The organism is Euzebyella saccharophila (assembly GCF_014855495.1).
Lineage (GTDB): Bacteria > Bacteroidota > Bacteroidia > Flavobacteriales > Flavobacteriaceae > Euzebyella > Euzebyella saccharophila.
In genome coordinates, this window is the sequence record NZ_JACYFJ010000001.1 from 288,358 (window position 1) to 346,028 (window position 57,671).

56 protein-coding genes (2 of these 56 only partly in view) are annotated in these 57,671 nt (G+C 39.1%); 25 read left to right on the top strand and 31 right to left on the bottom strand.

What is annotated here, in order from left to right:
- Nucleotides 1-911: the beginning of a SusC/RagA family TonB-linked outer membrane protein gene (locus tag IL355_RS01110; protein WP_225621079.1), read on the bottom strand. 2,059 nt of this gene lie to the left of the window's left edge; only the first 911 of its 2,970 coding nucleotides appear in the window; it begins with the start codon at nucleotides 909-911; its stop codon lies beyond the left edge, outside the window.
- Nucleotides 912-1,101: 190 nt separating this feature from the next.
- Here IL355_RS01110 and aspS point away from each other — a divergent pair, with 190 nt between their 5' ends.
- From aspS to IL355_RS01130, 4 genes are all read left to right on the top strand, one after another.
- Complete coding sequence (gene aspS / locus IL355_RS01115; protein WP_192460369.1) at nucleotides 1,102-2,850, top strand: aspartate--tRNA ligase; 1,749 nt, start codon at nucleotides 1,102-1,104, stop codon at nucleotides 2,848-2,850.
- Nucleotides 2,851-2,907: 57 nt separating this feature from the next.
- Nucleotides 2,908-4,692 (top strand): chloride channel protein, encoded by a 1,785-nt coding sequence (locus IL355_RS01120; RefSeq protein WP_192460370.1) that lies wholly within the window; start codon nucleotides 2,908-2,910, stop codon nucleotides 4,690-4,692.
- Between the two features lie 16 nt (nucleotides 4,693-4,708).
- The gene (locus tag IL355_RS01125; protein ID WP_192460371.1) at nucleotides 4,709-4,960 is read left to right on the top strand and encodes a hypothetical protein; all 252 of its coding nucleotides are present in this window, start codon (nucleotides 4,709-4,711) and stop codon (nucleotides 4,958-4,960) included.
- A gap of 96 nt (nucleotides 4,961-5,056) precedes the next feature.
- On the top strand, nucleotides 5,057-5,251 hold the full coding sequence (locus IL355_RS01130) for a cold-shock protein (RefSeq protein ID WP_187456306.1): 195 nt from the start codon (nucleotides 5,057-5,059) through the stop codon (nucleotides 5,249-5,251).
- Between the two features lie 61 nt (nucleotides 5,252-5,312).
- On the opposite strand, the gene IL355_RS01135 is transcribed toward IL355_RS01130, so the two are convergent.
- Complete coding sequence (locus tag IL355_RS01135; protein ID WP_192460372.1) at nucleotides 5,313-5,762, bottom strand: nucleoside deaminase; 450 nt, start codon at nucleotides 5,760-5,762, stop codon at nucleotides 5,313-5,315.
- A 73-nt stretch (nucleotides 5,763-5,835) separates the two neighbouring features.
- Here IL355_RS01135 and IL355_RS01140 point away from each other — a divergent pair, with 73 nt between their 5' ends.
- Nucleotides 5,836-7,620 (top strand): 1-deoxy-D-xylulose-5-phosphate synthase, encoded by a 1,785-nt coding sequence (locus IL355_RS01140; RefSeq protein ID WP_192460373.1) that lies wholly within the window; start codon nucleotides 5,836-5,838, stop codon nucleotides 7,618-7,620.
- Nucleotides 7,598-8,776, top strand: coding sequence for a DUF3078 domain-containing protein (locus tag IL355_RS01145; protein ID WP_192460374.1), 1,179 nt, complete (start codon nucleotides 7,598-7,600; stop codon nucleotides 8,774-8,776). Before IL355_RS01140 ends, IL355_RS01145 begins: the two co-directional genes overlap by 23 nt.
- On the opposite strand, the gene dgt is transcribed toward IL355_RS01145, so the two are convergent.
- The gene (dgt, locus tag IL355_RS01150) at nucleotides 8,773-10,116 is read right to left on the bottom strand and encodes a dGTP triphosphohydrolase (RefSeq protein WP_192460375.1); all 1,344 of its coding nucleotides are present in this window, start codon (nucleotides 10,114-10,116) and stop codon (nucleotides 8,773-8,775) included. The two genes, IL355_RS01145 and dgt, sit on opposite strands and share 4 nt — an antisense overlap.
- A gap of 149 nt (nucleotides 10,117-10,265) precedes the next feature.
- Between dgt and IL355_RS01155 the strand changes: the two genes are divergently transcribed.
- Nucleotides 10,266-10,640 carry a carboxypeptidase-like regulatory domain-containing protein gene (locus IL355_RS01155; RefSeq protein WP_192460376.1) on the top strand — a complete coding sequence of 125 codons (375 nt, stop codon included), beginning with the start codon at nucleotides 10,266-10,268 and terminating at the stop codon, nucleotides 10,638-10,640.
- 71 nt (nucleotides 10,641-10,711) lie between these two features.
- On the opposite strand, the gene IL355_RS01160 is transcribed toward IL355_RS01155, so the two are convergent.
- Nucleotides 10,712-11,071 carry a toxin-antitoxin system YwqK family antitoxin gene (locus IL355_RS01160; RefSeq protein WP_192460377.1) on the bottom strand — a complete coding sequence of 120 codons (360 nt, stop codon included), beginning with the start codon at nucleotides 11,069-11,071 and terminating at the stop codon, nucleotides 10,712-10,714.
- Nucleotides 11,072-11,526: 455 nt separating this feature from the next.
- Here IL355_RS01160 and IL355_RS01165 point away from each other — a divergent pair, with 455 nt between their 5' ends.
- Both IL355_RS01165 and IL355_RS01170 read left to right on the top strand, forming a co-directional pair.
- Nucleotides 11,527-13,776: an inorganic phosphate transporter gene (locus tag IL355_RS01165; RefSeq protein WP_192460378.1), complete on the top strand. Its 2,250-nt coding sequence runs from the start codon at nucleotides 11,527-11,529 to the stop codon at nucleotides 13,774-13,776.
- 107 nt (nucleotides 13,777-13,883) lie between these two features.
- Entirely contained in the window at nucleotides 13,884-14,831 is a 948-nt protein-coding gene (locus IL355_RS01170) for a CAP domain-containing protein (RefSeq protein WP_192460379.1), read from the top strand.
- Here IL355_RS01170 and nadD read toward each other — a convergent pair whose 3' ends face one another.
- From nadD to IL355_RS01195, 5 genes are all read right to left on the bottom strand, one after another.
- Nucleotides 14,832-15,416, bottom strand: a complete 585-nt coding sequence (gene nadD / locus IL355_RS01175) for a nicotinate (nicotinamide) nucleotide adenylyltransferase (RefSeq protein WP_192460380.1) — start codon at nucleotides 15,414-15,416, stop codon at nucleotides 14,832-14,834.
- Nucleotides 15,417-15,421: 5 nt separating this feature from the next.
- Nucleotides 15,422-16,009 (bottom strand): guanylate kinase, encoded by a 588-nt coding sequence (gene gmk, locus IL355_RS01180; RefSeq protein ID WP_192460381.1) that lies wholly within the window; start codon nucleotides 16,007-16,009, stop codon nucleotides 15,422-15,424.
- A gap of 25 nt (nucleotides 16,010-16,034) precedes the next feature.
- Complete coding sequence (locus tag IL355_RS01185) at nucleotides 16,035-16,892, bottom strand: YicC/YloC family endoribonuclease (protein WP_192460382.1); 858 nt, start codon at nucleotides 16,890-16,892, stop codon at nucleotides 16,035-16,037.
- A gap of 136 nt (nucleotides 16,893-17,028) precedes the next feature.
- A complete protein-coding gene (locus IL355_RS01190) occupies nucleotides 17,029-17,784 on the bottom strand; it encodes a 3-keto-disaccharide hydrolase (protein WP_192460383.1) in 756 nt (251 codons plus the stop codon).
- A gap of 70 nt (nucleotides 17,785-17,854) precedes the next feature.
- A complete protein-coding gene (locus tag IL355_RS01195; protein ID WP_192460384.1) occupies nucleotides 17,855-18,907 on the bottom strand; it encodes a sugar phosphate isomerase/epimerase family protein in 1,053 nt (350 codons plus the stop codon).
- Between the two features lie 352 nt (nucleotides 18,908-19,259).
- Between IL355_RS01195 and IL355_RS01200 the strand changes: the two genes are divergently transcribed.
- Nucleotides 19,260-19,724: an ASCH domain-containing protein gene (locus IL355_RS01200; RefSeq protein ID WP_192460385.1), complete on the top strand. Its 465-nt coding sequence runs from the start codon at nucleotides 19,260-19,262 to the stop codon at nucleotides 19,722-19,724.
- Nucleotides 19,725-19,783: 59 nt separating this feature from the next.
- Here the strand turns inward: IL355_RS01200 and IL355_RS01205 are convergent, their stop codons facing one another.
- The 4 genes from IL355_RS01205 to IL355_RS01220 form a co-directional block, all read right to left on the bottom strand.
- Nucleotides 19,784-20,923 carry a Gfo/Idh/MocA family protein gene (locus IL355_RS01205; RefSeq protein ID WP_192460386.1) on the bottom strand — a complete coding sequence of 380 codons (1,140 nt, stop codon included), beginning with the start codon at nucleotides 20,921-20,923 and terminating at the stop codon, nucleotides 19,784-19,786.
- Between the two features lie 63 nt (nucleotides 20,924-20,986).
- A complete protein-coding gene (locus tag IL355_RS01210) occupies nucleotides 20,987-22,213 on the bottom strand; it encodes an MFS transporter (RefSeq protein ID WP_192460387.1) in 1,227 nt (408 codons plus the stop codon).
- Nucleotides 22,214-22,216: 3 nt separating this feature from the next.
- The gene (locus tag IL355_RS01215; RefSeq protein WP_192460388.1) at nucleotides 22,217-22,660 is read right to left on the bottom strand and encodes a DinB family protein; all 444 of its coding nucleotides are present in this window, start codon (nucleotides 22,658-22,660) and stop codon (nucleotides 22,217-22,219) included.
- A 35-nt stretch (nucleotides 22,661-22,695) separates the two neighbouring features.
- Nucleotides 22,696-23,691, bottom strand: a complete 996-nt coding sequence (locus tag IL355_RS01220; protein WP_192460389.1) for a sugar phosphate isomerase/epimerase family protein — start codon at nucleotides 23,689-23,691, stop codon at nucleotides 22,696-22,698.
- Nucleotides 23,692-23,831: 140 nt separating this feature from the next.
- Here IL355_RS01220 and IL355_RS01225 point away from each other — a divergent pair, with 140 nt between their 5' ends.
- The 5 genes from IL355_RS01225 (at nucleotide 23,832) to IL355_RS01245 (ending at nucleotide 31,597) form a co-directional block, all read left to right on the top strand.
- Nucleotides 23,832-25,544: a GMC oxidoreductase gene (locus IL355_RS01225; protein WP_192460390.1), complete on the top strand. Its 1,713-nt coding sequence runs from the start codon at nucleotides 23,832-23,834 to the stop codon at nucleotides 25,542-25,544.
- Nucleotides 25,544-26,191 (top strand): gluconate 2-dehydrogenase subunit 3 family protein, encoded by a 648-nt coding sequence (locus IL355_RS01230; protein ID WP_192460391.1) that lies wholly within the window; start codon nucleotides 25,544-25,546, stop codon nucleotides 26,189-26,191. The genes IL355_RS01225 and IL355_RS01230 overlap by 1 nt, the downstream gene beginning before the upstream one ends.
- A 96-nt stretch (nucleotides 26,192-26,287) precedes the next feature.
- Nucleotides 26,288-27,208: a hydroxypyruvate isomerase family protein gene (locus tag IL355_RS01235; RefSeq protein WP_192460392.1), complete on the top strand. Its 921-nt coding sequence runs from the start codon at nucleotides 26,288-26,290 to the stop codon at nucleotides 27,206-27,208.
- Between the two features lie 141 nt (nucleotides 27,209-27,349).
- Nucleotides 27,350-30,334 carry an Eco57I restriction-modification methylase domain-containing protein gene (locus IL355_RS01240; RefSeq protein WP_192460393.1) on the top strand — a complete coding sequence of 995 codons (2,985 nt, stop codon included), beginning with the start codon at nucleotides 27,350-27,352 and terminating at the stop codon, nucleotides 30,332-30,334.
- Nucleotides 30,335-30,493: 159 nt separating this feature from the next.
- Nucleotides 30,494-31,597, top strand: a complete 1,104-nt coding sequence (locus tag IL355_RS01245) for an MBL fold metallo-hydrolase (protein ID WP_192460394.1) — start codon at nucleotides 30,494-30,496, stop codon at nucleotides 31,595-31,597.
- 126 nt (nucleotides 31,598-31,723) lie between these two features.
- Here IL355_RS01245 and IL355_RS01250 read toward each other — a convergent pair whose 3' ends face one another.
- The 7 genes from IL355_RS01250 to IL355_RS01280 form a co-directional block, all read right to left on the bottom strand.
- Nucleotides 31,724-33,091 (bottom strand): TrpB-like pyridoxal phosphate-dependent enzyme, encoded by a 1,368-nt coding sequence (locus IL355_RS01250; RefSeq protein ID WP_192460395.1) that lies wholly within the window; start codon nucleotides 33,089-33,091, stop codon nucleotides 31,724-31,726.
- Between the two features lie 395 nt (nucleotides 33,092-33,486).
- The gene (locus tag IL355_RS01255; protein WP_192460396.1) at nucleotides 33,487-36,117 is read right to left on the bottom strand and encodes a tail fiber domain-containing protein; all 2,631 of its coding nucleotides are present in this window, start codon (nucleotides 36,115-36,117) and stop codon (nucleotides 33,487-33,489) included.
- A 5-nt stretch (nucleotides 36,118-36,122) separates the two neighbouring features.
- A complete protein-coding gene (locus tag IL355_RS01260) occupies nucleotides 36,123-36,605 on the bottom strand; it encodes a T9SS type A sorting domain-containing protein (RefSeq protein ID WP_192460397.1) in 483 nt (160 codons plus the stop codon).
- An 81-nt stretch (nucleotides 36,606-36,686) separates the two neighbouring features.
- On the bottom strand, nucleotides 36,687-36,920 hold the full coding sequence (locus tag IL355_RS01265; protein ID WP_192460398.1) for a hypothetical protein: 234 nt from the start codon (nucleotides 36,918-36,920) through the stop codon (nucleotides 36,687-36,689).
- A gap of 285 nt (nucleotides 36,921-37,205) precedes the next feature.
- A complete protein-coding gene (locus IL355_RS01270; RefSeq protein WP_192460399.1) occupies nucleotides 37,206-37,571 on the bottom strand; it encodes a DUF4870 domain-containing protein in 366 nt (121 codons plus the stop codon).
- A gap of 18 nt (nucleotides 37,572-37,589) precedes the next feature.
- Entirely contained in the window at nucleotides 37,590-38,207 is a 618-nt protein-coding gene (locus tag IL355_RS01275) for a hypothetical protein (RefSeq protein ID WP_192460400.1), read from the bottom strand.
- 10 nt (nucleotides 38,208-38,217) lie between these two features.
- Nucleotides 38,218-38,553 (bottom strand): hypothetical protein, encoded by a 336-nt coding sequence (locus tag IL355_RS01280; RefSeq protein ID WP_192460401.1) that lies wholly within the window; start codon nucleotides 38,551-38,553, stop codon nucleotides 38,218-38,220.
- A 61-nt stretch (nucleotides 38,554-38,614) separates the two neighbouring features.
- On the opposite strand from IL355_RS01280, the gene IL355_RS01285 reads away from it, so the two are divergent.
- Both IL355_RS01285 and IL355_RS01290 read left to right on the top strand, forming a co-directional pair.
- Entirely contained in the window at nucleotides 38,615-39,217 is a 603-nt protein-coding gene (locus IL355_RS01285; RefSeq protein ID WP_192460402.1) for an RNA polymerase sigma factor, read from the top strand.
- Between the two features lies 1 nt (nucleotide 39,218).
- Entirely contained in the window at nucleotides 39,219-39,956 is a 738-nt protein-coding gene (locus IL355_RS01290; protein ID WP_192460403.1) for a tetratricopeptide repeat protein, read from the top strand.
- Between the two features lie 3 nt (nucleotides 39,957-39,959).
- Here IL355_RS01290 and IL355_RS01295 read toward each other — a convergent pair whose 3' ends face one another.
- The 5 genes from IL355_RS01295 to IL355_RS01315 form a co-directional block, all read right to left on the bottom strand.
- Nucleotides 39,960-42,791, bottom strand: a complete 2,832-nt coding sequence (locus IL355_RS01295; protein WP_192460404.1) for a CHAT domain-containing protein — start codon at nucleotides 42,789-42,791, stop codon at nucleotides 39,960-39,962.
- A 58-nt stretch (nucleotides 42,792-42,849) separates the two neighbouring features.
- Nucleotides 42,850-43,491, bottom strand: coding sequence for a hypothetical protein (locus tag IL355_RS01300; protein ID WP_192460405.1), 642 nt, complete (start codon nucleotides 43,489-43,491; stop codon nucleotides 42,850-42,852).
- Between the two features lie 256 nt (nucleotides 43,492-43,747).
- Entirely contained in the window at nucleotides 43,748-43,924 is a 177-nt protein-coding gene (locus IL355_RS01305) for a hypothetical protein (protein ID WP_192460406.1), read from the bottom strand.
- An 804-nt stretch (nucleotides 43,925-44,728) separates the two neighbouring features.
- Nucleotides 44,729-45,280 carry a hypothetical protein gene (locus tag IL355_RS01310; RefSeq protein WP_192460407.1) on the bottom strand — a complete coding sequence of 184 codons (552 nt, stop codon included), beginning with the start codon at nucleotides 45,278-45,280 and terminating at the stop codon, nucleotides 44,729-44,731.
- 23 nt (nucleotides 45,281-45,303) lie between these two features.
- Entirely contained in the window at nucleotides 45,304-45,480 is a 177-nt protein-coding gene (locus tag IL355_RS01315; protein ID WP_192460408.1) for a hypothetical protein, read from the bottom strand.
- 356 nt (nucleotides 45,481-45,836) lie between these two features.
- Here IL355_RS01315 and IL355_RS01320 point away from each other — a divergent pair, with 356 nt between their 5' ends.
- Together IL355_RS01320 and IL355_RS01325 are read left to right on the top strand one after the other, a co-directional pair.
- Nucleotides 45,837-46,571, top strand: a complete 735-nt coding sequence (locus IL355_RS01320; protein ID WP_192460409.1) for a LytR/AlgR family response regulator transcription factor — start codon at nucleotides 45,837-45,839, stop codon at nucleotides 46,569-46,571.
- Between the two features lie 7 nt (nucleotides 46,572-46,578).
- Nucleotides 46,579-48,525, top strand: a complete 1,947-nt coding sequence (locus IL355_RS01325; protein ID WP_192460410.1) for a tetratricopeptide repeat protein — start codon at nucleotides 46,579-46,581, stop codon at nucleotides 48,523-48,525.
- Here IL355_RS01325 and IL355_RS01330 read toward each other — a convergent pair.
- Nucleotides 48,505-49,086 carry a DUF3109 family protein gene (locus tag IL355_RS01330; RefSeq protein ID WP_192460411.1) on the bottom strand — a complete coding sequence of 194 codons (582 nt, stop codon included), beginning with the start codon at nucleotides 49,084-49,086 and terminating at the stop codon, nucleotides 48,505-48,507. The genes IL355_RS01325 and IL355_RS01330 overlap by 21 nt on opposite strands.
- A 116-nt stretch (nucleotides 49,087-49,202) precedes the next feature.
- Between IL355_RS01330 and IL355_RS01335 the strand changes: the two genes are divergently transcribed.
- Both IL355_RS01335 and IL355_RS01340 read left to right on the top strand, forming a co-directional pair.
- Complete coding sequence (locus tag IL355_RS01335) at nucleotides 49,203-49,781, top strand: MarC family protein (protein WP_187456346.1); 579 nt, start codon at nucleotides 49,203-49,205, stop codon at nucleotides 49,779-49,781.
- A 13-nt stretch (nucleotides 49,782-49,794) separates the two neighbouring features.
- Nucleotides 49,795-49,998, top strand: coding sequence for a hypothetical protein (locus IL355_RS01340; RefSeq protein WP_192460412.1), 204 nt, complete (start codon nucleotides 49,795-49,797; stop codon nucleotides 49,996-49,998).
- Here IL355_RS01340 and IL355_RS01345 read toward each other — a convergent pair.
- From IL355_RS01345 to IL355_RS01365, 5 genes are all read right to left on the bottom strand, one after another.
- Nucleotides 49,995-51,620 carry a S41 family peptidase gene (locus IL355_RS01345; protein WP_192460413.1) on the bottom strand — a complete coding sequence of 542 codons (1,626 nt, stop codon included), beginning with the start codon at nucleotides 51,618-51,620 and terminating at the stop codon, nucleotides 49,995-49,997. The genes IL355_RS01340 and IL355_RS01345 overlap by 4 nt on opposite strands.
- An 18-nt stretch (nucleotides 51,621-51,638) precedes the next feature.
- Nucleotides 51,639-52,076, bottom strand: coding sequence for a deoxycytidylate deaminase (locus IL355_RS01350; RefSeq protein WP_192460414.1), 438 nt, complete (start codon nucleotides 52,074-52,076; stop codon nucleotides 51,639-51,641).
- A gap of 83 nt (nucleotides 52,077-52,159) precedes the next feature.
- A complete protein-coding gene (locus IL355_RS01355) occupies nucleotides 52,160-52,744 on the bottom strand; it encodes a HupE/UreJ family protein (protein ID WP_192460415.1) in 585 nt (194 codons plus the stop codon).
- A 55-nt stretch (nucleotides 52,745-52,799) separates the two neighbouring features.
- Nucleotides 52,800-53,537 (bottom strand): TerB family tellurite resistance protein, encoded by a 738-nt coding sequence (locus IL355_RS01360; RefSeq protein ID WP_192460416.1) that lies wholly within the window; start codon nucleotides 53,535-53,537, stop codon nucleotides 52,800-52,802.
- 81 nt (nucleotides 53,538-53,618) lie between these two features.
- The gene (locus tag IL355_RS01365) at nucleotides 53,619-54,275 is read right to left on the bottom strand and encodes a helix-turn-helix domain-containing protein (RefSeq protein ID WP_192460417.1); all 657 of its coding nucleotides are present in this window, start codon (nucleotides 54,273-54,275) and stop codon (nucleotides 53,619-53,621) included.
- Between the two features lie 97 nt (nucleotides 54,276-54,372).
- On the opposite strand from IL355_RS01365, the gene IL355_RS01370 reads away from it, so the two are divergent.
- The 4 genes from IL355_RS01370 to IL355_RS01385 all read left to right on the top strand — a co-directional run.
- Complete coding sequence (locus IL355_RS01370; protein WP_187456353.1) at nucleotides 54,373-54,783, top strand: BrxA/BrxB family bacilliredoxin; 411 nt, start codon at nucleotides 54,373-54,375, stop codon at nucleotides 54,781-54,783.
- A gap of 100 nt (nucleotides 54,784-54,883) precedes the next feature.
- Nucleotides 54,884-55,627 carry a lysophospholipid acyltransferase family protein gene (locus tag IL355_RS01375; protein ID WP_192460418.1) on the top strand — a complete coding sequence of 248 codons (744 nt, stop codon included), beginning with the start codon at nucleotides 54,884-54,886 and terminating at the stop codon, nucleotides 55,625-55,627.
- Complete coding sequence (locus IL355_RS01380) at nucleotides 55,627-56,316, top strand: HD domain-containing protein (RefSeq protein WP_192460419.1); 690 nt, start codon at nucleotides 55,627-55,629, stop codon at nucleotides 56,314-56,316. The genes IL355_RS01375 and IL355_RS01380 overlap by 1 nt, the downstream gene beginning before the upstream one ends.
- A 63-nt stretch (nucleotides 56,317-56,379) precedes the next feature.
- A protein-coding gene (locus IL355_RS01385) for a Gfo/Idh/MocA family protein (RefSeq protein ID WP_192460420.1) crosses the window boundary here: on the top strand, nucleotides 56,380-57,671 show its 5' portion. Its footprint extends 133 nt past the window's final position; only the first 1,292 of its 1,425 coding nucleotides appear in the window; its start codon is at nucleotides 56,380-56,382; its stop codon lies beyond the right edge, outside the window.

Here is a 57,671-nt window from a genome sequence, read left to right on the forward strand (position 1 = left end):
GCATATAATGCCCCTTCACCAAATTCACTTTCCGCCAAAGATTCAGACCAATTTCGTTGTCCTTGCAACCTAATTACCTGATTGAAACCAAAACCTTGTGTTAAATTTACTTTGGTTTTACCGGCCTGTCCCTTCTTAGTAGTGATGATAACAACTCCTGCCGCACCACGCGAACCATATATTGCGGCGGCCGAAGCTCCTTTTAGTATTTCAATATTGGCGATGTCATCCGGGTTAATATCCGCAATACGGTTAGTAGCATTATCTTGAGAGGATGGATTCCCCCCTCCTGAGGCTTGCGAAACTGCATTCAAACCTCCTGATGAAATACTACTGTTATCCACATACACCCCATCTACAATGTAAAGAGGCTGTGAGTTTCCATTAATGGAGGTGACCCCTCTAAATTTTATGGACATACCGCCACCGGGCGCGCCCGAATTGGCATTAACCACAGCTCCAGTAAATTTCCCTGCCAGGGCACCATCCAAAGTCTTTGGAGGAGTCACCCCTGCAAGTTCAGCAGCAGACACAGTGGCAACCGCATTGGCCAAGTTTCTCCTTTTAACGGAAGAGGCAAGACCAGAGACCACCACTTCGTCCAAGCCCATAACTGACTCTTCCAAAATTACGTCTAAGGTGGAAGCATTACTTACTTGTACTTCCTTGGTGGAATAACCTAAAGAAGAAAATACCAAGGTGCACGGAAAATCGTCAATGGAAATCTCATAAATTCCATCAAAATCCGATGTAGTACCATTCGTAGTCCCTTTAACCACAATATTGGCCCCTGGAACGGGAAGACCATTATTGTCCGTTATGGTACCCTGTACCATTCCTTGCGAAATGGCCACAACCGGAATTAAGAAAAACACCAAAATTAGTGCTCCTCTGAAGATTGTTCTTTTCATTTTCATAAGATGTTGAATTAGCTATTTGTAAGACAAGTTACACAAGAATTGACGCAAAATTGAAATTTTTGTTAAATAATAATTGTTTTTACAGCAAATAATTAGATAAACTGATAATTATGAATGAATTTAAATAGTTAGATGAAACCATCATATCTTCTTACATTTGTTCTTTTAACTTATAGACCTAATGTACAGAAGCCATACCTGCGGAGAACTTCGCGAATCGCATATTAATTCAAAAGTTACCCTTTCTGGATGGGTACAAAAAACTCGTGACAAAGGATTTGTAGTCTGGGTAGATTTGAGAGACCGTTATGGTATTACCCAGTTGGTTTTTGACGAGGACCGTACCGCTTCCCATTTATTGGAAAAGGCCAGACACTTAGGTCGTGAATTTGTAGTTCAGGTTCAAGGGGAAGTGATTGAACGCGCTTCAAAAAATCCTAATATCCCAACGGGAAACATTGAAGTTTTGGTGGAGGAACTTACTGTACTCAACACTTCTAAAACCCCTCCATTTACTATTGAAAATGAAACTGACGGCGGTGAAGATCTACGCATGAAATATCGCTACTTGGATATTAGACGCAATCCCGTTAAAAACAATCTTATTTTCCGTAGTCAAGTGACTATGGAGGTCCGCAAATATCTAGCGGAAAAGGGTTTTATAGAAGTTGAAACCCCTTACCTTATAAAATCTACCCCGGAAGGCGCAAGAGACTTTGTGGTTCCTAGCCGCATGAACGAAGGTCAGTTCTACGCACTCCCGCAATCGCCGCAAACCTTTAAACAATTATTAATGGTGGCGGGCATGGACAAGTATTTTCAAATCGTAAAATGCTTTAGAGATGAAGATTTAAGGGCAGACAGGCAACCTGAATTTACTCAAATCGATTGTGAAATGGCCTTTGTAGAACAGGAAGACATTCTTAATGCATTTGAAGGTCTTACAAGGCACCTATTAAAAGAAATCAATGGGGTTGAAATCTCCGCATTTCCAAGGATTACCTATGACGATGCCATGCGGATTTATGGTAATGACAAACCGGACATTCGTTTTGGGATGGAATTTGCAGAACTCAATGAAATAGCCCAACACAAGGATTTTGGAGTTTTTAATTCATCGGAACTGGTTGTAGGGATTGCCGTTCCCGGAGCCGCAAGTTATACAAGAAAAGAATTGGACGCCTTGGTCAATTGGGTAAAAAGACCGCAAGTGGGTGCCAAAGGAATGGTATATGTTAAGTGTAATGAAGATGGAAGTTACAAATCTACTGTAGATAAATTTTACGACCAGGAGGACCTTAAAAAGTGGGCCGAAGCAACGGAAGCACAACCCGGTGACCTCATTTGCGTGCTATCTGGCGATAAAAATAAGACCCGTACCCAATTAAGCGCCCTTAGAATGGAAATGGCAGAGCGGTTAGGGTTAAGAAAGCCAGATGAATTTGCACCTCTTTGGGTAGTAGACTTTCCTCTTTTGGAATTGGATGAGGAAACAGGAAACTATCACGCCATGCACCACCCTTTTACTTCTCCGAAACCTGGTCAATTAGAAATGCTTGACACAAACCCGGGAGCCGTAAAAGCGAATGCTTATGACCTTGTCTTAAACGGAAATGAAATTGGTGGAGGGTCGATTCGTATACATGACAAGAACGTTCAAGAAACCATGTTCAAGCATTTAGGGTTTACCCCGGAGGAAGCGAAAGCCCAGTTTGGCTTTCTAATGGATGCTTTCCAATATGGTGCCCCACCACATGGAGGAATCGCATTTGGTCTGGACAGATTGGTTTCTATTTTAGGAGGGCAAGAGACAATAAGGGATTTTATTGCATTCCCAAAGAATAACAGTGGTCGTGATGTGATGATAGATGCTCCCGCACCTATTGACCAAGAACAGTTGAACGAGCTTCATTTAAAACTTAATGTTTAGGTAAAAAGATTCTCAGCAGGGAATTTTCATACCTTTAATTAAGGTAAGAATTATGGAATGCCCAGCCGAATAAAACAATTAGCTTCCAAGTTTCTTAAATGGAGATATAAACATATCTCCAATAAGACATTTACGCACATCATGAGTGTGCTGGTAGGTCTTTTGGCCGGCCTGGCTTCCGTTACCCTAAAGAACATTGTATATTTTATTGAAGCTTCCTTGGAAAAGGGGGTTCTTATTTCCAACAATGGAATTTACTTCATATTACCAATCATTGGTTTAACCTTGGTCTTTCTATATGTGAAATTTATCCATAAAGAAAAGCTGGGGCATGCCGTTAGCTCTATCCTTTTTTCCCTTTCCAAAAAAAAGGGGGTAATTGAACCTAAACACATATATACTCAATTAATCGCCGCACCACTAACCATTGGATTTGGAGGTTCTACCGGTCTGTTGGGGCCTGCGGTTGCATCTGGGGCAGCTATTAGCTCCAATTTGGGAAAGTTCTTCCATATTAATTCAAAGACTAGATCACTTTTGATTGCTTGTGCATCTGCGGGGGCCATCGCTTCTATTTTTCAATCCCCCATTGCAGCAATTGTTTTTGCCATTGAAGTCTTTAGCTTGGATTTTACCATGCTCTCGGCATTACCGCTACTTTTGGCTTCTATTTCAGGAGTTCTTACCTCGTACTTCTTTTTAGGCAATGAGGTGCTTTTCAAATTTACCATTACACAAAATTTTGAAGTAAAGGATACACTCTTTTATATCATTTTAGGTGTGGGCACAGCTTTCGCATCCATTTATTTCACCCGAATGTATTTTGGTATTTTAAAACTTTTTGAGCCCCTAAAAAGTCCAAAATACAAACTATTGGTGGGCGGACTTGCCATTGGAATTATGTTGTATTTTATCCCCCCTTTGTACGGAGAAGGATTTGGTTTTATAAATAACCTTTTGGACGGGAATCACACCGAGGCCCTAGGTAAAACCCCTTTTGACTCGTATATTTCCAATATTTGGGTAGTGATAGCACTATTGTTTGGCATTACCATTTTTAAGGCTGTTGCCATGACCACCACCTTGGCCGCCGGTGGTGCCGGAGGAATTTTTATCCCCACCATGGTAATGGGAAGTGCACTGGGTAACGTAATGGCCAAAGTCATAAATAATAGCGGATTGGGATTTGCGGTATCGGAAAGTAATTTTACGTTAATTGGCATGGCAGGTTTAATAGCAGGTGTTTTACATGCCCCTTTGACCGCTATTTTTCTCATTGCCGAAATTACCGGTGGCTATGAACTATTTGTTCCGCTCATGATAACTGCATCCATTTCATATCTCATTACAAGAAATGCTATTGATTACACCATTTACACTAGGGAACTTGCAAAAAGCGGAGCCCTTCTAACACATAATAAGGATCAGTCCGTATTGACCTTAATGCAATTGGAAGACGTATTGGAAACAAACTTTAAAATTGTATATCCTGAAATGACTTTGGGAGAAATGCTTCATGAATCGGTAGCAAAATCAGCCAGAAACATTTTTCCTGTCGTCAACAAAGATCACGCCCTTGTGGGCATTGTTCTGTTGGACGATATACGCGAATTCATGTTTGACACGGGGCTTTACAACAGTACCAAAGTTGAAACCTTTATGCATAATGCTCCAGAACATATTTTTTACGAAAAAGATAGCATGAAGAATGTAATGCAAAAATTCCAAAATAGCGGCGCATGGAATTTACCGGTCATCAAAAATGGCAAATACGCAGGTTTTGTATCCAAATCAAAGCTTTTGACCGCCTATAGAAGAGAGCTGATCAATTTTACACGATAATACGCAATAAACTTTTATGAAATACCTCATCCTTTTTGTACTCTTTGCCTCTTTTTCATCTATTCTTTATGGGTTTTATATCCAAGAAGAGGAAGTTCTTTTAGGCAGTAAATGTATTGGATTTGGAACCGTAGGTATTTTTCTAGTAGCAATGCCACTCTTTTTAATCAAATACAGTAGAGGCAAAAAAATGAAGGATTATATGTTATCCGAAGAAAATATTAGAAAAATGCGAGAAGAAAGAAGTGAAAACCCTGAAAATCAATAAAATTCATTCATATTTCTCTTTGAAATTAAATACAGTCTGTCCAAAAAATTCATACTTTTAGACTAACAAACAATTTATCAACTAATTATTATTGGCATGACTGGTACAGTAAAATTTTTTAATGAATCCAAAGGATACGGCTTCATTACCAACGATGACACGGGCAAAGACATTTTTGTACACGCTACAGCTTTAAAAGGTACAGCGCTTAACGAAGGGGACAAAGTAGAATATGTTGAAGAAGAAGGCAGAAAGGGAATGGTAGCCGCTCAAATACAGGTGGTAGGATAATCATCAACTTAACGTGCTTACAAAATGACCCCTTGCAAAATGCAGGGGTTTTTTATTTCGATTAATTAAAGTTGCGCTTAGCGATAAAAAATCTTTTAATGATTTCGCTACAATCATCTTTTAAAACACCATTAACAATCTTTGTTTTTGGGTGTAAACGGGTTCCCATGGCCTTAAATCCCCTTTGCGGGTCTGAAGCTCCATATACCACCTTACTGATTTGACTCCAAAATAGTGCCCCTCCACACATTTGGCATGGTTCCAGAGTAACATACAACGTACAATCATGTAAATACTTACCGTCTAAAAAATTGGCTGCCGCTGTTATGGCCTGCATTTCTGCATGCGCAGTTACGTCATGTAATTTTTCCGTAAGATTATGCGCTCTGGCGATAATCCTATTTTGCACCACAATTACAGCCCCTACAGGTACCTCGCCCATATCGTAGGCAATTTCGGCCTCTTGAAGGGCCTTTTTCATAAAATAAGTATCATCAAAAGGTTGAAGCATGGTCTAAATGTACAATTTTTGACATTTGTTTAAGGAAACCGAAAACTGTTTTAATGTACATTTACGCCCGTAAATGGGCCAATTAAGTAAAATTCTATACCCTAAAGACCTTCGCGAACTTTCAATAGGAGATTTGCCTCCTCTTGCAAAAGAGCTTCGTGAGTTTATAATTGATATAGTTTCTACAAAAGAGGGTCATTTAGGCGCCAGCCTAGGTGTGGTAGAATTGACCATAGCCCTACACTATGTTTTTAATACGCCTAATGATAAAATTATTTGGGACGTTGGGCACCAAGCCTACGGACATAAAATACTGACCGGTAGAAAAGATAGGTTTTACACCAATAGACAATTAGGGGGAATAAGTGGCTTTCCTAAAATAGAAGAGAGTGAATATGATGTATTTGGTACGGGGCACAGCTCAACATCTATTTCAGCAATTTTAGGAATGGCTTTGGCCTCGAGCCTTAAGGGTGAAATGAACCAACACCATATTGCAGTTATTGGTGATGCATCCATTGCCAGTGGAATGGCATTTGAAGGGTTAAACCACGCCGGTGTAACCAACGCCAATGTGCTGATTATCTTGAACGACAATGCTATTGGTATAGATCCTAGCGTTGGGGCTCTCAAAAAATACCTAACCAATGTAAAAAAGGGAACGGCCAAAGAAGAAAACATTTTTGAATGTCTAAATTTTGATTACTCCGGTCCCATAGACGGTCACAATTTAAAAGCGCTTGTTGAAGAATTGCAGCGTCTTAAAGATATTAAAGGGCCAAAATTACTCCATGTTATTACCACTAAGGGAAAGGGGTTACAAAAAGCGGAAGAAGACCAAGTAACTTATCATGCCCCTGGAAAATTCGATAAAATAACAGGGGAACGTCAAAAAGGAAAGAACACCAATATTCCTCCAAAATACCAGGATGTTTTTGGTCATTCCATTGTTGAATTGGCCCAAACCAACGAGAATATTATTGGCATAACCCCTGCAATGCCTACAGGAAGCTCCCTTAAAATAATGATGGAGCAAATTCCTGAAAGGGCCATAGACGTAGGCATTGCAGAACAGCATGCGGTTACTTTGGCCGCAGGTATGGCTGCGGAAGGTCTACAAGTTTTTTGTAACGTATATTCCACTTTTTTACAACGCGCCTATGATCAGATAATCCATGACGTAGCAATTCAAAAACTACCGGTTATTTTTTGTTTGGATAGGGCCGGATTGGTTGGGGAAGACGGACCAACGCATCATGGACTTTTTGATATTGCCTATTTGCGCTGTGTGCCCAACCTTATTATTTTTGCGCCCATGAACGAGATGGAGCTGCGAAACATCATGTATACTGCGCAATTAGGTCTTGACCGCCCTATTGCCATACGCTATCCCAGAGGAAGAGGTGTTACCGTAAACTGGAAAACCCCGTTCCAAAAAATAACAATCGGTGCAGCCAACAGAATAAAAAAAGGTACGAAACTTGCTGTCCTTTCCATAGGTCATATAGGAAATGCAGCTGTCGATGCTATAGAACAGTGTACAGATCCTAAAAAGGTATCCCATTATAACATGCGTTTTGTAAAACCTTTGGACATAAAAACGCTCGATTACATATTTTCCTCCTTTGAGACCATTATTACCATTGAGGACGGTTGCAAACTTGGAGGTTTTGGATCAGCAATATTGGAGTATGCCAATGAAGTAGGTTTTTCAAACAAAATACACATTATGGGAGTTGAGGATGAGTTTATGGGCCACGGCACCATTGAAGAACTCCATCAACTTTCAAAGATTGACACCAACACTATAACAATCCAACTAAATAATCTCCTCCATGCGCCACAACCACCATCTTAGTTATTTATTTAGCATTTTTCTTTTTTGTCTGGGAATCTTTCATCTTTCAGCACAGGAAAACGATTCCATCCCCAACAACCAACATTCTCAAAAGACGGATTCCATTGCTATTTTAATCCCAGAGATAGCACTGGACAGTATTGTTATTGATACCACCATTGTAGATACCGTTGTAATCAGGAAAACGCAAGAAAAAATCAAAAATATACCAAGGAGTGTCGATTTAATGAATCCCGTTATTTCCTTTAAACGCACAAAGGCATTGGGAGATAAACCCAACAACTTTAAGGTTCCCTCCTTTTGGACCAATGTGAACCAACTTGGCATTAATTTTAGCGAGGTGGCCTTTGTAAACTGGAATGCCGGTGGTAACAACTCCATTTCGGCCTTGGGAAAAGCCAAGTTTGAGAGAAATTATAAGTTTCGGTATATTCAATGGGACAACTATATGGAAATGAGTTATGGACTCAATATTCAGGAGAACCAAAAAATAAGAAAGACCGATGATTCCTTTAGGGTAAGTTCCACTTTTGGTTTTCAAAGAGATACCATCAGCAACTGGTATTACTCCGTAAAGGCCAATTTTAACACCCAGTTCTCCAACGGTTATAAATACCCTAACAGAGACAATCCCATCTCACGATTTATGGCTCCGGGTTATTCATTTCTTGGTGCAGGTACTTCCTACATCACCAAAGACCAACGATTCAACCTCTACATTTCGCCATTTACACAAAAAGTTACGTTTGTGTTGGATGAGGAATTGGCCAATAAGGGAGCGTTTGGGGTACAAAAAGCGGTTACGGATGCCGAAGGGAATATTATAGAAGAGGGCAAAAGGACCCAAATAGAATTCGGTTTTTTAGTCACCAATCAATGGCAGACCGTTCTCATGAAAAACACCAATCTCAAAAACCGATTGTCCTTATACACAGACTATCTCCGGAATTTTGGAAATATTGATGTAGACTGGGAAATGACCATAGATTTAAGGGTGAATAAGTATATTTTGACCTCTATCGGAACACATATCATTTATGACGACGACATTCTTTTTGATGAACAAACCAATGACGAGGGTATAGTTACCAATCCCGGAAGGCCAAAAATTCAGTTTAAACAACTGCTAGGCGTTGGGGTAAGTTATGCCTTTTAGAGCTGCTTACCCATAATTTTATTGTGAATGTGAACAGCAGACCGATCAGATAAACTTGCCACGTAGCAGCAAGTATTTAACAATATTTCATAGACGGAGGTTACTCTATTTTGATAGCATTCCGGAAGCGTGGTAATCAGGAGTTCATCATAATTTCCGGCTTTCCCCTCCCTTTGTCGTAGTAACGCCTGGGTATAAACCTCAAGAATATCCGAAATAATTTTATAACCGGCTATTTCCTTTTCAATGACTTCTTGGGAACGATAAATTTTTTCAACGCTTAGGGAAATAATATCCGATACTTGAGCTTCATACTTACTTTTGTCCAAGAGCGAGACCGAAAATTCACCATTCAAGATAGCTTCCTCATTATCTATAAAAACATCTACCGCATCGGAAATTAAGGTACTGATGGCAAGTGCCCGTAAATAGCTTAATCTATCTTCCTTGAAGGCCAAAGAATTATACTTTTTGGTATTAATATTATCCTTAACCAATTTTATTAGGTATTCCAGAGCGTAGTCCTCTGAAATCAATCCCAAATTAATACCATCCTCAAAGTCGATAATAGTATAGCAAATGTCATCTGCCGCTTCAACCAAATACGTGAGTGGATGGCGAGAATAGGAGACGGATTCCCCTTTTCTCGTTTGCAACAAACCCAACTCCTCCGCTACTTGACAAAAGGTGTCCTTATCGGATTGAAAAAAACCAAACTTCTTATCGGAAATATGTTGGCTTGGCCTCTTGGGCAAGGACTCCTTGGGATACTTCATAAACGCCCCCAATGTGCTATAACTAAGCCTTAAACCACCTTCAACTCCTTTTTTGGATTGGGTAAGAAGCCTAAATCCATTCGCATTGCCTTCAAAATCAATTAAATCCTGATACTCTTTTTTAGATAATAACGATTGATATTTTACTCCCTTTCCAGTCTTAAAAAATTCACCAATGGCCTTCTCCCCACTATGCCCAAAAGGAGGGTTTCCAATATCATGTGAAAGAGCTGCAGCGGCAACAATGGCACCAAAATCATTAAATCGGTAACCATGCACTTGGGCCAAGTGGGGATGCTTTTTCAAAATTTTCTTTCCGGCGATTCTTCCTAAACTACGCCCTACCACAGAAACCTCCAAGCTATGCGTAAGCCGTGTATGTACAAAATCTGTATTGGAAAGAGGGATGACCTGTGTTTTATCCTGTAGACTTCTGAAGGCACTGGAAAATATAATTCGGTCATAATCCACCTCGAAACCTAACCGCGTATCGTCTTGTTCCTTTCGCAACCTTTTCAAGGTATCGCCCTGTCTTTTTAAAGACAAAAGTTTTTCCCATTCCATATCTGCTAATTATGCTTGCAAGATACATCATTTGATGTGTACCAATTGCAGCCTCTAGAACTGTAAAATTTAACGTTAATTCTACTTTGTTTTAAAATACTGGTAACCTAAACTTTACATTGTATTTTTTTCTTTGCCAAAAGAAAAAAATGAAAAAATTACTTCTTCTTTTTTGTCTCCTTATAGGCACAGGTGTCTACGCACAATCCGAAGGGATAATCAAAGGAAATATCACGGATATGGAAATGGGCGGCGAACCTCTAATGTTTGCCTTGGTTGAAATTGACGGAACCAATTGGTCCACGGAGACCAATTTCAACGGAAACTTTGAATTGGAGCATATAACCCCGGGCAACTATACCTTAGAAATAAGCTCCTTGGGTTATTCAACCATATCCTTACCTATTGAAGTGGTTGATAGTGAAACTATTTATATTCAAGAAGGTCTGCATGCTAAACAAATAAGTTTAGAAGATGTGCAAACACTTACGAGTACCAAGAAAACTGCCTTTGCAGGCAAATAATTAAAATGGCAAGCATAAAAAAAGCAACGCTTTTGCGTTGCTTTTTTTATATGCTATCAACTAGTAGCCAACTAATCTTTGGACACCAATGAAGATTTGTTTCCCTTATCCGTAACACTGGCTATTGCATTGTTATCAAACTGCACCTCCTTTACAACACCGTTACTGATGAACCTCCATTTTCCAGTTCTAATTCCACGGTTATATCTTCCCTCTGAAATTAAATCCCCTTCTTCATTGTACTTTAACCAATCTCCATGCAACTTTCCATCTAAATCAAAAGTTCCCTGTTGACTTATTTCTCCGTTATCATGAAAATAAGTAGCTTCTATAAGATTAGTTTCCGTATTTAATTTTACCTCTTTCTCTTTTTGTGCATAGCCAACACTTAACGTTAAGGCCATTGCGATTAAAACGATTGTATTCTTCATATCTCTTTATTTTTTTTATTACTAAAATTTGGATGTCTTACCCTACAACTTTCAATGTAAATAGTATTTAAACCTGAAAGCATTCACGTTCTAAGCAGAACATAAATCAAAGTTACGATAATTTTACATTAAAAACACTATTGCTTAACATTAAATTTACATTGAAAACGCAAACAATATTCTTTTATTGCCACCCTATTACAAAAAGTTCCTCTAATATGACCTTAAAATAAATTGAAATGCGCTTGCAAAGGCTTTATTTACAGCACAAATAAAAAATGTAGTCTAATTCGAAATTATTTTTAAAGCAAATTTTCATTTATCCTTCTACCTAGCATGAGTTAATTTCTGTTTATCCAATGATTTCTAATTTGGGTAGCATATAAACACTTCATAACTTTATATTAACCTAATTACTAAATTATAATGGCATTTTTGTGCTTATTTTAAAATTAATGGGCGAAAGTTTATATCTATTTATGATTGTGGCACTAGCAGTGCTTGCCATAACAGATTTGGTAGTTGGAGTTAGTAATGACGCGGTTAATTTTCTTAATTCTGCCATTGGCTCAAAAGCCATATCCTTTAGAACTATAATGATTGTTGCCAGTGTAGGTATTGCTTTTGGAGCAATGTCCTCAAGTGGTATGATGGAGGTGGCCCGAAAAGGCATTTTCAATCCAGAACAATTTGTATTTTCTGAAATCATGATTGTCTTTATGGCCGTTATGATTACGGACATTTTACTACTGGATTTTTTCAATACCCTGGGAATGCCTACCTCAACAACGGTTTCCATTGTATTTGAACTTTTAGGGGCGGCTGTGGCCATTTCAATCGTAAAAATTTTCAGTAATGATGATTCCCTTGGAGATCTAGGATCGTATATCAATACCGATAAGGCAACGGAAATCATCCTGGGCATTCTTCTTTCAGTGGTTATAGCCTTTACTATTGGAGCATTGGTCCAATTTGTTTCCCGACTTCTCATCTCATTTAAGTTTGATCAAAAACCCAAGTGGGTAAGTGCTATTTTTGGCGGATTTGCCGTCACCTCCATTATCTATTTTATCATAGTTAAGGGACTTAAAAGTGCAGCTATATTTGGTCCGGAAACCTTGGCTTTCATAGGAGAAAACCCAGAGATATTTCTTCTGATGAACTTTGTCTTTTGGACCCTCTTCTCCCTTTTGGTTACCACCATTTTTAAATGGAATGTTTATGTAGTGGTCATCGTACTGGGAACATTTGCGCTTGCCATGGCTTTTGCAGGTAACGACTTGGTGAATTTTATAGGAGTTCCTTTAGCGGCCCTTGCTTCTTATACTGCATGGAGCGAATCTGGGATTCCTGCTACGGAATTTACTATGGAAGGTTTGGCTTCTGCCGTGCAGACCCCTACATATTTACTGCTGTTTTCCGGGGTAATCATGGTTATAACCCTTTGGTTTTCTTCCAAAGCAAGAAATGTGGTCAAGACCAGTGTAGACCTTTCAAGACAGGACGAAGGTGATGAACGCTTTCAGCCTAATTTCCTATCGAGACAAATCGTAAAATATACCATCAAGGCATCGGAAAATGTTATGGGCGTTATTCCTGATGGGTGGGTAAAACAAATGGACAAGCAGTTTGAAAAACCGTATGTCTATATTCCAAAAAGTAGGATTCAAGACCTTCCCGCATTTGATTATGTAAGAGCCGCCGTTAATCTTATGGTGGCCAGTGTTCTGATTTCATTGGCAACTTCCATGAAATTACCACTATCCACTACCTATGTGACCTTTATGGTAGCCATGGGTTCTTCATTGGCAGACCGGGCGTGGGGTCCTGAAAGTGCTGTTTATCGTGTTGCAGGGGTACTTAATGTTATTGGGGGTTGGTTCTTTACTGCCATTAGCGCGTTTACGGCTGCGGCCATTATAGCGTATGTTATTCATTTAGGTGGTATTTGGGCTATTGGCATTTTGCTCATTTTAGCATTCTTGCTAATTGGCAAAAACTACCTCACCCACTCTAAAAAAATGAAAGAGACCAAACTCGAGGAAAAATTGGAAAAAGCAGAGAGCAACTCAATTATTGGGGTTATTGAAGAAAGCTCAGCCAACATAGCATTGGCAATTAATAGAGCGAATAAAATATATACCCAGAGTATTGACGGTTTGGCCAAGCATGATATTGATACCTTAAAAAAGAGTAAAAAAGGAATTGCCAAGCTGGACAAGGAAGTTGAGGGCCTAAGGGACAATATTTTCTATTTTATCAAAAATCTTGACGAATCCAGTGTAGGTACCAGTAATTTTTATATTACAATCCTAAGTTACCTACAGGACATGACCCAGTCTTTGGAGTACATCGCCAAAGCAGGATATAAACACGTCCACAATAATCATAAAAAGCTACGTTTTAATCAAATAAAGGACCTAAAAGAAACCGATGGGTATATTGAAGATCTTTTTGGTGAAATAATAACTATTTTTGAGAATAAGGACTTCTTAAAACTTACAGAACTCATTGTAAATAAACAGGAGCTTTTCCAAAAATTGGACCTGAAAATCCAAAAGCAGGTGGAACGCACCAGAGCAGATGAATCAAGCCCCAAAAACACTGCACTTTATTTTAGTCTCTTGCTTGAAACAAAAGATTTATTAGTAGCTACCATGAACCTGTTGGAGACTTATGATGCACACGCCAACGTAAAAGTCTAGTTGTATTGGTATAATCTTCAGAAAGTAAATAGACAGCTCACTTCATCGAAAAAATATCAGTAAAAGCTAAAAGTAACGTTAGGTAGTAAGACCCAAATCTTTACTACATGCGTTTCTCCAGTTATTTAACCATAATTTTTGGTGGTTTTCTATTGGTATCAAGTTGTGAAAAAAACGATACTTCCATTGAGAATGAAGAGCAGCTTTCCATTAATATTGAAGAAAGTGCCCGTAATTCTGCCCTTCAACTTTACCAAGACTATTATTTAGCCTCTGCCAATAGTTCTTCGGACATTTCTTGGACGGGCAATGAACCCTCGTGTACACCTGGTTCGGTTCCACAAGATACAAAGGACAAAATATTACTGAGGTTGGATTATTATAGAAAAGCCGCTGGATTGAATAATGTTATTCAAGAAAACACAAATAAGTCCCAAAAAGCCCAGGAAGCGGCGCTTATGATGCATGCGAACGGTGCTTTGGAACATTTTCCACCTAACTCTTGGAAATGTTATACGGAGGATGGCAGCGATGCAGCCGCCAATTCCCTATTAACTTCTATAGATGGAGCTTCGGCCATTGATTCCTATATTAGGGACCATGGCGCCAGTAATGGACCTGTAGGGCATAGAAGGTGGCTTCTTTGGCCTAGACTACAAGAAATGGGTATTGGCAACACCAACCGCTACAATGCACTATGGGTGATAGGAAATGCAGGACCAAGACCACAAGACGCACCGGAATTTGTTGCTTGGCCTCCTCAAGGTTACATTCCTAAACAAGTAACCTTCCCTAGATGGTCATTCTCTATCCATAACGCAGATTTTACCCAAACAAACGTAAAAATGAAATACAAAAATGGTAGTACCATTTCTCTGGAAACTGAGGAACTATCCAACTCATTTGGAGATAGAACTATCGTTTGGGCACCAAATATCAATACATCTACCATTGATTCCGATACCATTGTGGAAGTTACGCTTGAGAACGTGGTGGTTAATGAAATAAGTAATGATTACACCTATGAAGTAATCATCTTTGATGCAAGAAACTAATTACCGGTAAAAGTTCATTTCATCCATATATGACCAAACCTCCTGAGGCAGTAAAGGTCTAATATTTTTACCTTCCTTATGTGCATTTCTAATAAATGTGGATGAAATTTCCATAATCGGCGCATTTACCCTATGCACTTTAGGATGGTCTTTAAATTGATGCTCTACCTTTCCTTCAGATATTCTGGGGTAGACAAACAAATCATAATTTTCTAGAATAACCTCGTAGTTTTTCCATTTATGAAACCCTTTTAGGTTATCCTCGCCCATAATTAAACAGAAGGAATATTGGTCAGCATACTTTTCATCTAGATGAGCCAAGGTGTTTACCGTATAATTTGGTTGTGGCAAACCGAACTCAATCTTACTCGGTTTTAATTTAGGATAGTCTTTTGTAGCTTGGTAAACCATCTCGTACCTGTGGTTATTGGCCAACAGGGATTTTTTCTTCTTAAATGGACTTAAAGGCGTAACTACGAACCAAACCTCATCTAAATGGGAGTATTCCGCCATATGGTTGGCAATAACCAGATGCCCTATATGAATGGGGTTAAACGTACCAAAGTACAGGCCTACCTTCTTCATGTGCACTACTGCTCTTCTGAGTTTTCTATTACGTAACCCGCCACCAAATCATAAGCTTCCTTTAACGCCGTATCCAAGTCATAATTCTTAATGACCTCATCAAACTGAGGAGCGGTGGCCAACTCCACCGATGCCTTTGCAATTCGCATGTTTATTTTATCCTCACTCTCCGTACTCCTCTTTTTTAGACGTATTTTCAACTCGTCTATACTAGGGGGTTTGACAAAAACTGCCAAGGTTACATCAGGAAATTTTCTTTTGATACGAAGGCCTCCTGCCACATCAATATCAAAGATTACATTTTTACCCTCGGCCCAAAGACGTTCTATTTCAGATTTTAAGGTGCCATAGAAGTTATCTCTATAAACTTCCTCCCATTCTAAAAAATCATCGTTCCTAATATGATTTTTAAACTCGGAAATAGACATAAAATAATAATGCTCCCCTTGTTTTTCCTTAGGTCTGCGAGGTCTGGAGGTTGCGGAAACCGAAAACGCCAAGTTGAGTTCCGGTTTATCCAACAAATGTCTTACAATCGTGGTTTTTCCACTTCCTGAAGGTGCCGAGAAAATAATGAGTTTACCGCCTTTCATCAATACTAGTAGTCTTTACTTATTCTTAAAGTACGTTGAGCATTTGTTCCTTAATTTTTTCCAGCTCATCCTTCATTTGAACCACCAGCTGTTGCATTGGCGCATAGTTGGCCTTGGAACCTATGGTATTTATTTCCCTTCCAATTTCCTGCGAGATAAAGCCCAGCTTCTTTCCATTGGAATCCGCAGAGTTTAAGGTGCTTGAAAAATATTTCAGGTGATTCGCCAACCTTACCTTTTCTTCCGTAATATCATATTTTTCCAAATAATAGATAAGCTCCTGTTCAAACCTGTTGGCGTCCACATCCGATCGCAAGTCTGATACTGCTTTCTTTAGGCGCTCCCTTACATCAGATTGTCTTTCGGGGTCCATTTGCTCCACGTCTTTAAGAAGTTGCTGTAAAGTTTCTATTCGTTGAACAAAGTCATTTTCCAATACTTGTCCCTCCTCTGAACGAAAAAGATTGATTTCCTTTAGTGCCTGGATTACTGCTTCCTTTATATGTTCATACTCCTCTTCATCTATATCCTCCCTATCCGTTTTCAAAGCATCTGGCATCCTTAGTGCCATATCCAACAATCGTAGCTCATCCCCGGCAGCAATTTCCCTTAATTGATTCATGTAATTCTCTACTGCGGGTCTGTTTACTTCTGCCGAAGTTTCCTCCCCCGTAAATTCCACGTAGAGTCCAAAATCTACCTTACCCCTAACCAAAGAACTGGCGATAACTTTACGCAATTCCAATTCTTTTTCCCTATAACTAGAAGGCATTCTAGCGTTCAGGTCCAGGTTTTTGCTATTGAGTGATTTGAGCTCTACCGTAATTTTTTTGGAAGGTAGCTGAATTACGTGCTTACCGAAACCGGTCATGGATTGAATCATAGAAACTACTGTATTTTGGCAAAGGTAACTGAATTAAGCTTAGTACTATAAACTTCGCTCATGCAGTTCCCTTCAACTCTTACCTAATAGATACAATAATGCCGCTATTTTGCAATAGCGGCATCGTATTCTTTACTTAAAGTTGCTTTATTTTTATGTTTTTATAGGACACTTTGTCGTTATGGTCCTGCAGCCCAATTTTACCGGTGTGGTACTTTCCAAAATGTTCCCAGCCGTTAAACTTACTTTTAGATACCATTTGGTCCCAAGCCTCATTACCCACGGGAAATTCTACAACTTTAGTACCATTGAGCTCAACACTACCTTTTTCTTCTTTATGGTTGACAGTAATGACCATGGTATTCCATTCACCGGCTGGCTTGGCTACATCTTTAGATGGTTCAACCATATCATAAAGTGCTCCGGCCTGATGCGATTTACCAGCCTTGGCATCGGGGTGCCTTTCGTTGTCCAACACCTGTACTTCAGGACCGGTTGCGTAGGGTACGGACTGACCTACACTTTCGTTAACTCCCCAAAAAACGCCGCTATTTCCACCTTCGGAAATTTTCCAATCCAAAGAAAGAACAAAATCTGTGTATTCTTTCTCAGTCACCAAATCGTGTAACTCACCTTTCTTTTTTTCACTAGGCGGATAGTAAACCATGGCGCCATCTTCCAATTTCCAGTTTTCGGAAACGCTATCCTTTCCATATACCTTCCATCCATCAAAAGAAGTGCCATCGAACAAAGTAATCCACTCCGTATTCGATTTTTCTTTCTTCGTTTCAATCTCGGTACTTTCGGCGGTCATTTCTGCTTTCTTCTCAGCCTTTTCCTTGCATGCCATTGTTGATAAGGCAATGCACGCCATTAGGGTTAATTTTTTCATTGATTTTTGGTATTAATTAGTTGTTTGAATTTGATTTATAAGTAAAGGGGGCAAATAGCCCCCTTAAGATTTATGTTCCCAATATTTTCTTTAGCATCTCTTTGTCTATTTCCGCCCCGGCAAAATCATCAAATGTTTTTTCCGTGGCCTCAATAATGTGATCCTGAATGAACTTGGCACCTTCTCTAGCACCTTGTTCCGGACTTTTTATACAACATTCCCATTCCATCACGGCCCATACATCACAGCCGTACTGAGTAAGTTTGGAAAATATAGTCTTAAAATCTATTTGCCCATCTCCCAAAGAACGGTAGCGACCCGCTCTTTGGCCCCAATCATTATAACCTCCAAAAGCTCCTTTTTTACCGGTGGGATTGAATTCCGAATCCTTAACATGAAATGATTTGATAAATTCATGGTAATGGTCAATGTAGGTGATATAGTCCAATTGCTGAAGCACAAAGTGACTTGGATCATAGAGGATATTTACTCTCTTATGATTTCCGGTGGCTTCTAAGAAGCGCTCAAAAGTATCTCCGTCATGCAGATCTTCTCCTGGGTGTATTTCATAACATACATCTACCCCCTCTTCGTCAAAATGGTTAAGGATGGGCATCCATCTTTTTGCCAATTCTTCAAAACCCATTTCTACCAAGCCGGCAGGACGCTGTGGCCAAGGATGCCACGTATGCCACAGGAGGGCACCAGAAAATGTAGCGTGAGCTGTAATACCCAATCTTCTACTGGCGGTTGCGGCTTTTTTTACCACATCAACGGCCCATTCGGTTCTTGCCTTTGGATTGTTCTTAACGGCATCCGGCGCAAAATTATCGAACATAAGATCGTAGGCAGGGTGTACTGCCACCAATTGTCCCTGTAAATGGGTCGAAAGTTCAGTGATTTCAAGTCCGTACGAATTCACTTTTCCTTTTAACTCATCGCAATAATCCTGACTTTCTGCTGCCTTGTCCAAATCGATCAAAAACTTCTCCCAGGTAGGAATTTGAATTCCCTTATAACCAAGGTCTGCTGCCCATTTACACATTCCGTCCAAAGAATTGAAGGGTTCCTTATTGTCTACGAATTGGGCCAAAAAGACGGCCGGTCCTTTAATTGTTTTCATTTTTAGTGTTGTTTGTTCTTACTATACACCTCATATTTTACCTCCTAATTTGGCAAATATGACTTATATTTATTTCTAAATCTTTCATCATTTTTACAAGAAAAATGGGAAGTCATAAATATAGGGAATCCCTCAGGATTAACACAAGATAATTGATGTCATTACACTTTTGGACCAAAAGGTTTACGTTCATTTTTTTCAACCAGAGCAGGGTTGGGATGTCGTTTTTCCGATAATTAACGGAAAAACAAGGTCATATATCCAATAGTTAATTTTCGTCATATTATTTAAACTTATATTGTTTAGTTCAAAGTTAATTTAAAGCAGTTTTCTCGCTAAAAACTACTGTTCTATGGAAAATGCTTCGGCAAGACATCTTTGGGGAGACTATTTAGACCAGCACTTGGAATATGCCTTTACAGAGGCTCCAAAAGTAATTCATTTTTGCAATAACGAACAGGATGCCAATGAGTGCGCAATGTTGGTGAAAAAAGGAATTAAAAAAGCTACTTCTCCATGCTTACTGGAATTACAACTAAGTAAAGAGCCCTTACCTAAAATAGGGGACTTTATGATAGTAACAAATTGGGAAGGCGAGGCCCAATGCTTGGTAAGGACCACTTCCGTTAGGCTAAAACCCTTTTTTAGTATTGATGAATATTATGCAAAAGTAGAGGGTGAAGGGGATAAAAGTCTTGCTTATTGGAAAAAATCACATTGGGATTACTACACTAAAACCCTACAACCCTTTGGCCGTAAACCCAATGAAAGTATGATTGTGGTCTGCCAAGAATTTGAGAAAGTATTCGAGCGATAAAAAAATCCCTGAAACCTCGTTCGGTCTCAGGGATTTACATATAATTCACTTTAAAGGGTCTACTCCTCAAGTTCTACCCAAGTATTTCCGTTTTTATGGGATTCTACCGTGGCTTCGATAAAGTTCATGCCGCGTACACCATCCTTCATGGTTGGGTAAGATCCTTCTTGCTGCTCTTCTCCACGAATGGCCCTAGCCACACCCAGGTAAATGTTGGCCATGGAATCAAAAATCCCTTCTGGATGTCCGGCAGGTAATTTTGTACCGTCTAGAGAAAACTCACTATTATAGGCATGACCCGGTTTGTATACTTTGGTAGGCTCCGTATCGCTCATCATATACAAGAAATTAGGTTTCTCCTGCTCCCATCTAAAAGACGCTTTTTCACCATAAATGGCGATGGCCAACCCATTTTCTTCTCCAGTTGCAACTTGACTACCCCTTATAACACCTTTTACGTGCTCACCCATACGGATAAGGACCGTACCATCAACATCCATCTGGTTATCTTCATATAGGTAATTAAAGTCGCAAAGAAGAGACTTTACCTCTAGCCCGGTAGTGTATTCAACCATGTTAAAGGCATGAACACCAATATCTCCCATACAAGAGCTAATACCCGCCTTTTTGGGGTCCAGTCTCCAAACGCTTGATCTCTTTTCCTTATCGTGGATGATTGGATTGATCCATCCTTGGTAGTACCTAGCGTCCACTTTGTGGATTTTTCCTAAGGCTCCCTGCTTGATCATTTCCTTCATTTGACGTACCATTGGGTAACCGGTATAGGTATGTGTAAGAGCGAATATAGATCCTGATTTTTGATGCGCCTCTTGTAAAATTTTCGCCTCCTCCAATGTGGTGGTCATTGGCTTTTCACAAATAACGTGAAAACCATTATCCAACAACTTTTTGGCCATAGGGAAGTGAAGGAAATTGGGCGTAAGTACGGAGCAAACTTGAATTCGCTCATCTTCAGGCAGCTTTAGCTCTTCCTCTACCATGGTATCAAAATCCTTGTATATCCTATTGGTAGGCACGTCAATTTCTTTGGCAAAAGCCATATTCTGCTCAAAATCCGGGTTAAAAACAGCCCCTACGATTTGATAGTTATCATTGATATGGGAAGCCACACGGTGTAAAACTCCAATTAACGAGTCGCCACCACCTCCCAAAATTCCTAATCTGATTTTCTTTGGCATTGTAATCCTATTTAATGATTGAAAAGTTGTATTTGAATTAAGGGTAACAATTTAATAAAATAGCTACGATTTAAAGGCTATTTTTTCATTTTTGAACAGAATAAGGTATAGAATCATGACAATGAAGGCAAAAGAGGCCGGATAGCACCAGATAGACCGCCAATCATGCACATTTTCTGTTACCAAATAGTTGTCCGTGATGATACCAGCAATCCAAAAGCCTATAAGCATGCCCACCCCATAAGTGGCCAATGTGATCAAACCTTGTGCTGAACTTTTAAACGCTGTCCCTGCTTTGCTATCGGTATAAATCTGACCCGAAACAAAGAAAAAATCATAGCAGATTCCATGAAGGGCAATTCCCAAAAGAAGCACAAACGGCATATCACCATTACTGGCAAATGCAAAAAATAAATATCGTAATCCCCAAGCCAACATAGCCACCAAAATGGTCATTTTAAAACCAAATCGCTTAAAAAAGTAGGGTAATAAAAGAAGGAACAATACTTCGGATACTTGACCAACCGTCATTTTACCTGCTGGATTGGAAACACCAATTTCGCCTAAAAATTGACCGGCATGTTGGTAATAGAATGCCAATGGCACACATATAAAAACAGAGGCCAGAAAAAATACCAGAAAATTTCTGTCCTTTAACAACGCCAAGGCATCCAAACCTAGCAATTCCTTAAGAGAAACCTTTTTAGAACTACTGGCCTTAGGTGGCGTTTTTGGCAAGGTAAAACTGAACAATCCCAGAATAGCCGAGGAGACAGCAGCCATTAAAAATGTATTGCGTAACAGCCCTTCTGAAATTCCTCCTTGGGAATCCCAATTCAATAAACTGATCAATAGGCCTGCCGTAATCCATCCAGCGGTACCAAAAACCCGTACAAAGGAGAACTCTTTTGCGGGATCCTTCATTTGCCCAAAAGAAACAGAATTGACCAATGCCAAGGTAGACATGTACAAAATCATGTAAACCAACAAATAAGGAAAAAAGCCTTCAAAGCTATCGGCTCTGTATAGCATGAACATTAATATGGCCCCCACCAGATGGACCAGCCCCAAGATTCTTTCGGCATTAAAAAACCGGTCTGCAATCAACCCAATAATAAAAGGTGAAAGAATGGCTCCCCAGGATTGGGTAGAATAGGCCAATGCTATTTGGGACCCATTCGAGTCCAAAGTATTGGGTAAATAGATTCCCAAGGTTACGAACCAACTTCCCCAGATGAAGAATTCAAGAAACATCATCAAGGAAAGTTGGATGCGTATGTTTGTACCCATGGGTTATCGCTTATAGAAAATATAATCCAAGGCCAAAGGCTCTAAACCATTTTGCCTTAAATCCATCATGATTTGACCGCGATGATGGGCAGAATGGTTAATAATGTGAAATAATATATCCTGAACTGTATTCGCAAACAACCTGCCCTCAGAACTTTCATAGCTTATGCGCTTCTCAAAGTTATACGTATGGGAGGTGATATCAAAAGTGGCGCGTTGATTTTCGTAATGAATTTCTTCCCATGTATTGGGGTCATGAATATCAAATACATTAAAAGCACTTTTTTCTTCCCTCAATCTAGCATTCCAAATGTGGTGTGCGTTCAGTACATGGCTAAACAATTCCTTGCTTTTTACGGGCACGGAATCAAGCTCATCACAATAGGCAATGAGTTTTTTGTTACAAAAGAAATTGTAATCAAAAAGTTGGTTGAAAAAAGTTTTCACTTTGTTAGGTCAATGCGATTTATTACAAATGGGAACTAGCCTAATTTTTTGGAGGCTTCGATCAACAATTCCTTTGTAGCCAAAATACCGGCCTCCTCATCCAATTCGCTACCCTCGTACTCAACTCCTATATAACCGGTATAGCCATGATCCTTTACGATTTTGAGCATTTTCACATAGTCTATTTCGGTTTCGTTGCCCTCGGCATCAAAATCATGGGATTTGGCACTTACCGCCTTTGCATGTGGCATAAGCTCTTCCACACCTTTATATATATCATACATTTCGGCGCAATCCCAAGTGCCTTCTTTACGCTTAATACAGAAATTTCCAAAATCTGGAAGGGTACCACAGTTATCCAATTCAACTTTCTCCATTACCTGGGCGTGAAGTGCCCCATTAGATGAAAGTCCGCCGTGGTTCTCCACCAAGACATTTATATTCTTTGTTTTTGCATACGTACTCAATTTGGTGAGTCCGTCTACAGAATTGGCTATCCATTCTTCAGGATCATTGCTACCGTTAAGGTTTACCCGTATCGCGTGGCAGCCCATGGCAGCAGCAGCATCTACCCACTTTTTATGTTTTTCTATCGTCTCGTTTCTTTCTGTTTCATCAGTTACTGCCAGATTTCCTTGACCATCGATCATGATCAACACATTTTCCATTCCATGTTTTTCGGCCTCTGCATTGCACTTCTCCACAAAAGCAGCCATAGCCTCCTCGGAATAGCCGGCTTCTTCCAATTCAGGGTTGTACAATTGCGACACATACTCCAGACCGGTAAAGCCCCAATTCTTTGCTTTTTCTGCAAACGTATAAGGGTCTACGCCATCTTCACGGATCATTTTATGTATGGACCATTGGGCTAAAGAAAGCTTGAAAAAAGGTTCGGCCGCTGTTTCGGCTACCTCAGCGGTATCAGCAGCACCTTCTTCTTTTTTCTTGGTTTCCTTACAGGCATAAATACCCATAATCGATAATGCAGCACCTGCTTTAGAACTATTGGCAATAAACTTACGTCTTTTCATTAATTTGGATTAGTTTGTTGTTTTAGAAGTATTTGGAGTTAATTTACGCACGAATATGCGATTCCATTAAGGTATACGGCGAATAAATGTAGAAAATTAATTTAATATTTAATAAATTTAGGGACTAAACAATTCTGTAGATGAGTAAATTTTATTACAACGAAGAAAGCGATTCGTACGATGCCATTGTGGTAGGTACCGGAATCAGTGGTGGTTGGGCCGCAAAGGAACTTTGTGAAAACGGACTCAAGACGCTGGTTTTGGAACGTGGTAGGATGGTAAAGCATATTGAAGACTACGAAACCGCGAACAAAGACCCCTGGGATTTTCCTAATGCCGGAAAGGCAACACAGGAAATCATTGCAAAACAGCAAAAGCAACATAGAACGGGCTATACCACAAGCCAAGCGAGCCATATGTGGTTTGTGAACGATTTGGAACACCCTTATAATGAAATAAGACGCTTTGATTGGATGCGTGGGTACCATGTGGGTGGTAGATCGTTGCAATGGGGGCGTCAAAGTTACCGTTGGAGCGACATTGATTTTTCTGCCAACCAGAGAGAAGGCATTGCCGTAGATTGGCCGGTAAGGTATAAGGATATTGCTCCTTGGTACTCCAAAGTAGAAAATTACATTGGTGTAAGTGGGGAGGCACTTAACCTACCACAATTACCGGATAGTGATTTTCTTCCAGCAATGGACCTTAACTGCGTTGAGGAACATTTTAAGAGCAAGGTAACCGAATCTTTTGACGGACGTGCCGTGACCGTTGGCCGTGTAGCTCATATTACCGGAGATAAAACATTTGACGGTAGAACCAAATGCCAGTTTAGGAACAGATGTATTAGAGGTTGTCCTTTTGGTGGGTATTTCAGTAGTTTATCCTCTACCCTTCCTGCAGCGGAAGCTACCGGAAATATGACTTTAAGACCAGATTCTATCGTCCACGAAGTGATGTACGACCCAGATACAAAAAAAGCTACGGGCGTAAAAGTGATAGACAGGGTAACCAAGGAACATTATGAATTTAAGGCCAAGGTAATATTCCTTTGTGCTTCTGCTATTGCGTCCACTTCTATATTAATGCAATCCAAGTCCGACCGTTTCCCAAATGGAATGGGCAATGATTCCGATCAGTTAGGACGTAATATCATGGACCACCACTTAGGTGTGGGGGCCAGCGGTAGTTTTGAAGGTTTTGATGACAAATACTATAAAGGTAGAAGACCCAATGGTGTTTATATTCCTAGGTTCAGAAACCTTGGTGGAGCTTCGGACAGAAAGGACTATAAGCGCGGCTTTGGGTACCAGGGTGGTGCCAGCAGGGGAGACTGGGAAGAAACCGTTGCGGAACTAGCTTATGGTAAAGATTTAAAGGAAAGTATCCTTAAACCAGGCGGTTGGAGAATGGGAATAGGTGGTTTTGGAGAGGTTCTTCCTTACCAAGACAACAGGTTCACCTTGGATTATGAAAAATTGGACCAATGGGGTCTTCCTACCGTAACCTTTGATGCCGATTTACAAGAAAACGAATTCAACATGCGTAAGGACATGCAGGCTTCTGCGGTAGAGATGTTGGAAAAAGCAGGCTTCAAAGATGTAAAAGGCCACGATGGCCCTACAGGATTAGGTCTTGGAATTCACGAAATGGGAACTGCCCGTATGGGACGCGATAGAAAAACATCCGTCCTAAACGGAAACAATCAATTACATGACGTACCAAACGTTTATGTAACAGATGGTTCTTTTATGACCTCGGCCAGTTGTGTGAACCCATCTTTAACCTATATGGCTTTCACCGCCAGAGCCGCCAACCATGCGGTAAGCGAACTTAAAAAAGGAAACATATAATGGATAGAAGAAAAGCACTTAGAAACATGGGGTTGGCCCTTGGGTATACCGTTGCCACCCCAACACTTATAAGTATAGTTGAAAGCTGTAAGCAAGAGCCATCATTTGAATGGACTCCAGACTTCTTCTCCAAGGATGAGGGGGCCGTTCTAACCAAATTGGTGGATATTATTTTGCCGAAGACGGACACTCCATCGGCATCAGAAACACAGGTACACCTTTTCATTGATCGGTTTGCACTGGAGGTGATGGATGAGAAGCAGCAGAATTTTGTAAAGATGTCTATTGGCAGATTTATAGAAAAAGCGCTGAAGGATTCCGGAAAAGAAAAAGGTGGCGAGCTATCTGCAGAAGAACTGGAACCCGTACTTGCCGAAGCACTAAGCGTAAGCAAAGAGGATGAAGCCAAAAATTTTGAAGCCATTAAACAATACCATGAGGCCGTTGCCGAAGGCAAGGAACCTTTGTTGGACGATGGAATTTCAAGATTCGCTTTTGCCAATAATTTAAGGGGACTAACCATTATGGGATATAAGACCTCAGAATATGTAGGAGAAAATGTATTGGCTTATTTACCTGTTCCAGGAGAATTTATAGCCTGCGGAGATCTGCAGGAACTTACTGGCGGTAAGGCTTGGTCCTTATAAACATTACAAAATCAATTTAAAAGGGTTAAGGTCCTATAACAACTAGCCTTGACCCTTTTTTTCATCTCAACTTAAAACAGAACCGAACAAACACCAATGAAACGAAGAAATTTTATCCAAAAAACCGCAATAACAGGAAGTGCCCTTTCCATGGGAGGCTCTTTGGCCTTTGCCAACAATTCCATGCAACCGGCCACAAAACCCCATAACTTCAATCTCAAATACGCCCCTCATTTAGGCATGTTCAAAGAACTGGCAGGAGAAGACCCTATAGACCAAATTAATTTCATGGCGGATCAAGGGTTTACCGCATTTGAAGATAACGGTATGATGAAAAGGGAGGTCTCCATGCAGACCAAAATGGGCGAAACCTTGGCCAAAAGGGGCATGACCATGGGTGTTTTTGTTGTAGATAAAGGGGGCAACATGGCCAACACCCTGGCAGCAGGCAAACAAGAGCATCTAGACATTTTTTTAGACGGATGTAAAAGAGCCGTTGAAGTGGCCAAAAGGGTAAATGCCAAATGGATGACCGTTGTACCTGGCGGATACCAAAGAAATCTGCCTATTGGGGTGCAGGACGGAAACGTTATTGAAGCCCTAAAACGAGGAGCGGAGATTTTGGAACCACACGGTTTAGTTATGGTATTGGAGCCACTTAGTGATTCTCCTGACCTCTATTTGCAAAACTCCGATCAGACCTATATGATCTGTAAAGGCGTAGATAGCCCTGCCTGTAAAATTTTATACGATATATACCACCTACAGAAAACCGAAGGTCACTTGATTCATAATATGGACCTAACTTGGGATGAGATAGCCTATATACAAGTGGGGGACAACCCCGGAAGAAAAGAACCTACCACGGGTGAAATCAACTACAAAAACGTCTTTAAATGGATCCACGAAAAAGGTTTTGATGGCGTGTTAGGTATGGAGCATGGCAACTCTAAATCCGGGAAAGCTGGTGAACAAGCCGTAATTGATGCATACAAGGAAGTAGATAGTTTTATGTAGCCAAGGCAATTTGAAAACTGAAAAGCAGCTAATTAACAAATAGCTGCTTTTTTTTGTCTCCTACTGTTGTTTTTCATGAAGATGAATATTGTATTTTTAAGATTTTCCCCACAAGATTTTTAAAAAATAAAAACCGGTCAAATGAGCTTATTCCAGAACTCTGTTCTAAAGAATTATTTAAAAGGATTGGAGTCCGAAAAAGTTACCCAAGCATACGAGCGATTTACAAGTCATTTCCATAATCCGGCTATTCAAGAAAACATTCGAAACTCGAAAGAGGAACAATATCAAGGCGAATTTCTGATTGACCTTTTTGTGAATGTTTTGGGCTACACGAAAAACCCAACGCCTGACTTTAATCTCACAACGGAATTAAAAAACATAAAAGGCTCAAAAAAGACAGATGGTGCAATTCTAAAAGGCGATAAAGCACTTGCAGTTATTGAACTGAAAGGAACAAACACAACCGATTTAAGCAAAGTAGAAACCCAAGCTTTTGGATATAAAAACAACCAGCCAGGTTGTAATTATGTTATTACTTCCAACTTTGAAAAGTTGCGTTTTTACATTGACAACGCAGTTGACTTTGAGGAATTTAATTTGTTTCAACTTTCAAAAGAGCGTTTTGATATTCTTTGGCTTTGTCTTTCATCAGAATATCTTATAAAAGACATTCCGAAAAAAATAAAAGATGAATCTTTAACACAAGAGGAAAACGTCACCAAAAAATTATACAAAGATTACGCTTCATTTAGAAACGAGATTTTTGATGCCATCCAAAAAGAAAACCCTGAATACGACAAACTAACGTTATTTAAGAAAACACAGAAATTACTCGACCGTTTTCTATTTATCTTTTTTGCAGAAGATAGATTGTTATTGCCTCCAAACTCTATTCGTTCTATCGTAAACCAATGGACTGAATTACGTGATAAATATGATGAGTATTTTCCTTTGTACGACCGATTTAAAAAGTATTTCGGTTATATGAACACAGGACACAAAGGACAACAACACGATATTTTTGCCTACAATGGTGGACTTTTTGCGCCAGACGATATTTTAGACAACATTAAAATCAATGACGATTTACTTTACAAACACACAGTAAATTTAAGTAACTACGATTTTGAAAGTGAAGTAAGCGTAAATATACTCGGACACATCTTTGAACATTCGTTAAACGACATTGACGAAATACAAGCAGAAATTCAGGGAGTTGCGCCCGAACAAAGCAAAACGAAGCGTAAAAAAGATGGAGTTTTTTACACACCAAAATACATTACCAAATACATTGTAGATAATACAGTTGGTAAACTTTGTGAGGAAAAGAAAACTGAACTTGACATACAAGAAGCCGAATACGAAAAAGAACGTAAAGGAAGACAAAAAACTACTTTAAAAAAGTTATCTCAAAAATTAGAAAATTACAGAAAATGGTTACTGCAAATTACCATTTGCGACCCAGCGTGTGGAAGTGGTGCTTTCTTAAACCAAGCATTGGAATTTCTAATTGCGGAACATCAATACATTGACGAATTGCAAGCCAAATTGTTTGGAGATGCAATGGTATTGAGCGAAGTAGAAAATTCCATTTTAGAAAACAATTTGTTCGGTGTAGATATAAATGAAGAAAGTGTAGAAATCGCAAAACTCTCGCTTTGGTTAAGAACTGCACAAAAAGGCAGAAAACTAACTTCATTGAATGATAATATAAAATGTGGTAACAGTTTAATTAACGACCCAATTGTTGCAGGAGATAAGGCATTTAATTGGGAAACTGAATTTCAAGAAATATTTGAAAAGGGTGGATTTGATGTTGTAATTGGGAATCCTCCATATGTTAACATTGTTAACATAGAAAACAAACTACATAGAGATTTCTTTCAGAGTTCTTTTAAAACATATAAGAACAAATCTGATTTATACAGTTTCTTCGTAGAAAAAGAAATCCAAATTCTGAAAAAGGATGGAATCTTTGGCAACATTTTTCCAAACAGTTGGATGGGGACAAGTAGTTTCTCAAAATTTAGGAATCACCTATTAGAAGAAACAGAACTCTTAAGTCTTGTAAAGCTACCCTCAAATGTATTTGTTGATGCTGTTGTGACAACAATTATAATGACATTTACTAAAAACAACAATACTGATGGCAATCACAAAATAGTCCTAAAAGAGTATGAAGATCATAGTTTCAAAATAATGCCTCATTATCTCTCATATGCAGACATAAATAAAATTGAGTCAAAAACATTTTCATTTGAAGCAAGAATAGATTTAGAATCAAATATTAAGTTAGGGGATGTGGCTGAATTCTCACTTGGAGTTAAAACAAGTGATGATAAAAGATTTGTATTCCAATCTAAAGAATCAGAAAATCATCTGCCATTTTTAAGAGGTAAGAATATTTCAAAATATTTTTCATCATTTCAAAACGAGTACATATGGTACATGCCAGACTTGATGAAAGAGAAGCCAGGTGGCAGACCTCGAATTCTTGAGCACTTTTTAAAAGATAAAATCATCATCCAAGATGTTGCTAAGACTATTAATGCAACTATTGATAGAAACAAGTATTTAGTAAATGATACGTTGAATGTGATTCATAATATTGTTCATGAAAATATAAGTTTAGAATTTATCTTAGGAATCCTTAATTCAAAACTTATCAACATCTGGTTCGATAGAACGTTTCCTGAAGGTTTACATATCAAGATCAATCAGCTACAACAAATACCAATTGTGATTCCTAACAAGGATGAACTCAAATGTTGTGAAGATTTAGTAGAGGAAATCCTTAAGTTAAATAAAACTCTTGAAACCAAATCATCTAAATATATAAACAGGGTTAAAAGTAATTTAGGTTTAGATAGGATAAGTAATAAATTGAATCAATTTTACGAATACGATTTTAAAACGTTCTTGTCCGAACTAAAAAAGAAAAAAATTAAACTTTCTCTATCTGACCAAGATGAATGGGAAGATTACTTTGATGATTACACCAAAGAAATAAACCAACTTCTAAGCCAAATAAATACAGTTGATAATGAAATTGATAAAATGGTTTATGAATTATACGGATTAACAGAAGAAGAAATAAACATTGTGGAAGAAGCAACCTTTTAATAGCAAACCGTCTTTGAAATCTGAGTACGGAGTAACTGGTTTTTTACTGAACACTGCCCCCAAAATGTATACGGTTATTACCAAAAAGTGTTCAAGAATAATGGATGCTTACCTTACTTTTGCCAAGGTATGAATCGAACCTTCAAATTCATAAAAAGAATGTTAGCAACCATAGGCATCCTAATTGGCTTAGTAATACTTCTAGTTGTACTGTTTGTAAACTTTAGTCCGCAATTTGGTGGTAAGGCAACTAAGGAACAATTGGCATCCTACGCCAAATCTGCACACTTTAAAGAGGGGAAGTTCTTTAACTTGGGCGGTGTAAAAAATGAAATGAGTGCCGGTGACATGGCCAAGGCCATTGGCGGCATGTTCAAAAAGATACCCAATGCCAAACCTGATAGCCCCTTAGCAGTACATGCGATAGATTCTACGGCCATTGCCAATTATTCTGGAGAAACCCGCTTTATCTGGTTTGGCCATTCAACTTTCCTTTTACAAATAAAGGGAAAAAACATTTTATTGGACCCTATGTTTGGTGATGTTCCCGCACCTCATCCTATGCTAGGTAGCAAAAGATTCAGTAACGGTCTCCCCATTGCTATAGAAAAATTACCCCGTATAGATGCGGTAATCCTTTCCCATGACCATTATGACCATTTAGATTACGAGAGCATTAAAAAGCTAAAGCACAAGGTTGACCATTTCTATATGCCGCTTGGCCTGGGCAATCACCTAAGGGAATGGGATGTGGAGGCAAAGCGTATTACAGAATTGGATTGGTGGCAAGAAGCCACTATGGGAGATTTCACCTTTACCAGCACCCCTGCCCAACATTTTTCTGGTAGAGGTCTTACGGACAGGGATAAAACACTTTGGAGCTCATGGGTCATACAAACGACCAAGGAAAAAATCTTCTTTAGTGGCGATAGTGGATACGGTCCCCACTTTAAAACCATTGGGGAAAAGTTTGGGGCATTCGATTTTGCGATGATCGAATGCGGACAATACAATGAACTTTGGTCAGAAATTCACATGTTTCCCGAAGAAACGGCACAAGTGGGTCTGGACATCAACGCCAAAGCTATTATGCCCATTCACTGGGGTGCCTTTAAATTGGCACAACATTCTTGGACCGACCCTGTGGAAAGGGCCGTTAAAAAAGCCAAAGAAATCAATGTTTCAATAATTACACCGCAAATTGGGATTCCTACCAGCATCCATCAAGAGCTACCCGCCCCAGAAATTTGGTGGGAGAATTAAAAGGTATGGTGCATTTTATCTGTAACTATCATTTTATCAAATAGATACACCTAAAATTAATTACAAAACAGCTGATGACCTTAACCCTTAAGCCAAGGTCATAAGCTATATCACATACCTAAAATCCTAGAGAGGAATTTCAGGGGTGTTTAGTTTAGCAATTGACTTGTTGATTTCTTCCTGCGTGAGTTCATGCCTTACAATGTTCCCTTCAAAATAGTCATCATACGCTTTCATATCAAAATTTCCATGTCCGCAAAGATTAAAAAGAATAGTCTTGGAGACTCCTTCCTCCTTGCATTTTTTGGCCTCTGCCACCACGGTAGCAATTCCGTGGGTAGCTTCCGGTGCCGGAATAATTCCCTCAGACCGCGCAAAAAGCACACCGGCATCAAAAACCTCTAAGTTATCATGTGCAACGGCTTCAATTAAGTTATCTTTTAACAACTGACTTACGATGACACCTGCACCGTGATAACGCAATCCGCCTGCATGAATGGGCGCAGGAACAAAATCATGCCCCAAGGTATACATTGGAAGTAAGGGGGTCATGCCTCCCGTATCACCAAAATCATATCTAAAGACGCCCCGGGTCAATTTGGGACATGAAGTAGGTTCACTCGCTATACAACGAATCTTCTTTCCTTCTTCCATATTCAATCTTAGAAAAGGAAAGGCCAGACCTGCAAAATTAGACCCGCCACCAAAGGGCGCCACTACAATATCTGGCATATCACCCGCTTTTTCCATTTGTTTAATAGCTTCTTGGCCTATTATGGTCTGATGCAGTTTTACATGGTTCAAGACGCTTCCCAAGGCATATTTGGTATCCTCCCGTTGTGCGGCCATTTCAACGGCTTCGCTTATGGCAATACCAAGAGAACCCGGACTATCCGGATTTTCCGCCAATATTTTTCTACCTGCTTCCGTCAGGTTAGTGGGCGAGGCAAATACATTGGCCCCCCAAGCATTCATCATAGATTTTCTATAAGGTTTGTGATGGTAGGACAATTTTACCATATACACATCACAATCGATACCAAAATGCTGGCATGCAAAGCTAAGGGCACTACCCCATTGGCCAGCTCCGGTTTCTGTAGTAATGCGTTTAACACCTTCCATTTTATTATAATATGCCTGTGGTACGGCCGTATTGGGTTTGTGCGATCCGGACGGGCTTACACCTTCATATTTGTAGTAGATTTTTGCCGGAGTATCCAATGCTTTTTCCAAGCCGTATGCCCGGTATAATGGGGTGGGTCTCCATAGGGAGTATATATTTCTTACCTCATCAGGGATGGGTATCCATTTGTCCGTACTGACCTCTTGCTCGATCAACGCCATTGGAAATAAGGGGGCTAAGGCCTCCGGACCAATAGGCTCTAGGGTAGCAGGATTTAGGGGAGGTAACGGTTTATTGGGCATATCTGCCACAATATTGTACCAGTTTTCAGGAATTTCTTGCTCGCTGAGGGTAAATTTTCTAGTTTTCATTTAATGAGTTATTGGTATACCCATTAAAGATATGAAATAGGTCCCAACCTCAAAATGACTTTTGCGATACCCAAAAATTTAAATATCCATAATTTTTAAAAAGTGCTAAAATTATGTCAAATTGTTCATTTTTAACGATTTAATGTAATCCAAGCAGTATTTTAGCAACGTACGTAGAATATTATTGGGGCCATGGACAAATACATTACTATCTTAATCATTTATATACTAGCTTATCTCTTCTCTGTCATAGCTAGGCCCTATATTGAAAAATAATTCCAAAAACATATCGTTTCCGAAGACCAAGTACTTCAAAAAAACCTCTTATTAAAAGCAAAAACCAAAAAGCATTTAGGAAATACTTTTTGGTTTTAGACAACTACACTCAACTCACACTATTTGGAAATATTTTTTTCTAAGCGCAATAGCCGAGCCTCTAAAGAGGCAATTCTTTCGGATTGTTTTTCAATTAATGATTGCTGTTCTTGAATGGCCTTTATTGCCACAATTGCGAAGGCGCTATAGTTCAGACCCAGTAATTCATCCTCATTATCTGAAGATACCAAATCTGGAAAAATGCTTTGAACGTCCTGTGCTATAAGACCAATAGTCCTTTTCCTTTCGATGTCGGATTTGTAATAATAGGTACTGGGTTTTAGCTCTTTGACCTTCCCCAGTACATTGGTAAGGGGTCGAATTTCAGATTTCAAACGCTTATCCGAACTTTGAACGTATGCTCCATTATTTGCATTAATAAATCCTCGTAAAGCTCCTCCGTAATGAAACCTTAATCCAAAACCATGGGTAATATCCCAATCTTCATTACCAGTTCCATCAGTAAATCGCAGTCCTGTACCAACTGTTTGACCTCCTTGATAAATATGGAGTTTAGCAGAAGGCGTAGTTGTACCTATACCAACATTACCATCGGCAGTGACCGTTAATTTTGGGCTCGCTTTGGTAACCAAATGAACTTTTCCATCATTATTAGAATCACCGGTTCCAAAATCCATATCCTTATTCCCTGTATATACCCCGGAATATCCTATGTATCCTACAGAAGTAAAGTAGGAAGCCCATGTATCGCTTGTAGAAGTTTCAAGTCTCATCACATGACCAGTGGCTGCATTTACATGCAATTTAGTAAGCGGACTTCCTGTGCCAACACCAACGTCACCACTATCAAAATAAATATCACTTTCATTTTCTTCCCAAAGAGAACTGCCTCCACCAGAGCTGCCAATCATTAAATTACCATCGGCATCAGCTACCACGTTTCTTTGACCAGCACCCGCTAAATCTCTTGACTTGATCGTACCGTCTACATCTAATTTTGAAGTGGGATCCTCCACTCCTAGACCCAAATTTCCAGAAAAATAATTTTTATCCTCCCCTTTGGAATAGACGCCATACTTTTCTCCTGCGGTGCCTCCATGGAATATTAGGTCCAACCCGTACTTTCTACCCGTTCCTGAGCCACCAAGATCACCTCTAAAGGCCCAGGCAGTAGCTGTTGTTTGGGACCTTGCATCCGATCGTATGCCGAAGGTGTTATTATTATCACCACTCCTAGCTTCGGCAGAAGCGGTAATAGCAGATTTATATCCATTATTAAAAACCGACACCCCGATTCCGTTTCTCACATCGGCCAAGGTATTCTGAATAAATAATCTAGCATCTCCAGAGGATTGATGCCCAATTCCTACATGCCCTGTCATTCTCGAAATTCCACTAGCATCTTCAGACCACAACGAACTCCCTCCGCCACCACCAACTTCATCCGTACCGGCAACCCACTGACCCAAACCAGCATCCCATTTGGCCACTTGACCGTCTGCAGTACCTTCCAACCCGGAAATATTGGCACCATCTCCCATGAGCAGTCCGCTTTCGCCTGTTACATCCACAAAATTTCCTAAATCTACCGAACCGGCGCCATCTTCAATGCTAAGTACATCGCCTGTCAGAATTAAATCTTGGTCATCAGTTCCACCAGGGGGAATAATTCCTGAAAGATCTACCCCCGTACCATTGGTAATATTTAAAACCGTTCCTGTTAGCGACAGATCTTGATCATCAGTATCCACCAAACCTCCTGTAGCGAGTTCTTCCAAGGCTGCTTGCGTATCGGTAGCAGCAAGGCCTGTACCTGCATTGTTGAAAGGAACTTCTGCTGCAGTTTGGTCATCGGTTCCGCCCGGTGGGATGATTCCTGAAAGATCCACACCCGTACCATCTGAAATCTCCAAGTTGGTACCCGTAAGGGTCAAATTCTGAAGTTCATTGGTCGGGTCGGCATCCGCATCTGCCCCTCCCGCCCCAGCGGCCAATTCATCAATAGCGTCTTGGGCATTATTGGCTGCTAAACCAGATGCGGTATTGTCATAAGGTACTTCACCGGCATTCTGCTCTACCCCACCCCCACCAGCGAAAAATTTATTATCAACATACGTTTTTACCGCACGCTGGGTAGGCAAAATTCCATTACTATTTTCTGAAAGTGTACCGTTATCCGAAATCTCGTTCACTTGATTTCCGGTACTTAAATTCAATGCGCCTTCCACTTTAAAATTTTGACGCACCACTACATCGCCTTCATTGAGGTTTTCAATAACATCTCCCGTTTTTACCCACTGTTTATCACCGGACGCCAAAGCATAGGGAACAGCAGATAATTCCGTAGTGCCTATCTCAACCCCATTTAGAAAAATGGTTAAGAACGAAGTGCTTCCCCAAGGTAAATTGGAAAAACTACCGTTGGCTACCGTTCCATTTCCAATTTTTAGGCTAAAGACACCATTGGCATCCGTTTCTACCATATGTGTTTCTTCGTAAACAAGCGTGGCATTGGCAGCACCAAAACGCAAACCTATGCCCACCGTTAACTCTTCCTGCTCCAATAGATTATTTTCCGCATCACGGGCAACCCCTTGATAATTGATAAAATCTGCTTGTGCCCACATTTTTGTTGATAGTAGCAATAGAACAATCAACATTAAGACCGTTAAATAGTAATTCTTTCCCATGATTATTAGTTCTTTATAATTTTATATTCTTTTAATCCTACAGTACCCTTTAACAAAAGTTGAAGTATATAGACCCCTTTTGCCATGGAGCGCATATCTATGACATGTTCTACTCGATCATCCTCCACAGACTTCATAAAAACACGTTGTGAATTAACCGAAAACACTTGCATGGCTAGAACCTCACTCTCTCCAGAAAAAATGGTAAGCTCGTCCATAACAGGGTTTGGGTAGACAACAATCTCAACTTCCTCCTCATTACCTACTCCCAACGGTATGACCAGAATTCCCTTTTTACCCCAAAAGCCTTGATGAACGGAATAATCGTCTTTTATAAAACCCACCACACTTTCACCAATCGTAAAATTGAGATTGTGGCCCGAAGAAACCATTAAAGTCCCGCCACTTCCAATCACGCTTCTATCAATAGTCTGGGCAGATGCACTTAGAGCCAATAATAGTACGGGTATGGTAAAATTTACTTTCATAAGGTTCTTACTTTTAAATTGATGTTTAACGGGATAAAAGGTTAACACACAAAGACAATTATTTGCGGCCTAGCCTAATTTTTATCTTCTCTTCTTATAAACAAAGACCTCAATAGAATCAAAACTAATTTCCATGGCTTTGGAAAAATCCCCTAAAAAACGATTAGGGGAATACCCAGCAATAAGAATACCTTCCACGGCAAACAGAATTGCGGGATGTACAGCTTGTACAAACGAAAGAAGGGACTCTGCAAAAATTAAGGTAGTATTGAAAAGCAGTGCGAGCAATAGAATCAAGGAAGTTTTCATCATCATAATTTTAAGTGTTGCTATATATTTATATGGACAGGATATTATGTCCAGAAATGTGTTTTTTGAAATAAAAAAGGGGGAGTTTTGGCGTAATTAATTTGTAAAAAATTAACCTACAGACAGTTGAAGTTACTTAATGAAGAGAAAAATAGAAGCGATTTTGTATGTATGGTAACAGCTTATGTAAGAATGGATTCTATATTCTTATTGTTTGAAAAATTGACCGTAAAAGAAAAAAGTCTCCCAAAAACGGAAGACTTTTGTAATTTTTGCGCTGTAATTTGTCCGTTACAGTCCCTTAAACCACTCATTAAATTTACTTCCCAAGAAAGGAGCTGGTTTGGTCCTTCCGTTAAGAGCATTCATAAGGGCCATAATCCACATATAGAGTAGTACAAAAATACCCAGCAAGTTAATGATCCAACCTAAAATGGGAATAAGGCCAATAATTCCCAGTCCAAAACCTGTTACGCAAAGACCTAAGGATTGGCGTATGTGGTATTTTGCAAAGTCAAGTTGCTTTTCATTGTTCATCACAAAAGCTATAACCAAACCAATAATGGTTATGTAGCTTATAATGGCTATTCTTTTTGCTTCCTCGTTCACCAAATCCGAAGTATTTTCGGCCCCTGCCGCTGTGTTTGTAGTTTCCATAAAAAAGATTTTAATTTATTATTTTGTCATTTTTACCAAATCATTCAATTCTAGGTCTTCCACTGCTTCCCAGGCTTCAGCAGGGTTCATTTCGTTTCCCGTAAAAGTTACAAGAAAACGCTCTGAGTGTGCAAACATTAGGTGGGTACGATTGGTCTTTTTATAGTAGGTTTGTTGTGCCTTTGTACCTTCTACCTCCACGGTCTTTTTGTGTTTTTCCTCATTTTCCTCTTCCATTTCCAGATTACCCAACATGCCGTATCCTGCAGCCATCATACTACCCGTAGGCCCAGCCCCGTCAATCACCTGTATCTTCACAAATGTATCGCCATTCTCTTCCTTAAAAGTTCCTTCTACGGAATTCACCTGGTACATTCCCGCTTGACCAATTTTAAATCCGGTACGGTGCATATTGCCCAATTTTGTAGGCAACCAAGATTTTAATTGTTCGTTGGTTAGCGGAACGGCTTCTTTTAACTTTTCAATTCTACCTTCCACCTTTTTAGCTTCCTTAACAATGGAGGAAGTATTTGCCACAGTACTTTTTGCCTGCTTTAGTTTTTCTTTGACCTCGCCAACACACGAAATACTAATCACTGCCAAAATCAAATACATAAGTCCTTTTATAAATTTCATTTTCATTAGTTTACTGGGTGTTACATTCTTCGGCATCTACATCGGCCTTTGCCTCTTTTACCGCATCATCAAACTCTTTTCGGTTAGCTGTAGGTACACAATCATAAACATCGTTAAGGGCATCCAGATAATCTTTGGCCGCTGCCTTATACTTATTGCAGTTAGCAGTGGTGGGGTTGTTTGAATATTCTTGAGTAGCAGTGGACCAAGCTTCAAGCTCATCGGCATATTGCGCAGACCAATTACCTCCAAAACAGGCGCCATCGGGATTTAAAGGGTTCGATTTATCGCAGGAGCCCAGGGAAACGGCTAAAAGTGAGACATATATTACAATTTTCGATTTCATAATCTTATGGTTTTAAAGGTTATACACTCTTTAATACCATATTTGACAAAAGGTAAACATCATGGACCCATTTTTTTTTACTTTTAAGATGTTTACCTCTATAAATTATATGGTACCAATGACTGACGAGCAGCTAATTGCCGATATGAAAAACCGAAACAGGAATGCCCTAAAAGTGGTATATAAAGACTACAGGGAAGAGTTTTTTAGGTTTGCCCATAGGTATGACACCCAGCAAAGCTATCTGGAAGATATTTTTCAAGATGCTATATTGGCGCTTTATGAAAATGCTCAAAACGGAAAGTTAGATACCCTAAAAAGTTCTGTAAAGACGTATCTGTTTAGTATTGGCAAGTTTATGCTCTTTAAAACGTTTAGGGATACTAAAGAGTTTACCACGGATGAGGATTTTGTTTTTGACCAGCGAGAGGAAATTGTCTTTAATGAAATAATGGAAGATCAAGAACCAACCGAGAAACAATTAAAGTTGGTTGCCAATTTTAAAAAACTCGGCGAAAAATGCCGTCAAATTTTGGAATTGTTTTATCTACGGGGTTTGAAAATAGAGGAAATTATGACCGTGCAGGGATATGAAAACAAAAACGTGGTAAAAAGTCAAAAATCTAGATGTCTCAAATCTTTAAAAGACTTAATACAGCAGTAAAATGGACAAGGAAGAATTGATAAACGGCTATTTTGAAAATTCCCTCACTTCCGAACAAACACAGGAACTTGAGCGTCTTTACCGTACAGATTTGGATTTTGCACAGCAGTTGGACTACGAAAAGGAGTTAAGTAAAGCCCTTAAATCCAACGAACGAAATGAAATACGGAACATGTTCAATGAACTTAAACCAAGTAAAGAGGCAAATGGGAAAAAGAAATCCTTGGTTGTACAGCTAAGGCCTTGGATGATGGCCGCTTCCATTGCGCTATTGGTTGGTGTTAGCTCTTGGCTATTATTCTTCAACACGCCAAACCAAAGTCCGGAAGAGCTTTATAAAATCCATTTTGCCCCGTACGAAAATGTGGTACACCCTATTGAACGAGGTGTTGAAATTGAAGATTTAAAAACTAGGGCCTTTTCGGCTTATGAAAATGAAGAATTTGAGAAAGCCCTTGCCCTATTCAAAGAACTTAATACTAAAAGTACTGATAGCTATCTTCAATTTTATGAGGCCATCGTACTTATGCAACTTGAAAAACATGATGAGGCCATACCCTTACTGGAAAATTATATAGCTGCCGATGGAGAGCTTAAAGAAAGGGCCCAGTGGTATCTTTCGTTAAGTTACCTCAAAACGAAACAGTTTGAGAAAAGTAAATCTTTATTTGGGGAAATAGCCGATCAAAATGGATTTAAATCCAAGGAAGCTTCAAACCTATTAAAAGAACTAAACTGATTTTTAACCTCCCCTTCTTTTCTTCTTGACCAAAAACCAAATCGAAAAAAAGCTTACCAAAACTACTATCAAGGTTACATACCAAAAGCTGCTATCAGTGGAAACAGGAGCGTTATTGCCCGAAACGGCATATGCCGCCCAATAGTAAGGATGTTTAAGTAAACTATCGTCCGTATTTTGTAAATAGGCAAGTTTGGCTTTACGCAACGCTTCACTTTTTGTTGCTCCCTCACTAAGAAATTTGTAGAAGGAATCCATGAGTTGTACACTGCTCTTATCGTTAATTTTCCATTGGGTATGGACCAAAGCTTTGGCTCCGGCATAATGAAATCCTTTTGAGAGACTCAACATTCCTTGCCCCTTTTTTAAGCTTCCAATACCGGTTTGACATGCACTCAATGTTACCAATTCAGCTTTGAGGTTTGTTTCGTACAAATCCCTGATGTATAAAACATTGTTTTCACTTTTATTGTTCTCGCTAAATGCCAAATACGAATAATCCGGATATGCGTCATTTGCAGAAGCATGGGTTGCTAGGTGCACCATTTTATAATTGGCCACACTTTCTCTAAAATTGGTAAGAGTAGCATTATCGGCCATAAGGGAATCTAATGGAAAATGAGCATTAATAGCCCTAATTTCATCATCGTTGTAAAGCAATTTCCCAAACTGCCTTTCTTCTTCTTCAGCTGGAGTATTAAAAGATGGAGCAATAGCCAAAAGCTTATTTTCATCTGCAGACGGACGGTTTTTTAATTCTGCCCAGGTGGTGATGGAATTGGCGTAGACAATGTTCTTGGTTTCCAAAAGATATTGGCCATCCCTAATCAATAAATCAAAGGGTAGATAATGAAGTATATCATCTCGAACAATAGTCAAATTAGTCGTTTCCAATGAATTTAAAACATCGGAAAGCAACGGTTCGTACAGCAAGGTCGCCAATTGTTCAATTTCCTTTTGTTCTTGCCCCAGGCCAGGCTGAGAAATCAATCTATAGAGCTGACTAACTTTTTCCCTTTCACTACTTGAAAACGGAATCTTTAAAAATTGTGTTTCCGCAGAAGAGAAAACCAGTACAAACAATCCGTCTTTCACGACCGTATAGGAAATAATCCCCTGGTCCACTTTTTGAATCTCTTTTTTTAGATCGGTCAATAGAATTGGCTCGGCACCATATTTAAGCGAATGGTATTTGGGGTAAGCGAACTTAAGGGAATCTAAAAACGAGTAATACCGTTCTTTCGCGTTAAAAAGTTGGTTGGAAAACTTTTGAGAAGTGCCCGATTCAAATTGATTTTTCTCAAGTTGAGAGATTTGCACTCTCAATTGAGATTCCTTTTCAAGAATCTCTTTAGGCACTCCGCCAAACTTGGTAGCATGCGCATTTCTTAAGGCCTCTAAAAGAATAAAATCTTTGTTGGTTTCGGTTATATCTAAGGCCAACTGTAAAATCTTGCCCGATGCAGCTTTTTGATAGGCCAGAAAAGTGGTAGCTAACATTCTTTCGAAAATGGGATATGCCTTATCCGTTAGAAATTGTTTATCCGCTTTACTCTCAAATTCCATTTTTAGTAGCTGAAAGGTTTCGAGTAAGTTTTGATTGGTCTGCAAAAGGGATTGCAAATAATCAGGCTTATTGGATTTTTTAAATAGACCTTCTAAAGCCCTAAGTTTTATTTCTAATAAATCCAAAAATTGCAATTTGGAAAACACCTTGTTTGGATCGGGATTTATATGGTAAGAATCAGACGTAACCTCCAACCCAGAATTGTCAAAAGCGAATCCAAGCATTTCCAAGGCTTTTAAAAATTCTCCTTTTTCCAAGGATAATTGCGCCAATTTACCGTAGCTAGCAGCAATATCTTTATGGGGTTTATTTTCTCGATATGCCTTATAGGCCTTTAAAGACTTATGATAATACCTTTCCGCATAATCAAAATCTTTCATGCCTAAATAGGCATCTCCAAGAACAGCGAACATTTCTTTTTGGAAGGTATTTTCGGCCTTAAAATCGGCCAAGCCTTCATTTAATGTAGAAATAGTCTCCTTATAATTCTTTTGTTCCAGAAAATTTTCCGCTAAAAGAATGAGGGAAGACAAATAATTGTTCTTGTGGCGAGGATTGTTCACTTTTTCCTGATAAAAGTCTACCGCTTCAACCAATAAAGAATTGGCAGCTGCCAACCTACCTTTAGCTTCATAGGTCTGTGACAATAGCTTTTTAGTATTGAAGGAAACGGATTGCCACTCGGGTATACTATCTTGATAGGTGGCTACCCATGCCAAATCTTTCTGAAAATAAAACTCGGCCTCCTCATACTTGGCCATATGATGATGGGTGAGTCCTAAGTAGCTGAAAATTGCGGACATCATATCAATTTCAACGGTGGTCAAGCTTTCTACAGGTAAGTCCTTTAATAAACTATAATATTCATAGAAGTAACTTTCCGCATTGGAATAGTCCTTAAGTTTATAATGATACGCACCCTTTTCAAACAACAAATTCTGTTTGAAATAGGAACCCATGTAAACCGTATCCAACTGCGGAGTAGTATTAATTAGGTGCTCTGCCTTACCAATATTTTTACCATAGGAAGGCAAATCATAAAAATTACTATTGGCGTTCAAAAGATAGCTCAAGACCAGTACCTGGGTCTCGATGTCCTTTACCTCTCCGGCATGATTCAAAGCTTTCTCGTAGTAAAAATAGGCGCTGTCCTTATCTTTATAATGATATTGAAGCCCTTTATCAAAGGCCGCTTGCATATCATCGGCCTGCGGCCACATCTTGCAACCACAAAAAAACAATAGTATGTACAGCCTAATTTTTAACATGCAAAAAAGTCCTGAGGGAATTACCCATCAGGACTTTAATTTATTTAAATAAATCTAATTATTTGGCATAAACAGGAATATCTAAAAATAGGCCTTCATCTACTACCTTACTTTGAGGTTTTATTTTAAGCGTTCCTTCTCCGTTAAGTTCTGATTTAATATACATAAGAATAGAACCATCTTTAGATTTTGTTAGGCTACTCCCCCTACCTACTAATTGATTTTTTGCATTATAAATTTCTACCTGAATATGCTCAAGACCTCTTGCCAATTCAATACTCGGATATTCTTTTAAATTGATTTTTGGAATACCACAATTAGCCTGTGGATCATTAAAACAACCCCTGGGTGGCCTAGGGGGATACGGCGCCTTAGGTCTTACAATCATGGTCAAACTTTCTTTGTAGATTTCAATATCCGCTTCCTTTTGCTGAGCCGCCTCTAATTGAGGAAGTAAATGTCTCTTACCGGCACGTATGGCCTCTTTTAGTTTACTTATAGTTCTTCTCGTTTTTAACTGCTCTGCAATTACTGCGTGTTTCACTAGCTCAAGACCATTTAAAGATGTACTTTCTTGCTCCAATCTAAACGAAAAGTTGGTGGCCTCCGTTTGAATCTCTTCTTCGGGCAAATCAGTATGGGAACACGCCCAAGTCATGATTAAAAAACTACATATGGCAATTAAATTCATTGTTTTCATTTTTTAGCTTTAAAAGGTTTAGTTATTTATTATTGTAAAATCTTCTTTTCTATGTTAGCAGGCAAATAGAAATGTATCAAATGGGTATTCTACTGTATAATTGGAGAATCCTATATTTATTTACCTTTCTTCTATACACGTTTGCTCTAGAGCTATTTGATTGGCTTTTTCTGTAGGATATCCTATTTTCCCTAGGCAGGGGGAATTTATATTTTATCCTATAGATAAAATTAAAGTTCTGCCTAATAGGAATATTTTATTGCTTTTCGGCAATTATCGGCCCCTCTTCTGGGTTGATAGCATTTTCTTCCTCTTCTGGACAATCTTGGTATAAAACACAATTGGCAAAAACTTCTTCTTCACCAGTGCAGGAATAAAAGCTAATACATAAAACAATTAGTGCCAAAAATCTACTTAGTCCTTTTGCTTTCATGATTTCTAATTTTTAAAGGTTTGTATTCTTTTTTTATGATCAATTTTAAAACTGACTACACCTATTAGTGCAAAAAGAACAATCATGGTAAACATGAACATCAAATTTTTTATAGGTTCTAAATGAAAAATAAGGCGTTACAAATGGAGTAAAACAATCTTCCGGGAAGCGTTTAAAGCTTTTCAATATGCTCTTTCAGGTAATTTGGACTATGAATCGGACAAAATTTGACTGTCCAAGTAGTAAACTCTTTTTTTGAGATTTTCAATTAAAAAGTGAGGCATAAAAACAGTCTTGTATATAAAACAAGACCAAAGGGGCGTAAAGCAAAAAAAAGCCGGAAGTAAATCTTCCGGCCTTTCCCACATTTAAAACTGAAAATATGATACTGTCAAACCGTACGGCCCCTGATATATCAAAATCGATTTTACCAAAAGGATGCTGATTTAGGTAGTTCCCCCGAAACCTATATATCGAGCATGATCACCGGTATGGTGCCCTCAAGGTTACATCAGAACAAAAAAGTGCAATAGGTTGCTACTTTATTTTGAGCCGTACCTTTTTTGGATTGACAGTTTCATAAAATTTTTGACGATTTCCCCCATGGGAAGGTTCACCGTATTTATTTTTATATTCTATATAAATTAGCATTCAGCTAAAGTATTTCAAAAACTCTACTGATCGGGGGGCCGTAAAAATAAATATTTTCTTGAAACCGACCATCTTTACAAAAGATATTAATGGCCCTAAAATCAACATTCACATAATATTAACCCAATCTATTTAAAGATTTGATTATTCTTTTTATTCAATGGAAGAAGCCTCCTTAAGGGTAGCAATAAAATTACCGGTTACCTTTAAATTGCCTTCTTGAAAATTTTCTAAACTTAAATTAATGATACCATGCAGTACTTTTTCATTTGCATGGGTAATATTAATTGTTCCTGATTTTGTGTAATAAGGCTGCTCACCTAAAATGGAAACATCAGCATAGCCAAAAGCTCCATTATTATCAGGTATGAATCCCAACGTTTTGGAGTCAATCTTGTAATAACCAATAGGTCCCTGATTTGTGCGGTCCTCCTTTTTCAATGTAAGTCCCATTTTATAACCTTTATGGTCCAATACATCCTCAAAAACTATTTCTATTGAATGAAAACCTTTACTGGAACTAGCCTCCCTATAAAAGAAATTAGCTTTGCCCTCCATTTGGTCTAGTTGAACTTGGTTTGTCTTGAAAACAAAACCTCCATTTTCCAAACTTGAAAATAGGGCAGCATCCCTTCCTTCCATACTGGCGCCTGTAATAAAAATCATAGGTAAAAACACCCATAGGCACATCTTTGCTGTTTTCATTACTGTTTCCATATTTCTTAAGGTTACTTTTGAGCCAATTCCATTGAATCGGATTGAGATTTATCAAATGACATCTTCTCTATTTCGCTATCCATACTTATAAACTCCTCAACCTCCATTTTTGGTTCTTTGTCGTTAGTAACAATTGCCAAGACTAGCGTAAGAACTAAAAGACCAAACATTATCAGACACTTTTTCATTACTCGTAGTTTTGTTCATATTCCGTTATCAAACATATCTTGAATGGGAGAACAGGTGCAGTCAATTTGTGAAATCTAATGTAGTGGAGAATAAGGGTGACACCTATTACGGATGTATAACTGGGCACTTTTTGTGTGTAATCTGCAATAAAAAATGGTTCACGAAATGCAAAATGGTCTCTATTACAAAATATTGTAGGTTTTTTCTTTATATTTAATACGAATAAGATTGCTTTTTTCGATTTTAATTCATTTTTTACCATTTATACGGTTATTACGTCCATTGGCACATCTTTTCAAAATGTATTGGTTACATACAACTAAATTTGATTAATTTACACTTAAAGCTTATGGTTATGTTAGACGCTGTCATTGTAGATGATGAAATAAAGGCCTTGCAAAGCCTTTCTTGGGAATTGACAAATTTTAGTGATGAAATAAATGTAAACGCCTCTTTCACGGACCCGTTTGAAGCATTGACCTATTTGGAAAAGAACACTCCAGATTGTCTTTTTCTGGATATTGAAATGCCCACCATGGACGGTTTTCAATTTATACAAAAACTGACCAATAAAAATTTCCCGGTGGTCATTACAACAGCGTACAACCAATACGCTATTAAAGCGCTAAAGAACGAGGCAATTGATTATCTTTTAAAACCCATAGACTCAGATGATTTAAAGGATACTATTATTAAAATAAGAAAGTTTAATTCTAAAAACTATACTGCAGAACGTTTGGAAAAAATCTTGCTTAGCTTCAATGATAGCGCCAATCATAAGAAAATTACTTTCAATACGGATGGCAAGCTGGTCTTTTTAAATAGTGATGAAATCCTATATGCAGAATCTGATGGAAACTACAGCACTATTTATCTTGCGGATGGTCAAAAAATTGTTCTCACAAAAAAATTGAAGGAAGTAAATGAGCTTTTACCCAACAGTTCCTTTTTTAGAATACATAATTCATACATTATCAACCTGAACAAAATAAAAGAGTTTTTAAAGACTGACGGTTACGTTGTTTTGGAATCCAACCATAAAATACCTGTATCTAGGCAGAAAAAATCAGACTTTTTGGATATGCTCTAAAATTTAAATGCAGTCCCAAATAACATATGCTTTTAGTTCCCCACTTTCGCTTATCCCGCGCTTAGTGCGTCTTGCCATATACCTATTCTTATCGTTGATTTCCGGCCATGTTTCGGGTCAAAATATTGATGCATCGGTAAAGAGGACTATAGATAGTTTAATTTCTAAGGGAACTACCTCCATCAAGGAAATTGAAAAAGTCATAAAGCCCTTTGAGATGGACACCTTACAAATGGACTACTTTGTAAAGGCTTCCGCGTTAAAAAATTATATGCCCGGGCAAGTAGTAGGGCTTAACAAACTGGGTGTCAGGTACCGTCTTGTTTCAAAATTCAACAAATCCATTGAAAAGCACAAGCAGGCGCTGGAGTCTGCACAAATTTCCAAAAATGTAGACTTGGAAATTTACTCCCTTAATATGCTTGGTGTCATCTATGAAAGAATAGATGCGATAACTGCGGCTCTTGATTATACCTATGAGGCTTTAGACCTTGCCCAAAAGCAACCAAAACCTTCCATCAACATTCAACAGAGCATAAGTCATTCCTACCATAATATTGGGCAAATAAACCGTATTTTAGGCCAGTATGACTTGGCCACCCAACAATTTAAAAAGGCTCTAGAAATTGAAGAATCCCTAAAGAATAAGTTAGGTCTTGCCATCAATTATCAAAATATTGGTGAGTGTCAAGAAGCACAGGGCATGCTTGAAGACGCCCTCCAAACCTACGACAAGGCAATGACCTTGAACAACGAACTTCATTATCTACGGGGCAAAATAATTTGTAATAACGGAATTGCACACATATATGTGCACCAGAAGGAAACCCAAAAAGCGGTAAATCTGCTCCAAAACACTCTTTTGGATGCAAAGAAACATGGAGAACATACCTTAATTGCCGCCGTACATTTAACGTTAGGTTGGGCTCTTACTGAATTAAAAGAATTTGATAAAGCCGAAGAAAACTTGCGCTTGGGACTCGAACTTTCCAGCACGTACAATTTACAACGAACAAGAGCTGATGCCTATGATCTTCTTTCCGATTTATGGGCAAAAAAGGGGGATTACGAGAAGGCCCTTAAGTACTTTAGGACCTCCTTGGATGTAAAGTCCCAAATTAAGAACAATAACAACGTACGTTATGTTTATAGCTCCATAATTAAAAGGGACAATGAGAAGAGCTTAAACAGTATGAACCAGCAACTGCGAAAAAATAATACAAGACTGCTGGTATCTGGAATTGTGATTGCCTTACTTTCCGGTATTTTTTACATTCTCTACCGTCAATATCAACTTAAAAATGACAAAAAGTTATTGACTTTAGAGCAAAGTATGTTGCGCAGCCAAATGAATCCGCATTTCCTGTTTAACTCCCTTAATTCTATAAAACTTTATATAATTAATAACGAACAGAAAAATGCCGTTCATTACCTCAACAAATTCTCTAAACTCGTCCGAAAAATTTTAGAATCCTCCTCAATGCGGGAAATCCCCCTAGCCGAAGAATTGGAAACGGTTGAACTATATATGAACATTGAAAACATTCGTTTTTCCAATGAAATTGATTTTAACGTGCATGTGGAAGAAGATATTGAGGTTCATACCATTAGAATTCCATCCTTAATTCTGCAACCCTTCCTTGAAAATGCCTTATGGCACGGGCTCTCCTCCAAAAAGGGTGAAAAGAAAATAGAATTGCATATCTACAAAAAAACAAAAGACTACCTAGATATTTCCATTACCGATAATGGTATAGGACGGGAGGCCGCAGAGCGTATTAAACAGAACAAAGTACTAAAGCGCAAATCTGTAGGAATAGAAATTACCAAAGAGCGACTCGCCAATTTTTCTAAAGACCTATTGAATACTTTTGACGTAGAATTTGTGGACCTCTATGATGAAAACAATGAACCAAGTGGCACAAAGGTTATTCTACACATCCCTATGACGTAGATGTTGATCCGCAACCGTTTCTAACTCTTGGTACCAGGCTTCCCCAAATTTTCTGATCAAAGCCTCCTTTACAAATTTATAAATAGGAACTTTTAGCTCTTCTCCCAAAGAACAAGCCGGGTCACAAATAGACCATTTATGATAATTAACGGCCGTGAGCTGGGTATACTCACGTACTCTAACGGGGTACATGTGGCATGAAACAGGTTTTTTCCATTCAACGGCACCTTTATTATAAGCCTCTTCTATTCCACACAAGGCAGTGCCATTTTCAGAAAAAGTAACGTAAGCGCATTCACTATCATTAACAAGCGGGGTTTCCCACTCCCCGTCTTCTCCTTTTATAAAAGTTCCCTGCTCCTCAATGGCTTGCACACCTTCTTTTCTCAAAAAGGGCTTTACTTTTTCGAAGATATTATCAAGGATTCGGGTTTCCTCATCGTCCAAAGGAGCGCCGGCATTACCATCAACACAACAAGCACCTTTACAAGCGGTAAGGTTACACACAAAATCGTTCTCTATTATTTCTTCTGATACGATGGTTTTTCCCAGCTGAAACATGGCATAAATTTATGAGGACAAAGATACCTTTTAAACCACATCATTTAACAGTAATTTTCAATAGTTAACTTGCACGGGCTCTTTTAATAAATGTACTTTTGCCGAAATTTTAGCGCATGGAACTTCATTTTGATTTTCGGGAAATAGCGACCGCAACAATGGTACTTTTTGCTGTAATTGATATTTTGGGAAGTGTACCGATTATCATTGGTCTTCGCAAAAAAGTGGGGCATATTGAATCTGAGAAGGCCTCTATTGTTTCTTCCGCCATTATGGTAGCCTTTCTATTTGTTGGGGAAGAAATACTTAACCTTATAGGCATAGATGTATATTCCTTTGCCGTGGCAGGTTCTTTTATTCTCTTTTTTCTGGCTTTGGAAATGATTTTAGGTATTACGCTTTATAAGGAAGACGAGCCAGAAAGTGCGTCCATTGTACCTATTGCCTTTCCTTTAATTGCGGGCGCCGGTACTCTAACCGCCTTACTTTCCTTACGTGCAGAATACTATGTTGAAAATATAATCGTTGCCATTCTGGTCAACACCATATTTGTTTTCATTGTATTAAAATCCTCAAAAAGAATAGAAAAGGTATTGGGTAAAAATGGCCTTAACATTATTAGAAAAGTTTTTGGCGTAATTTTATTGGCCATTGCCGTTAAGTTATTTGCCGCCAATGTGAATCAGTTGTTTTAAAACAGAAACCTTTATGAACAAAACTGTAACCATTATTCTGGTACTTGTCTCCATAGCCCTTATGGCCTATAATGCCACTATGATTGACTTTGAGCAACCTCTTAAGGGAGATAGTAGCGTTGCGGTCATTGGAATTATTGCTCCACTGTGCGCCATCTTATTGATTCTTATTTACCGCACCAGTAAAAAAATACAAAAAGAGGTAGAAAAGCATTAATTGTTGCTTTCAATGGCGGAAGCTTCCTTTTGACGTACAAGAGGATTGTCCAATTCCAGAACTTCCTGAAGCATGGCATCTTCAGAACTTTTAATCTTTGCATGTACATTGGCCCCGAACAACTGCTCGGCCAAGGCTGCTTTTAGATACGTTTTTATGCTAGACTCGTATTGATAGAAATCCATTTTTAAATTTCTGGAAAGGGAGTAGTCCACAAATTTTTGAAAAAGGATATCATCGGCCTTAAAATTTTCTACAAAATCCGCTTCGGTATACTGTTCGTACCTGCTCCGGTCTTCATCCAAATGCTCAAAAATAAAATAGGACAGCCAGCCGTAACTATCCATACTTTCTACGGCTTCTTCCTCATTGGTTCCTATAGGAACGAATACATCAGGAATGATACCACCGCCCCCATAGACCACTTTACCTTTTGGAGTGGTGAATTTAAGTGAATCTGCAACCTTAATGCTATCAACGGACACCAATTCCCCACTATGATAGCGTTCCGTAAATCTTTTGTAATAATCCTCGGAACCGTTTTCATATGACTTTTGAATACTTCTACCCGTGGGGGTGTAGTATCTGGATACGGTCAATCTTACCGCAGACCCATCTCCCAGGGCCATTTCTCTTTGCACCAAGCCTTTACCAAATGATCTTCGGCCTACAATAGTTCCTATATCATTATCTTGCAAGGCCCCTGCTACAATTTCGCTTGCAGAGGCAGATCGTTCATTGATCAAGACGTAGACTGGTTTATCCTCAAAGTTCCCTCTGCTTGTAGCATAAGTCTTATCAATTTTCCCTTTCTTGTTTTTTGTAAAAAGTATCAATTTCCCATCTTCCAAAAACTCATCGGCCATTTTTTCCGCCACTCCTAAATAGCCACCTGGATTGTCCCTTAAGTCCAATGTTAGTTTCGTAGCGCCCTGTTTTCTTAGGGCACTCAAAGCTTTTTTAAATTCTTTATAGGTAGATTCCGCAAAGCGATTCACTTTTATATAACCCATTTCGTCAGTGAGCATAAAATAGGCTTCCACGCTTTTAATAGGCACTATTCCACGACGAACATTAACATTAAATGTTTTGTTCCCTTCCTTGCGAAAGACTTTTAGCTGTACCGAACTACCTTCCTCCCCTTTTAGCTTTTCAACGATGGCGTCATTTTTAAGGTTTTTGCCAAACAATGTATCGGCTCCCGCCATAAGTATACGATCACCGGCCTTTATACCTTTTATTTCACTAGGACCATCAGGAATGGTTTTAATGACCGCAATGGTATCATTATAGGCATAGAAGTTAATACCGATACCTACAAAATCGCCCTTCATATTTTCGGACACATGCTCCATTTGGTTTTTTGGAATGTAAACGGAATGCGGGTCTAACTTTTCGAGAATTTGATTGACGGTAACATCTACGATACTATCCGTATTTATTTCATCAACATATTCATAGTCAATATAATCGATCAGTCTATTAAGTTTGTCCTTCTTGGAATTGGTAGAAAAAAGTTTTTCCGGAGAATCATGAAAGTTCAGTTTACCGCCCATGAAAATACCCAGGGCAAGCGCCGCTGCGATGATGGTTGGTAAGATGTAACTATTTTTTCCTTTCATTATTCTACAGATAATTTCCTAGACCAATGCCTCAATTTCTGGCATGTGAACCAGATCTACTCCGGCTTTTCGCAAAAAAGTTAGACCAGAATCGTCCTTATATGCGGTTTGATACACCACACGTTTAATGCCAGACTGGTGAATGAGCTTACTGCATTCCCTACAAGGCGATAAGGTAATATACAGAGTAGCACCCTCACAGGACTGGGTTGAAGAAGCTACTTTACTAATGGCATTAGCCTCCGCGTGCAAAACATACCATTTGGTATACCCCCCCTCATCTTCACAATGGTTTTCAAATCCCGTGGGCGTACCATTATAACCGTCGCTAATGATCATTCGATCCTTCACAATAATTGCACCAACTTGTTTGCGCTTGCAGTAAGAAAGTTTGCCCCATTCCTTGGCCATACGCAAATACGCACGGTCATATTTTTCTTGCTTGCTGTCTTTCATTCAATTAGAAAATCACTAAGATACCCGCTTTCACAAAGCATCACAATTATTTGGGGTTAATTTTAAGTGAAAGCAAAAGAGTGTTACAAGGGAAACGTTTCTATCAACATAGGTATTGTAATAAGAAGAATTAAAGTTGACCCTATGGTGATATAAAGACGCTGATTCAACTTCAAAATATTGATAATCAAAAACGAGATACAAAGCACCACCAACACAATAATTACTTGAGAAACCTCAATACCAGCGGCAAAGCCTAAAAGCGGAACAATCTTATTATCCTGCTCTGCCATTAGCATTTTAAAATAATTGCTAAAACCAAAACCGTGTATCAATCCAAAAAATGCCGTTGCCACCATATGAAGGCCTATATTCTTTTTACCTGTGGGCATTTTGGTATAAAGTATATTGAATATGGCCGTCATTGCTATGGTTACCGGTATTAAAAATTCTATAAGTCCCACATCTACCAAAACAATTTCATAGGTGCTCAGGGCCAACGACAAACAATGGGTAATGGCAAACACTGTGGCCAGCAGTACTACGTTCTTCCAGCTTTTAAAGGTAAAGGGCAATGCCAATGCCGCTAAGAATAGAATATGATCGTAGGCGTTAAAGTCAAGCACGTGCTCCAGGCCTAATTTTAGATAGAACCAAATATCTGACATGGGTTCGTTTTATGAGTTAGGTTGATACAATGACAAGTAAAAATAAACCTTGTTTTTAACTTAGCCCTCTCTCCGCTTGAATTTCTTCATAAGCTTTTTGGACCTGTTTAAATTTTTCTTCGGCACCTTTTTTAATCGCTTCGTTCTCAGTGTTTACGCGGTCTGGATGGTATTTTTTGGCCATATTCCGGTACGCTTTTTTAACTTCATCATTGGTGGCGGACTTTTCTATTTCAAGAATTTTATAAGCGTTGTTGGCAGATTTGATGAACATTGCCTTGATGCTCTCAAAATCCTGAAGCCCCACCCTAAGGTAACCCGCAATTTCCTTGATTTTATTGATTTCTGGCGTACTAACGGATCCATCGGCTTGAGCTATCCCGAACAAAAAATGAAGTAATTGCAGCCGAACCTCATACCGTGTTCTTTGATTGAGGTACGCACAAATTCTCTCCGCAGAAATTTGGTGTTTCTTATTTATTTCATTGAATGTGCGAAAAGTGGCATTCGCCCTATCCTTTCCGTAGGTGCTTACAAAATACTGGCGCACATAGTCCATTTCGCGTTGACTCACCTTCCCGTCTGCCTTAATAACTATGGAACAAAGCGAAAGCAAATTGAGTTCAAAATCTGCCGGAGAAACATTCTGCCGTGTCATATCTTGAAAAATAGTCTGCGCATTTCTACCTCCCCCACTTAAGTTATCGATAAAACTACCTACTACAAAACCTAATATAGCCCCAGGAAAGCGATACAGAAAATACCCTAAAATGGCAGCAAACCATTTGATCATGACTTTAAAAAAATTTTGGCAAAGATATTAAAAGGTCACTGAAACAAAGGGGTAAGACAAAATACCTTTTTAAGAAGTACTTTAATCATTAAGACCTACCACTATTCTAAAAGTGGCCAACGACTTGAATCTCTCTAAATTTTGGGCAATATGCTCAATTATTTCGGCATCTGAAATTGAAGAAATATCGTCTGTCCCATAATTGTCTGATTTAAGCATTTCGCCCTGCCCCGTCAAAAACCATCTTTCATCAATCTCAGGAAATGCTCTAATGATAATTTCCATTTTTTCGGCATCAGGTTTTTGTTTCCCCTTTATATAGTTAGATACCGTTTGTTCCAAAAGACCGGTCACTTTTGAAAATTGCGAATATTGTTGAAATCCCTTAAAATCATAAATCATTCTAATGCGATCGCAAATAGAAGATTTTTTTAAAGAGTTAAAGGCTTCCGGTGTATTTTTATTGACTAACATATCGCCATTACCAGTCAACAACCAAATTGGATTTATTTGCGGATAACTGTCAAGTATTTTATTGAGAGTATCGTCTTTAAGACTTGTATTTCTTCTTAAGGCTGCCCCGATACTATTGTTACTCAAATCGCAACGTTTTTCAAATGCACTAATATTGGTTTTAAAATATTGAATTATAAGTTCAACTCGCTTAATTGGCTTCATATTGATGTAGTTCCTTAAAAATAAATAAGATAATACTATTTTCGGATTTTTTTTCTTCAACCTCAAAAGTTCAAGAACCCTAACATAAGGTAATGTTAAGTACTTCAACTAAATGCGACAAATTAGTATCTTTGTTATCTAAATAAAATTGATATTTATGTATCCTGAAGAATTGGTAAAACCCATGAGACAAGACTTGGCTTCTGCCGGGTTTGAAGAACTATATACAGCAGATGCGGTCGAAAAGGCCATTAGCAAACCAGGTACTACCTTAGTGGTGGTCAACTCCGTTTGCGGGTGTGCCGCTGCCAATGCCAGACCTGCCGCTAAATTGAGCCTTCAAAACGCAAAAAAACCGGATCATGCCGTAACTGTTTTTGCAGGTGTGGATACTGAAGCCGTGAACGCTGCTAGAAACCTTATGGTTCCTTTTCCTCCATCATCTCCAAGTATGGCCCTTTTTAAAGATGGCGAATTGGTACACATGATTGAGCGTCACCATATTGAAGGCAGACCTGCAGAGCTTATTGCAGAAAACCTGGTTGGAGCTTACGAAGAGTTCTGTTAAGCACAGATTTATAATACGAATTTCACATCAACGGACCTTCCAGAGAATGGGAGGTCCGTTTTCTTGTTCATAAATTTGAAAATCGTTCTATTTTTGCACCATGCAGAAGATTTTTGCTTATCCGCTTACCTTACTATACCAATTGTTTTTTGGTCTTACGCTGTTGGTATTTCATCCTATACAATGGGTTTGCTTCAATATTTTTGGATATAATGCCCATAAGGCAAGTGTGAGCTTTCTAAACCTGTCCCTAATGCGTTGTACCCACATACTGGGCACTACCTATACATTTAACAACCCTCACAACATCCCTACGGACAGGCCTCTAATTATTGTACCCAACCACCAAAGCATGCACGACATTCCCCCAATTATTTGGTACATGCGAAAACACCACCCTAAATTTGTGAGCAAAAAAGAGTTAGGAAAGGGCATACCCAGTGTTTCCTATAATTTAAGGCATGGTGGCTCTGTCCTTATTGACCGTAAAGACAGTAGACAATCACTTATTGAAATTGGGAGATTGGGCAGGTATATAGAAAAACACAACCGCAGTGCCGTCATTTTTCCCGAGGGTACCCGCAGCCGTACCGGCCATACCAAACCTTTTAAAGCCACCGGGCTTAAGCTACTGATGAAAAATGCCCCATCTGCTTTGGTAGTTCCTGTAACCATAGATAATTCTTGGAGAATGCTGCGTTACGGAAAATTTCCAAACGGATTGGGCAATAGAATTACTTTTACGGTCCACCCACCTATTGAAGTCAAAGATAATTTTGATTCAGTCTTGGCAGAAACCGAAAAAGCGGTAAAATCTGCCCTAACCTCTTTCCAAACATATTAATGAACGACGCCGAAATAGTAGACCAGACCATTGCCTTTGTTAAAGAAACCCTCCGTGGAGCAGAAGGAGGTCATGATTGGTTTCATATTCAAAGGGTTTTTAAGAATACCCTTTTAATTGCCAAGGAGGAAAATGTAGATGTGCTAGTGGTAAGTCTTGGCGCACTTCTTCATGATATTGCCGATGCCAAATTTCATCAAGGTGATGAAAAAATAGGTCCACAGTTAGCCTCCTCTTTTCTAAGAGAACTGGGAGTGAAGAAAAAAATAGTCAATCACGTTGTAAAGATCATAGAGAATATTTCATTCAAGAACAACCTTAAGAAAAAACGTGGTAGGCCATTTAAGTCCAACGAATTGCAGGTAGTACAAGATGCCGATAGATTAGATGCTATTGGTGCCATTGGAATAGCCCGTGCTTTCAATTATGGAGGTTTTAAGAACAGGGAACTCTACAATCCTAAAATAGCCCCCAATCTAAAAATGACAAAAGAGGAGTATAAAAAGTCAACCGCTCCCACTATCAATCATTTTTATGAAAAACTACTCCTTCTTAAGGATCAAATGAATACGGATACCGGTAAAAGATTAGCGCAGGAAAGACATGACTACATGATGGGATTTCTTGAACAGTTTTACAAGGAGTGGAATCCGCTCTCGCCCTTGGCGAATCCTGACGTTACCGACTAAATGGTGAGCCTTTTTTGATAATTTTCGTACCTTCCTAAGCTCAATCTAAACTCACTAAAAACTATGCAAAGACGAAAGTTTATCAAGAATGCGGCAGCGGCCTCCACTGCCTTTACCATTGTTCCCAGTTTTGTAATGGGAAAAAACCACGTGCCACCAAGTGATACCCTGTATATGGGAGCCTTTGGAGTTGGTGGCAGGGGCTCCGGTGTAATGAACGGTTTAAATGAAACCGGCAAAGTTAAATTTGTTACCCTTTGTGATGTGGATGATCGCCGTGCAGCAGACTCCTATAAAAAATATCCTAAGGCGAAACGATATAAGAATTTCAGAGAGGTTTATGACAAACACATTGGCGAAATAGATGCTATCATGGTCGCAACCCCCGATCATATGCATGCCTCTATTGCGCTACCTTTTATGCGTGCCAAAAAGCATGCTTATGTAGAAAAGCCGTTGACCCATAATATTAATGAGGCCCGTTTAATGACCCAAGTGGCCAAAGAGAACGGTATTGTCACCCAAATGGGAAACCAAGGAGCTTCAAGTGATGGCAGCCGTGAAGCCAAGGAGTGGATACAATCCGGGATCATTGGCAAAGTATACAAAGTAGACTGCTGGACCAACAGGCCCGTTTGGCCACAGGGTGTACCGGTACCAACGGAAAAGCAACGAGTACCTAAAGGACTGGATTGGGACTTGTGGTTGGGTGTTGCCGAAATGCGAGATTATAATGATGCGTATCTCCCTTTTAAATGGCGTGGTTTCTGGGATTTTGGAACAGGCGCCTTAGGAGATATGGGCTGCCACATCATGGAAACCCCTTTTGGCGTGCTTGATTTGGGATACCCCACTGAAGCTGAAGCAAGTTGTACCACAAACTGGGTAGGGGATTTTGTAGAAGCCGATTACAGCGAGTCATGTCCCGCTTCTTCTATTGTTCGACTAAAATTCAATACCGAGGAACACGGGGATATAGCCCTGAATTGGTATGATGGCGGACTCATGCCTGATTTACCAGACGAACTTGCCGATGGAGAAACCATAGGTGACAGCGGTGGAGGTTCTGTTTTTTATGGAACGAAAGGTATTTTGGTGGCTGACACCTATTCTAGAAATGCCCGACTTTTACCTAGTAAAAACATGGAATTATTCAATGCTCCGGCTCCTTACCTAAAAAGAATAGATGGAGATGTTGGCGGCCACCAAGCCAACTTCGTGGAAGGATGCTTGAACGGTGTTGAGACATCATCAGCCTTTGATCGTTCCGGACCTCTTACCGAAGCGGTTCTAATGGGTAATTTGGCCATTAAGGCTTTTCAATATAAAAAATTGAAACCCGGAAAGAAATTGGG

Bases quoted from the DNA above. Each gene is read 5' to 3' on its own strand.
- IL355_RS01170 (WP_192460379.1), top strand. From the start codon at position 13,884: ATGCGTTTCTCCAGTTATTTAACCATAATTTTTGGTGGTTTTCTATTG.
- IL355_RS01285 (WP_192460402.1), top strand. From the start codon at position 38,615: ATGGACCCATTTTTTTTTACTTTTAAGATGTTTACCTCTATAAATTAT.
- IL355_RS01300 (WP_192460405.1), bottom strand. From the start codon at position 43,491: ATGAAAACAATGAATTTAATTGCCATATGTAGTTTTTTAATCATGACT.
- IL355_RS01120 (WP_192460370.1), top strand. From the start codon at position 2,908: ATGCCCAGCCGAATAAAACAATTAGCTTCCAAGTTTCTTAAATGGAGA.
- IL355_RS01270 (WP_192460399.1), bottom strand. From the start codon at position 37,571: ATGGAAACTACAAACACAGCGGCAGGGGCCGAAAATACTTCGGATTTG.
- IL355_RS01240 (WP_192460393.1), top strand. From the start codon at position 27,350: ATGAGCTTATTCCAGAACTCTGTTCTAAAGAATTATTTAAAAGGATTG.
- IL355_RS01255 (WP_192460396.1), bottom strand. From the start codon at position 36,117: ATGGGAAAGAATTACTATTTAACGGTCTTAATGTTGATTGTTCTATTG.
- IL355_RS01375 (WP_192460418.1), top strand. From the start codon at position 54,884: ATGCAGAAGATTTTTGCTTATCCGCTTACCTTACTATACCAATTGTTT.
- IL355_RS01130 (WP_187456306.1), top strand. From the start codon at position 5,057: ATGACTGGTACAGTAAAATTTTTTAATGAATCCAAAGGATACGGCTTC.
- nadD (WP_192460380.1), bottom strand. From the start codon at position 15,416: ATGAAGAAGGTAGGCCTGTACTTTGGTACGTTTAACCCCATTCATATA.
- IL355_RS01260 (WP_192460397.1), bottom strand. From the start codon at position 36,605: ATGAAAGTAAATTTTACCATACCCGTACTATTATTGGCTCTAAGTGCA.
- IL355_RS01125 (WP_192460371.1), top strand. From the start codon at position 4,709: ATGAAATACCTCATCCTTTTTGTACTCTTTGCCTCTTTTTCATCTATT.
- IL355_RS01165 (WP_192460378.1), top strand. From the start codon at position 11,527: ATGGGCGAAAGTTTATATCTATTTATGATTGTGGCACTAGCAGTGCTT.
- IL355_RS01230 (WP_192460391.1), top strand. From the start codon at position 25,544: ATGGATAGAAGAAAAGCACTTAGAAACATGGGGTTGGCCCTTGGGTAT.
- IL355_RS01145 (WP_192460374.1), top strand. From the start codon at position 7,598: ATGCGCCACAACCACCATCTTAGTTATTTATTTAGCATTTTTCTTTTT.
- IL355_RS01360 (WP_192460416.1), bottom strand. From the start codon at position 53,537: ATGATCAAATGGTTTGCTGCCATTTTAGGGTATTTTCTGTATCGCTTT.
- IL355_RS01325 (WP_192460410.1), top strand. From the start codon at position 46,579: ATGCAGTCCCAAATAACATATGCTTTTAGTTCCCCACTTTCGCTTATC.
- IL355_RS01245 (WP_192460394.1), top strand. From the start codon at position 30,494: ATGTTAGCAACCATAGGCATCCTAATTGGCTTAGTAATACTTCTAGTT.
- IL355_RS01350 (WP_192460414.1), bottom strand. From the start codon at position 52,076: ATGAAAGACAGCAAGCAAGAAAAATATGACCGTGCGTATTTGCGTATG.
- IL355_RS01205 (WP_192460386.1), bottom strand. From the start codon at position 20,923: ATGCCAAAGAAAATCAGATTAGGAATTTTGGGAGGTGGTGGCGACTCG.
- IL355_RS01235 (WP_192460392.1), top strand. From the start codon at position 26,288: ATGAAACGAAGAAATTTTATCCAAAAAACCGCAATAACAGGAAGTGCC.
- dgt (WP_192460375.1), bottom strand. From the start codon at position 10,116: ATGGAATGGGAAAAACTTTTGTCTTTAAAAAGACAGGGCGATACCTTG.
- IL355_RS01320 (WP_192460409.1), top strand. From the start codon at position 45,837: ATGTTAGACGCTGTCATTGTAGATGATGAAATAAAGGCCTTGCAAAGC.
- aspS (WP_192460369.1), top strand. From the start codon at position 1,102: ATGTACAGAAGCCATACCTGCGGAGAACTTCGCGAATCGCATATTAAT.
- IL355_RS01355 (WP_192460415.1), bottom strand. From the start codon at position 52,744: ATGTCAGATATTTGGTTCTATCTAAAATTAGGCCTGGAGCACGTGCTT.
- IL355_RS01315 (WP_192460408.1), bottom strand. From the start codon at position 45,480: ATGAAAAAGTGTCTGATAATGTTTGGTCTTTTAGTTCTTACGCTAGTC.
- IL355_RS01345 (WP_192460413.1), bottom strand. From the start codon at position 51,620: ATGAAAGGAAAAAATAGTTACATCTTACCAACCATCATCGCAGCGGCG.
- gmk (WP_192460381.1), bottom strand. From the start codon at position 16,009: ATGAAAGGCGGTAAACTCATTATTTTCTCGGCACCTTCAGGAAGTGGA.
- IL355_RS01370 (WP_187456353.1), top strand. From the start codon at position 54,373: ATGTATCCTGAAGAATTGGTAAAACCCATGAGACAAGACTTGGCTTCT.
- IL355_RS01295 (WP_192460404.1), bottom strand. From the start codon at position 42,791: ATGTTAAAAATTAGGCTGTACATACTATTGTTTTTTTGTGGTTGCAAG.
- IL355_RS01380 (WP_192460419.1), top strand. From the start codon at position 55,627: ATGAACGACGCCGAAATAGTAGACCAGACCATTGCCTTTGTTAAAGAA.
- IL355_RS01210 (WP_192460387.1), bottom strand. From the start codon at position 22,213: ATGGGTACAAACATACGCATCCAACTTTCCTTGATGATGTTTCTTGAA.
- IL355_RS01160 (WP_192460377.1), bottom strand. From the start codon at position 11,071: ATGAAGAATACAATCGTTTTAATCGCAATGGCCTTAACGTTAAGTGTT.
- IL355_RS01195 (WP_192460384.1), bottom strand. From the start codon at position 18,907: ATGAAAACAATTAAAGGACCGGCCGTCTTTTTGGCCCAATTCGTAGAC.
- IL355_RS01220 (WP_192460389.1), bottom strand. From the start codon at position 23,691: ATGAAAAGACGTAAGTTTATTGCCAATAGTTCTAAAGCAGGTGCTGCA.
- IL355_RS01275 (WP_192460400.1), bottom strand. From the start codon at position 38,207: ATGAAATTTATAAAAGGACTTATGTATTTGATTTTGGCAGTGATTAGT.
- IL355_RS01265 (WP_192460398.1), bottom strand. From the start codon at position 36,920: ATGATGATGAAAACTTCCTTGATTCTATTGCTCGCACTGCTTTTCAAT.
- IL355_RS01155 (WP_192460376.1), top strand. From the start codon at position 10,266: ATGAAAAAATTACTTCTTCTTTTTTGTCTCCTTATAGGCACAGGTGTC.
- IL355_RS01135 (WP_192460372.1), bottom strand. From the start codon at position 5,762: ATGCTTCAACCTTTTGATGATACTTATTTTATGAAAAAGGCCCTTCAA.
- IL355_RS01335 (WP_187456346.1), top strand. From the start codon at position 49,203: ATGGAACTTCATTTTGATTTTCGGGAAATAGCGACCGCAACAATGGTA.
- IL355_RS01185 (WP_192460382.1), bottom strand. From the start codon at position 16,892: ATGATTCAATCCATGACCGGTTTCGGTAAGCACGTAATTCAGCTACCT.
- IL355_RS01225 (WP_192460390.1), top strand. From the start codon at position 23,832: ATGAGTAAATTTTATTACAACGAAGAAAGCGATTCGTACGATGCCATT.
- IL355_RS01250 (WP_192460395.1), bottom strand. From the start codon at position 33,091: ATGAAAACTAGAAAATTTACCCTCAGCGAGCAAGAAATTCCTGAAAAC.
- IL355_RS01340 (WP_192460412.1), top strand. From the start codon at position 49,795: ATGAACAAAACTGTAACCATTATTCTGGTACTTGTCTCCATAGCCCTT.
- IL355_RS01140 (WP_192460373.1), top strand. From the start codon at position 5,836: ATGGGCCAATTAAGTAAAATTCTATACCCTAAAGACCTTCGCGAACTT.
- IL355_RS01290 (WP_192460403.1), top strand. From the start codon at position 39,219: ATGGACAAGGAAGAATTGATAAACGGCTATTTTGAAAATTCCCTCACT.
- IL355_RS01310 (WP_192460407.1), bottom strand. From the start codon at position 45,280: ATGAAAACAGCAAAGATGTGCCTATGGGTGTTTTTACCTATGATTTTT.
- IL355_RS01200 (WP_192460385.1), top strand. From the start codon at position 19,260: ATGGAAAATGCTTCGGCAAGACATCTTTGGGGAGACTATTTAGACCAG.
- IL355_RS01280 (WP_192460401.1), bottom strand. From the start codon at position 38,553: ATGAAATCGAAAATTGTAATATATGTCTCACTTTTAGCCGTTTCCCTG.
- IL355_RS01190 (WP_192460383.1), bottom strand. From the start codon at position 17,784: ATGAAAAAATTAACCCTAATGGCGTGCATTGCCTTATCAACAATGGCA.
- IL355_RS01330 (WP_192460411.1), bottom strand. From the start codon at position 49,086: ATGTTTCAGCTGGGAAAAACCATCGTATCAGAAGAAATAATAGAGAAC.
- IL355_RS01305 (WP_192460406.1), bottom strand. From the start codon at position 43,924: ATGAAAGCAAAAGGACTAAGTAGATTTTTGGCACTAATTGTTTTATGT.